The organism is Pseudoalteromonas sp. L23 (assembly GCF_021728455.1).
In the GTDB taxonomy this organism is placed as follows: Bacteria; Pseudomonadota; Gammaproteobacteria; order Enterobacterales; family Alteromonadaceae; genus Pseudoalteromonas.
In genome coordinates this window covers 461,371-502,286 of the sequence record NZ_JAKKCW010000003.1, presented here as the reverse complement: position 1 = coordinate 502,286, position 40,916 = coordinate 461,371, and the positions used below count along the sequence as shown (strand labels likewise).

Annotated in this window: 36 protein-coding genes, 1 pseudogene and 1 riboswitch (1 of these 38 running past the window's edge); of the genes and pseudogenes, 20 read left to right on the top strand and 17 right to left on the bottom strand. The window is 43.0% G+C overall.

The genetic code is table 11. The annotated features are described in order from the left end of the window. Nucleotides 1-261, bottom strand: a 261-nt coding sequence (locus L3V43_RS08720; protein ID WP_237116204.1) for a PAS domain-containing protein, incomplete at its 3' end; no start/stop codon positions are given. Between the two features lie 260 nt (nucleotides 262-521). Here L3V43_RS08720 and L3V43_RS08715 point away from each other — a divergent pair. The 3 genes from L3V43_RS08715 to L3V43_RS08705 all read left to right on the top strand — a co-directional run bounded on the left by L3V43_RS08715 (nucleotide 522) and on the right by L3V43_RS08705 (nucleotide 3,497). Then, nucleotides 522-1,445 carry a diguanylate cyclase gene (locus L3V43_RS08715; protein WP_102058204.1) on the top strand — a complete coding sequence of 308 codons (924 nt, stop codon included), beginning with the start codon at nucleotides 522-524 and terminating at the stop codon, nucleotides 1,443-1,445. A gap of 189 nt (nucleotides 1,446-1,634) precedes the next feature. After that, a riboswitch (yybP-ykoY riboswitch) is annotated at nucleotides 1,635-1,793 on the top strand. 19 nt (nucleotides 1,794-1,812) lie between these two features. Beyond that, nucleotides 1,813-2,376, top strand: a complete 564-nt coding sequence (locus L3V43_RS08710) for a manganese efflux pump MntP family protein (protein WP_010605615.1) — start codon at nucleotides 1,813-1,815, stop codon at nucleotides 2,374-2,376. Nucleotides 2,377-2,819: 443 nt separating this feature from the next. Further along, nucleotides 2,820-3,497: a LiaF domain-containing protein gene (locus tag L3V43_RS08705; protein ID WP_237116205.1), complete on the top strand. Its 678-nt coding sequence runs from the start codon at nucleotides 2,820-2,822 to the stop codon at nucleotides 3,495-3,497. Between the two features lie 62 nt (nucleotides 3,498-3,559). Here the strand turns inward: L3V43_RS08705 and L3V43_RS08700 are convergent, their stop codons facing one another. Continuing rightward, on the bottom strand, nucleotides 3,560-5,725 hold the full coding sequence (locus L3V43_RS08700; RefSeq protein ID WP_235367044.1) for a M3 family metallopeptidase: 2,166 nt from the start codon (nucleotides 5,723-5,725) through the stop codon (nucleotides 3,560-3,562). 238 nt (nucleotides 5,726-5,963) lie between these two features. Between L3V43_RS08700 and L3V43_RS08695 the strand changes: the two genes are divergently transcribed. Further along, nucleotides 5,964-6,539, top strand: coding sequence for a DJ-1/PfpI family protein (locus L3V43_RS08695; RefSeq protein ID WP_010605612.1), 576 nt, complete (start codon nucleotides 5,964-5,966; stop codon nucleotides 6,537-6,539). Between the two features lie 46 nt (nucleotides 6,540-6,585). Here the strand turns inward: L3V43_RS08695 and L3V43_RS08690 are convergent, their stop codons facing one another. The 3 genes and pseudogenes from L3V43_RS08690 to L3V43_RS08680 form a co-directional block, all read right to left on the bottom strand. Continuing rightward, nucleotides 6,586-9,984, bottom strand: coding sequence for an ATP-binding protein (locus L3V43_RS08690; RefSeq protein ID WP_235367050.1), 3,399 nt, complete (start codon nucleotides 9,982-9,984; stop codon nucleotides 6,586-6,588). Between the two features lie 165 nt (nucleotides 9,985-10,149). Beyond that, entirely contained in the window at nucleotides 10,150-11,133 is a 984-nt protein-coding gene (locus tag L3V43_RS08685) for a glutathione S-transferase family protein (RefSeq protein WP_237116206.1), read from the bottom strand. A 9-nt stretch (nucleotides 11,134-11,142) separates the two neighbouring features. Next, nucleotides 11,143-11,352, bottom strand: a pseudogene (locus L3V43_RS08680) (pirin-like C-terminal cupin domain-containing protein); the annotation flags it as partial. Between the two features lie 348 nt (nucleotides 11,353-11,700). Here L3V43_RS08680 and L3V43_RS08675 point away from each other — a divergent pair. The 3 genes from L3V43_RS08675 (at nucleotide 11,701) to L3V43_RS08665 (ending at nucleotide 13,973) form a co-directional block, all read left to right on the top strand. Further along, nucleotides 11,701-12,210: a DUF2141 domain-containing protein gene (locus tag L3V43_RS08675; RefSeq protein ID WP_237116208.1), complete on the top strand. Its 510-nt coding sequence runs from the start codon at nucleotides 11,701-11,703 to the stop codon at nucleotides 12,208-12,210. Between the two features lie 147 nt (nucleotides 12,211-12,357). After that, complete coding sequence (locus L3V43_RS08670) at nucleotides 12,358-13,245, top strand: ABC transporter ATP-binding protein (RefSeq protein WP_237116209.1); 888 nt, start codon at nucleotides 12,358-12,360, stop codon at nucleotides 13,243-13,245. Between the two features lie 2 nt (nucleotides 13,246-13,247). Continuing rightward, on the top strand, nucleotides 13,248-13,973 hold the full coding sequence (locus L3V43_RS08665; RefSeq protein WP_237116210.1) for an ABC transporter permease: 726 nt from the start codon (nucleotides 13,248-13,250) through the stop codon (nucleotides 13,971-13,973). 51 nt (nucleotides 13,974-14,024) lie between these two features. On the opposite strand, the gene L3V43_RS08660 is transcribed toward L3V43_RS08665, so the two are convergent. Together L3V43_RS08660 and L3V43_RS08655 are read right to left on the bottom strand one after the other, a co-directional pair. After that, the gene (locus tag L3V43_RS08660) at nucleotides 14,025-14,408 is read right to left on the bottom strand and encodes a DoxX family protein (protein WP_237116211.1); all 384 of its coding nucleotides are present in this window, start codon (nucleotides 14,406-14,408) and stop codon (nucleotides 14,025-14,027) included. Nucleotides 14,409-14,779: 371 nt separating this feature from the next. After that, nucleotides 14,780-15,676 carry a LysR family transcriptional regulator gene (locus L3V43_RS08655; RefSeq protein ID WP_237116212.1) on the bottom strand — a complete coding sequence of 299 codons (897 nt, stop codon included), beginning with the start codon at nucleotides 15,674-15,676 and terminating at the stop codon, nucleotides 14,780-14,782. A gap of 103 nt (nucleotides 15,677-15,779) precedes the next feature. On the opposite strand from L3V43_RS08655, the gene L3V43_RS08650 reads away from it, so the two are divergent. Next, on the top strand, nucleotides 15,780-16,625 hold the full coding sequence (locus L3V43_RS08650) for an SDR family oxidoreductase (protein ID WP_237116213.1): 846 nt from the start codon (nucleotides 15,780-15,782) through the stop codon (nucleotides 16,623-16,625). Nucleotides 16,626-16,676: 51 nt separating this feature from the next. Here L3V43_RS08650 and L3V43_RS08645 read toward each other — a convergent pair whose 3' ends face one another. Together L3V43_RS08645 and L3V43_RS08640 are read right to left on the bottom strand one after the other, a co-directional pair. Then, nucleotides 16,677-17,033, bottom strand: coding sequence for a hypothetical protein (locus tag L3V43_RS08645; RefSeq protein WP_010605604.1), 357 nt, complete (start codon nucleotides 17,031-17,033; stop codon nucleotides 16,677-16,679). Between the two features lie 199 nt (nucleotides 17,034-17,232). Next, complete coding sequence (locus tag L3V43_RS08640) at nucleotides 17,233-17,799, bottom strand: uracil-DNA glycosylase family protein (RefSeq protein ID WP_010605603.1); 567 nt, start codon at nucleotides 17,797-17,799, stop codon at nucleotides 17,233-17,235. Nucleotides 17,800-18,000: 201 nt separating this feature from the next. Here L3V43_RS08640 and L3V43_RS08635 point away from each other — a divergent pair, with 201 nt between their 5' ends. From L3V43_RS08635 to L3V43_RS08625, 3 genes are read left to right on the top strand one after another with little or no spacing between them, the layout of a single operon-like run. Beyond that, complete coding sequence (locus L3V43_RS08635; RefSeq protein WP_010605602.1) at nucleotides 18,001-18,306, top strand: hypothetical protein; 306 nt, start codon at nucleotides 18,001-18,003, stop codon at nucleotides 18,304-18,306. Continuing rightward, nucleotides 18,303-19,886, top strand: a complete 1,584-nt coding sequence (locus L3V43_RS08630) for a PepSY-associated TM helix domain-containing protein (protein ID WP_237116214.1) — start codon at nucleotides 18,303-18,305, stop codon at nucleotides 19,884-19,886. Before L3V43_RS08635 ends, L3V43_RS08630 begins: the two co-directional genes overlap by 4 nt. Continuing rightward, nucleotides 19,886-20,218: a DUF3325 domain-containing protein gene (locus L3V43_RS08625; protein ID WP_010605600.1), complete on the top strand. Its 333-nt coding sequence runs from the start codon at nucleotides 19,886-19,888 to the stop codon at nucleotides 20,216-20,218. Before L3V43_RS08630 ends, L3V43_RS08625 begins: the two co-directional genes overlap by 1 nt. Nucleotides 20,219-20,703: 485 nt before the next feature. Here the strand turns inward: L3V43_RS08625 and L3V43_RS08620 are convergent, their stop codons facing one another. The 3 genes from L3V43_RS08620 to L3V43_RS08610 all read right to left on the bottom strand — a co-directional run bounded on the left by L3V43_RS08620 (nucleotide 20,704) and on the right by L3V43_RS08610 (nucleotide 25,087). Continuing rightward, a complete protein-coding gene (locus tag L3V43_RS08620) occupies nucleotides 20,704-22,359 on the bottom strand; it encodes a hypothetical protein (protein ID WP_237116215.1) in 1,656 nt (551 codons plus the stop codon). A 66-nt stretch (nucleotides 22,360-22,425) separates the two neighbouring features. Next, on the bottom strand, nucleotides 22,426-24,354 hold the full coding sequence (locus L3V43_RS08615) for an alkaline phosphatase PhoX (RefSeq protein ID WP_010376054.1): 1,929 nt from the start codon (nucleotides 24,352-24,354) through the stop codon (nucleotides 22,426-22,428). Between the two features lie 196 nt (nucleotides 24,355-24,550). Next, nucleotides 24,551-25,087: a lipocalin family protein gene (locus tag L3V43_RS08610; RefSeq protein ID WP_237116216.1), complete on the bottom strand. Its 537-nt coding sequence runs from the start codon at nucleotides 25,085-25,087 to the stop codon at nucleotides 24,551-24,553. A gap of 439 nt (nucleotides 25,088-25,526) precedes the next feature. Between L3V43_RS08610 and L3V43_RS08605 the strand changes: the two genes are divergently transcribed. Next, complete coding sequence (locus tag L3V43_RS08605; RefSeq protein WP_010605597.1) at nucleotides 25,527-26,069, top strand: hypothetical protein; 543 nt, start codon at nucleotides 25,527-25,529, stop codon at nucleotides 26,067-26,069. Nucleotides 26,070-26,370: 301 nt separating this feature from the next. Here L3V43_RS08605 and L3V43_RS08600 read toward each other — a convergent pair whose 3' ends face one another. The 4 genes from L3V43_RS08600 to L3V43_RS08585 form a co-directional block, all read right to left on the bottom strand. Further along, a complete protein-coding gene (locus L3V43_RS08600) occupies nucleotides 26,371-27,036 on the bottom strand; it encodes a class I SAM-dependent methyltransferase (protein ID WP_237116217.1) in 666 nt (221 codons plus the stop codon). Nucleotides 27,037-27,046: 10 nt separating this feature from the next. Next, complete coding sequence (locus L3V43_RS08595; protein WP_237116218.1) at nucleotides 27,047-30,706, bottom strand: SbcC/MukB-like Walker B domain-containing protein; 3,660 nt, start codon at nucleotides 30,704-30,706, stop codon at nucleotides 27,047-27,049. Between the two features lie 4 nt (nucleotides 30,707-30,710). After that, nucleotides 30,711-31,910: an exonuclease subunit SbcD gene (gene sbcD, locus L3V43_RS08590; protein ID WP_010605594.1), complete on the bottom strand. Its 1,200-nt coding sequence runs from the start codon at nucleotides 31,908-31,910 to the stop codon at nucleotides 30,711-30,713. Nucleotides 31,911-31,991: 81 nt separating this feature from the next. Then, nucleotides 31,992-32,231: a hypothetical protein gene (locus L3V43_RS08585; protein WP_010376069.1), complete on the bottom strand. Its 240-nt coding sequence runs from the start codon at nucleotides 32,229-32,231 to the stop codon at nucleotides 31,992-31,994. 459 nt (nucleotides 32,232-32,690) lie between these two features. Between L3V43_RS08585 and L3V43_RS08580 the strand changes: the two genes are divergently transcribed. The 6 genes from L3V43_RS08580 to L3V43_RS08555 all read left to right on the top strand — a co-directional run bounded on the left by L3V43_RS08580 (nucleotide 32,691) and on the right by L3V43_RS08555 (nucleotide 39,267). Further along, nucleotides 32,691-35,114, top strand: coding sequence for a M1 family metallopeptidase (locus L3V43_RS08580; RefSeq protein ID WP_174169116.1), 2,424 nt, complete (start codon nucleotides 32,691-32,693; stop codon nucleotides 35,112-35,114). Further along, complete coding sequence (locus L3V43_RS08575) at nucleotides 35,114-35,602, top strand: DUF6702 family protein (protein WP_010605592.1); 489 nt, start codon at nucleotides 35,114-35,116, stop codon at nucleotides 35,600-35,602. Before L3V43_RS08580 ends, L3V43_RS08575 begins: the two co-directional genes overlap by 1 nt. Before the next feature lie 111 nt (nucleotides 35,603-35,713). Beyond that, nucleotides 35,714-36,601 carry a hypothetical protein gene (locus L3V43_RS08570; RefSeq protein ID WP_010605591.1) on the top strand — a complete coding sequence of 296 codons (888 nt, stop codon included), beginning with the start codon at nucleotides 35,714-35,716 and terminating at the stop codon, nucleotides 36,599-36,601. Between the two features lie 279 nt (nucleotides 36,602-36,880). Then, nucleotides 36,881-37,474, top strand: a complete 594-nt coding sequence (locus tag L3V43_RS08565; RefSeq protein WP_206471867.1) for a 1-acyl-sn-glycerol-3-phosphate acyltransferase — start codon at nucleotides 36,881-36,883, stop codon at nucleotides 37,472-37,474. Nucleotides 37,475-37,808: 334 nt separating this feature from the next. Then, complete coding sequence (locus L3V43_RS08560) at nucleotides 37,809-38,510, top strand: hypothetical protein (RefSeq protein WP_102058179.1); 702 nt, start codon at nucleotides 37,809-37,811, stop codon at nucleotides 38,508-38,510. 16 nt (nucleotides 38,511-38,526) lie between these two features. Continuing rightward, nucleotides 38,527-39,267 (top strand): reprolysin-like metallopeptidase, encoded by a 741-nt coding sequence (locus tag L3V43_RS08555; RefSeq protein WP_010605588.1) that lies wholly within the window; start codon nucleotides 38,527-38,529, stop codon nucleotides 39,265-39,267. A 101-nt stretch (nucleotides 39,268-39,368) separates the two neighbouring features. On the opposite strand, the gene L3V43_RS08550 is transcribed toward L3V43_RS08555, so the two are convergent. Beyond that, nucleotides 39,369-39,989 carry an arylesterase gene (locus L3V43_RS08550; RefSeq protein WP_010605587.1) on the bottom strand — a complete coding sequence of 207 codons (621 nt, stop codon included), beginning with the start codon at nucleotides 39,987-39,989 and terminating at the stop codon, nucleotides 39,369-39,371. Here L3V43_RS08550 and L3V43_RS08545 point away from each other — a divergent pair. After that, nucleotides 39,988-40,701 (top strand): ABC transporter ATP-binding protein, encoded by a 714-nt coding sequence (locus L3V43_RS08545; RefSeq protein WP_010376092.1) that lies wholly within the window; start codon nucleotides 39,988-39,990, stop codon nucleotides 40,699-40,701. The genes L3V43_RS08550 and L3V43_RS08545 overlap by 2 nt on opposite strands. Next, on the top strand, nucleotides 40,691-40,916 hold the beginning of the coding sequence (locus tag L3V43_RS08540) for an FtsX-like permease family protein (RefSeq protein WP_237116219.1). The gene runs 2,276 nt beyond the window's last position; the window shows 226 of its 2,502 coding nt (coding positions 1-226); its start codon is at nucleotides 40,691-40,693; its stop codon lies beyond the right edge, outside the window. Before L3V43_RS08545 ends, L3V43_RS08540 begins: the two co-directional genes overlap by 11 nt.

Below are 40,916 nucleotides of genomic sequence, written 5' to 3'. Positions count from 1 at the left end.
CCCTGTTTCCAAGGCTTTTTTATCATCTTTAATGAACTCTTCTACTTCTTCTGGTTGATAAGAGTCAAGTGTGGTGTAGCCAATAATTTTCTCTCTGGCTTCTTCTGGATACATGGAGCGAAAAGCACTGTTCGCTTTTACGATCCTAAGCTGATCATCTTTGATAAAGGCGTAGTCCGGAATATTGTCAAAAATTAAATCGGAAAGAGAATCATCACCAACAAATCTGTCTGCTTTCTCAAGTGGGGTTGAGTCTGTCATAGGAATTTACATTGGGAACAGGTAATAAGATCTATAGTAGGAAAGCGATATTATTCAAGATAAAAGTAATGGAAATGTTAAATAACAAGTGTGCTTCATCACAAAAATGTCTACACTATTATTCGTGCCAGATGCTTTATTTACAGTGCGATACTTACCTAATATTAATCCTGTTAATAGCAACATAAGTGCACTTTGACTTTTTAAACATAAAGACATAGCACACAATCTAAGCCTGAAACAGGAATAAAGGCAATAGCATGTTTGAAGATGTAGTAGAACTAAATAACTGTACCATAGTAGTCGTAGAAGATTCGCCACTCACTCAAAAGGTGCTATGCGCATGTTTAGAAGACATATGCAAAGTCGTCGCTTTTGAAAGTGCTGAGAAGGCCTTGGAATATGTAAAACTTGCATTGCCAGATTTAATCCTAATGGACTGGATGCTAGAAGGGATAACGGGTATAGAGGCTTGTACAGAGCTTCAAAAAGATCCAATAACCGCCCGAATTCCTGTCATATTTGTGACATCCAACATTAAAGAAAATCAGCAAGAAATGTGCTGGGATGCAGGTGCGGTCGATTTCATCAGTAAACCAATAGTAGCACGCACGCTGTTTAATCGCGTACTTACCCACCTAAAGTATAAAAAGCAAGCCGATCAACTTAGAGAGTATTCATACGTTGACGGGCTTACTGAAGCGTTTAATCGCAGATTATTTGATACTGACTTGGAGCGCCACTATCGCGGTGCAAAGCGCTCCATTAGCCCGCTTAGTGTCGTAATGTTGGATGTTGATTATTTTAAGCTCTATAACGACGAATATGGTCATTTGATGGGTGATGATGTCTTGAAGGTTTTTGTAAGCACCGCCAAAAATCATATTCGTCGACCTATGGATGCGCTGTACAGGTACGGCGGTGAAGAGTTTGCCATCTTACTGCCAAACACACCCTATTCTTTCGCCTTAGAGATCGCGCAAAGAGTGGTACAAACCTTCTTCGAAACCGCTATTGAACATAAACTTTCACCACTAAAAGCTGTATCGGTTAGTGCTGGTGTCGCTTCACTTAGTGAGGATAATATCAATCAAACTGTTGAAGAGTTAGTAGAAAGAGCAGATAACGCGCTATATGAAGCTAAAAAGAATGGTAAAAATCGAGTGTTTGGAGAGGCAAGCTAGCAGCTGTTATCACCATAGTAAGTGGTGACCGTTTCCATACGGATCAGCGCAACCTCTGAATTAGGAAAAGGGAGCTGCTTTAGTGTATTGCTATAAGATAAATAACTAAAAATGGAGCCAACTCATTCACCATATCGTGTAGAGCTAGCTATAAACTTAGATTTCTATTTAGAACAATTCTTGATATTATCGCAACTCGTTGGGGAGTAGCCTGCTTCCAATGCTCGGAAGAGTTCGTATCAACATAATTGGCCAAAATGCCATGGTGCGGACACCTCTCGGTTGGCGAGACCATCGATATATCCATGCCTGTGGTCGGGCGTGTGGATATGTCGTGGACTCAAATCGCCCGACCGGAGCAATGTAAATGAATTTCGTCACCCTGCTACTGTTAGCATACGCCATGTCTACCGATGCGTTTGCCGCGGCAATCGGTAAAGGCGCCAGCCTAAAATCACCTCGGCTTACCGAAGCCATAAAAATCGGCCTCATTTTTGGTGTTATTGAAGCCTGTACGCCGCTGATTGGCTGGTTAATAGGACAATCTGCAGCTGGCTATGTCGAGGCTTGGGATCACTGGATTGCCTTTATCTTACTGTTAGGACTTGGCGCTCATATGATTTATGAGAGCCTTAAGGGTAATGACGATGCGCCAGCACAGCACGCAAAGCAACCTTGGTTAAAAACCATTATCACAGCGTTTGGTACCAGTATTGATGCAATGGCTGTCGGTGTCAGTCTCGCATTTGTTGATGTGAATATATGGCTCGCCGCTTCGCTCATTGGCCTTGCCACCACCATGATGGTAACAATTGGTGTGATGATTGGGCATTCGGCTGGAAAGTTCCTTGGTAGTCGAGCTGAAACCTTTGGTGGGGTGATCTTAATCTGTGTGGGAACTTGGTTGCTATATAGCCATCTTTCGATTTAATCGCAAAAAGAGCGGTATATTTACCGCTCACTTACTTATCCCTTTACGTTAGGGCTACTTGGCTTTTAAGCCTTTTTAATCGCTTTTTTCAGCTTTTTGATTTTTGCTTCATGCTTTTCAATCTTTGCTTTACGCGCTTTCAGCTCTTTTTTAAGCGCTTTGACATCGCTTTTCTTCGCCATAACTAATCTCCTTTGGTTGTTTTGCGAACACCTACTACCATAGCAAAGTGACTGACAATATCAAACTACACCTGCGCTACTGCGTTGCCTGCCATCTAATAGTGGTAATTTTGACCAAATACTATTTTGTACAACTAAATATTAGTAAATAAATAGAGTAAGTTGATATTAAAAAACACTAACCACTTGTTTTATAAATGATTTAATGTTGGCTTGGTTGTTGCTTCTATAAGCATAAATCAAGAGAACGGAACCAACCATATGTCTGTACCATTAAAAGATAGGCCTCTCGAATCCGTTAGGGAAGAGGTGATTGACCAGTTAATTCTAAATTACAGCCACGGTGAGCTTTCGGCTGATGCATTCGAGAGACGATTGGATAAAGCATACGACCTGAACGAACAAGAACAAATTGCAGCACTTAGTGCTGATTTACCGCTCAAGTCGGATGCAAGATATCACAGCGAAAAAGCCGCTCGTTTGGGTCCAAAATTTACCTCAAGCGTAGATGGTGCTGAGGCGATAAGCATTACCTCTATACTTAGTTCCAACCATCGCAGTGGCGAGTGGATCGTACCTAAAGAGATCCAACTAAAAAATTACCTTGGCAGCTTGGAACTAGATTTTACCAACGCAATTTTTAGTCACCCTGAAGTACATATTTATATAAATTGCATTTTAGGCAGTGATGAAATCTTCGTACCAGACACAGTCGATGTCATCACCGATATTCGTAATGTTATGGGTTCAGTAGAAAACACTAGAAATACGCTTGCATCTGCAGGGCAGGTGAAACAGCGTCCACGAATTTATGTTCACGGTAGAATGATTTTGGGTAGCATTGAAATTAGCGTAAAGCGCTCAATGAAAGCACAAATAAAGCAATTTGCCGACGGCCTTAAATCCCTATTTGGTGACGGCACGAAATCCAAAAGCTAAAGCTTTATAAAAAACCCCTTGGTTCAGGGGTTTTTTATTATCCGAATAGCAGAGTAAACTTTTTACTGCTCTACAGGAAAGCCTCTATCACGCATAAGCGCTTCAACTTCAGCGTCACGACCTCTAAACTTGCGATACGCTTCTGCTGGATCCATTGAGTTGCGAACTGAGAATAGGTAATCCACTAAACGCTGTGCAACGTCTTTGTCGTAGAAGCCACCTGGCGCTTCTGCAAACGCTTCTGCTGCATCAGAAGTTAATACCTCAGCCCACAGGTAACCGTAGTAACCCGCTGAATAACCTTCACCTGAGAATACGTGACCAAAGTGAGTTGTACGATGACGCATCACGACCTCGTCCGGCATGCCTAGCGCACCTAACTGAGACTTTTCGAATGCAACAGGGTCGCCAATCTTGTCAGGATCTGTGGTATGGAAAAGCATATCCATAATAGCCGATCCAAGGTATTCAGTCGTCGCGAAACCTTGGTTAAAGGTTGCTGACTTCTTGATTTTCTCGATTAACGCTTTAGGCATAGGTTTGCCTGTTTTATAGTGAACTAAGTAACGATTGATCACTTCGTCCGTTGCCAACCAACGCTCCAATAACTGAGATTGGAACTCGGTGTAGTCACGAACACCAGAGTTTGAACTTGGATACTTCACGTTTGATGAAAGCGCATGCAGCGCATGACCAAACTCGTGGAAATAGGTTTCTGCATCTGACCAAGAAATTAAGGTCGCTTCACCTTCTGGTGCTTTCACAAAGTTGGAGTTGTTTGAGCTAAGCACATTTGTTTTACCATCAAATGTTGTATGACTACGATATGACAACGCCCATGCACCTGATCGTTTACCTTTACGTGCGAACGGGTCTAAATACCAAAGGCCGATATTATCACCAGTGGTTTTGTCTGTTACTTCCCAAACACGAACGTCAGGGTGGAATACAGGCACCGAGCCCTTTGGCACTTCAGTGAATTCAAAGTTAAACAGACGGCCTGCTACATAGAACATCGCTTCACGCAAATTATCTAGCTGTAAATAGGCTTTAACTTCGTTTGAATCCAATTGATACTTAGCTTGGCGAACCTTCTCAGCGTAGAAACGGTAATCCCATGGCATGATTTTTATATCATTGCCTTCAAGCTTAGCAATAGATGTCATGTCTGTTACTTCTTCTTTCACGCGCGCAATTGCAGCAGGCCATACTTTTTTCATCAGCGCCATCGCATTTTCAGGCTTTTTCGCCATGCGGTCTTCAAGACGCCACTGCGCGTAATTATCGTAGCCGAGTAAGTTAACGCGTTCATGTCTAAGCTTTAGGATGTCAGAGATAATCGCTTTATTGTCGTACTCGCCACCGTTGTTGCCACGGTTATAGTAGTTGTTCCATACTTTCTCGCGTAACTCACGCTCTGTTGAGTAGGTTAAAAATGGATCCATTGATGAACGAGAGTTGGTAATCGCGTACATGTCCGCCTTACCGCGCGCTTTTGCAGCAGCCGCTGCCGACGCAACAAACGACTCAGGCAAACCTGACAACTGGTCTTTAGTGAGATAGACTACATAGTTTTCTTCATCTGCAAGGACGTTGTTTGCAAATTTAGTATGTAGCTTTGATAGCTCAAGATTAATGTCCGCGTAACGCTTAGCGTCTTCACCTTTTAGCGTCGCTCCATTGCGGGCAAAGCCGTTATAACGCATCCAAGTAATACGCTGCTCTTCTGCCGTTAGCTTTTTATATTCAGCGCCTTCGTATACCGCTTTTACCCGTTCAAAAAGCGCTTGGTTTTGGGTGATTTTAGAGCTGAACTCTGAAAACTTAGGCACAACTCGCGATTGGATTTCTCTAAACTCTGGGCTTGAAATATTTGCACTCCAAAGGCCGTAGTAGGTAAAAACGCGATCTAAAGGAGCACCCGCTCTTTCTAGTGCAACAATGGTGTTCTCAAAAGTTGGCTTAGCTGGATTATTGGCTATTGCTTCAATTTCTTTCAAATTATCAGCCATACCAATTTCAAGCGCAGCTTCTAAATCTTCAAGCTTCATTTTGTCAAAATGAGGAACGCCTTGATAAGGACCTGAAAACTCCTGTAAAAGCACGTTATCATATTGCTTACTTTGCAGTGATTTTACTGGTTCTTGGCTTTGCTCTGCTGTGCCCGCACAACCCGCAAGGGCTAAACATACAGCTGCACTTAATAATGTGATGGAAGGTTTGAACATATTGTTTCATCGCTTGTTGTTATCGTGGGATAGATATTACGGATCGTCTCTAAAAGTGCAATCGCTTTGCGGGAGAAACAAGGTTCTCTGCGATAGAGCAAAAATGCTAGTACTCATAGTAGCTTAAAGACACTAAAACTATAGTGAGTGGAGTTTTTTCATGGGTTGTTACAATTTACCTTGAAAATTTAACTAAAATCAGCCAAGTTAGTAAAAAACTGATCTGTAGGGAAAAATAATGGAAGTTGGTATTTTCATCTATGACGGTGCGGAGTGTTTAGATTTTTGTGGCCCATTTGAGGTATTCAATACCGCAAAGCGATTTATCGAAACCCCAATTAACGTCAGCCTTGTCGCACCAAGTCATGTTCCTGTTACCTCGCGTGGCGGCATGAGTGTAAACCCCCATTACAGTATCTACTCGCACCCAAAGTTTGATTTGCTCATCGTAGTCGGCGGACTGCATCACCAAATTTGCAGTGATCACAACGTACTTAATTGGCTTGCAGAAACAGCGAACCATACCTCTCAGTGTGCATCTGTTTGTACAGGTGTGTTTTTATATGCCGAAGCAGGCCTTATTGATGGCAAGCGAGTCACCACCCACTGGCAGGATATCGACGATTTGAGAGAACAATATCCCTCTTTAGAAGTCGTTGAGGACGTAAGGTTTGTAATGGATCAGAATTTTACTAGCTCAGCGGGTATTTCGGCAGGTATCGATATGAGTCTAGAACTAGTGAAAAAGCGCTTTGGGCAATCGGTAGCAAGAAAGACCGCAACCCAAATGGATTATGACTGGCCTAGAAGTTAATAATGATGAGTAAACCCACCATTATTAAACGAAGGCCTCGCTCACTCTAGCCATTGTTGATATCTGCGAACTCTAACTCACTCACGCGCTTTTTCGCAAATACGACGACTTTATCGTATTCACTTTGCGCCTGTTCCAAGTGTGATTTACACTGCCCTGCTTGGTGCTCACGCGCATAAGTCTCTATTTTATCGAGCAGATCAAAAAGTGTTTCTGCAGCTAAATCACCAGCTTGACCTTTAAGTGCATGGCTGTACCTTGCCGAAGCGTCGCAATTACTATTTTTGATACTCAATCTAAGCTGTTGCATTTGATTTTCAGAGTCATTCAAGAATAAGGTGTACACCTTTTTAAGTAATTCTTCATCTCCAGAGAGGCGCTCGAGCACGTCAGCTTCGTTTATCGGCATGCCCGTTTGCTCTTCTGCCACGCTTTCAAACGGGTGAATAAGCACAGAGTCATCATCCTTAGCATGCACACCTAGCACATCTAGCACGTCAAATAACTGTTCGACGACCACAGGCTTAGTCACAAACTCATCCATTCCTGCATTGAGACAACGTTCTTTTTCACCCGCAAGGGCGCTGGCAGTCATCGCAATAATGATCGCATCTTTATACTTATCGCCACCTTGACCTTGACGGATCGCTCTTGTGGCCTGATAACCATCCATTCCTGGCATATTACAGTCCATAAAGATAGCATCAAAATCAACCTCTTGATGCTCAAATAACAGTAGCTTGTTCACAGCATCTTGACCATCAACGGCAAAACTCACCTTAGCTCCTTGTCCTTCCAAAATACCTTTTGCCACAATCCGGTTGATTTGATTATCGTCTACCACCAAAAAGTGACAGCCCGCGACCAAGTTACCACTTAATGCGACTGTCTCACCTGACTTCTTCAAGCTAGGCTGTAATCGAATTGCTTTATTTAAGTCAAATAGCGCGACAAATTCTCCAACCCGAAGAGGTGAAGAGATATGCACTATGTTATCAGCATCGTTAATATTCTGAAGCTCATCCCCCACTAAAATAAGTTTCTCAAAATAATTTTGAGCTGATTTCATTTGCATATAATCTTGCTCATTCGTAATGATGCATATATCACTCTGCGTCTCTTTCTCAACGCACTCACCACCGCATTTAGCGATAAGCTTAGCGATAGAGTCTGACTCCAATTTGGTTTTACTGAGCACAGAGACTGTTTTGCCGGCCAATACTTCAGGCACGTTGATGGGCTTAGTTTGCGCACTAGAAAACGGTAATTCAAACCAAAACTTGCTGCCTTTAAACTTTTCACTCTCAAAGTGAATATGACCGAGCATTTTTTCAACTAACTGCTTACAAATAGAGAGTCCAAGGCCTGTTCCACCAAACTCGTTCGAGGTATTAGCAGATTCTTGACTAAACGATTGAAATAGCTTGTTTTGATTAGCTTTTTCAATTCCAACCCCAGTGTCTTCAACTGTGACTTTCAGCCATACCGTGTCGTCTAACTGTTCGGTGGTAACGGTCAATTTCACATGACCTTTTTTAGTAAATTTAATTGCGTTACTAAGGAGGTTATAAATTATTTGTTTAACGCGCGCCGCATCCCCGCACAGTTCAATATGCGCTAAACCAGTTTGGTCCAAAATATAAGTGATACCCTGTTCTTTGGCTTTCGCCGACATAGACAGCGCGACATGTTCAATGACAGAGAGCGGGTTGAATGGTTCATTATCGATATCCAGCTTACCCGCTTCTATCTTCGACAAGTCCAGTACATCATTAATTAACGACAAAAGCGTAGTCGAGCTGGTTTCCATCATTTCTAGGTACTTATGTTGGTGCTTAGTAACGGGCTCTTTTCTCACCAAGTTTAGTGATCCTAAAATCCCATTGAGAGGCGTCCTCATTTCATGGCTGATAGTGGAAATAAATGCACTTTTCACTTCTGACGCTTTCGCTGCTTTATCCCGAGCGTCCACCAGCTCTTTGGTACGCTCCTTCACCTCTTGCTCCAGTCGTTCATTTGCTCCAACTAACTGTGCTTCCGCTTCTTTTTTCGCTGTGATGTCTTCAACGAATAGTGCGACCCCCTGAATGCGTCCATTTCCTGCGTAGATTGGAGACAAACTAAGTGAAAGCCAGATGTTTTCATGGGCATTTAAGTCTAGTTGTAATGACTTAGACTCCACCACTTCGCCCTGTAAAACCATATTGGCATAGTGAAATAAAAACTGATGCACAGCCTCTGGCAAAAACTGTGGGTTGTTACCTAAACGACTGTTATTCAGCTGTTTAAAGAAGCGCTGTGCCGACTCATTAAAGCTGGTGAGCTTTAAGTTGCTATCAAAGCCAAGCACACCATCTGATGCACCATCTAAAATCGCCTTAAACTCTGCTCGCGTTGAATCGAGCGCACGTAAACTGCTCGTATATTGCCAAAATGCAAAAAAGACTAGAGCGAATACACCGCAGGCAATAGCGAGTAAAACATAGGTCGTTAATCGTTTTTCATTGAGGCTTTGCTGATAAACAGCAAAAGGGATAAGATTAACGAGCTTAACTTCTAAGTTGTTAAAGTTAGCCCCTTCAACCTTGCTAATGAGCGCAAGAAACTGCTCTCCCGTTGATTTTTCTTCCACCAGTTGGATTTTATTGGACCATGGCGTCACGCGATATAATGTTTGAAAGTTGATTTCGGGGTTTATATCTTTGCTGTATCGTAGCGAAAATTCAGGATGATAAATAAACGAATCATCTGCACCTAAGAGCATCACTTGTTGCATACTTGGCGCTTGAGAGACAATTCTGTCTATCATCTTTTCAGCATTGGTATTAATTACCAATATACCAAATAAGTCGTTATCTATATCGTAAGTCGGTAAAGTAAAACGTTTGGTTGGTTGAAAAGGCGTGACGACTTGTCCGTGCTCGCGATTTAAGTTGATTGTTGTGGAATAGATAGTGCGTTCTGGCAGTTGCAGTGCTTGGATAAAGTAATCACTTTCGCTCTTATCTTGTAGTTTGCTATCGGATACAGCAATTACCTGCCCTAGCTGTCGCTCAACCCTAACCATTTCCATCCCAGAATGGGCGTCAAGTAGGCGGATTTGGTTAAGGCCATCATACGAATATAACATTGACCTAAAAATCGTACTTAGTCGTGCCCGCCAAACATCAAGCGGCGTGTTTTCTTGAGGGTCGATACCATCGTTTTTTTCCGCTCTGGCAATCCCCTGAATTGGCGGGGTGTCTAGCAGAAAATAAAGAAACCGGCGGTTATCGTCGATCTCTCCCAAATAAATATTGTTTTGCGCCGAATGTACCTGCTCTAAGCGCTGATAAAAGCTTTCGTTAAGGTCGCGATGGATACTATTTTCAAAATATAAGATGGCACTCACCATCACGGCGAGCAGCAGTACAATAGCGCCCTTAGCAATATTGGAAGAAGACACATTTTCTCCTTGGACAGTGGCCTGACTGTTAGGCATAAAGACCTAAAATGCGTTTGCACTTAAGCACAAGGAGCAGCTATAAGCAAACGCATTATTAAATCTAGTCCAAATAGGCATAAAGACAAAGGTTCCTTACCATGGACTCAGAATAATAAGTCAGGTCATTTACAACGTAATGCCTTTGCGATTATGAAAACGGTGATAATCAATGCTTGGCCCTTCTGGTACTACTTGGGTTGGATTGATCATCGTATGGCTAAAGTAGTAGTGCCTTTTAATGTGGTAAAAATCAACCGTATCTACAATACCTTGATGTTGATATAAGTCACGTACATACGCAGAAATATTGGGGTAATCTTCGATTTGCTTAATGTTGCACTTGAAGTGACCATGGTACACGCTGTCGAAACGGATGAGAGTCGTAAATAGTCTCCAGTCGGCTTCCGTTAATTGTCCTTTCACAAGATAACGTTGCGCAGCGAGTCTTGCTTCGAGCTTATCTAGCGCGTTAAATAACGCGCTTACCGCACTGTGATAAGCATCTTGGGTTGTCGCAAATCCGGCTTTATATACGCCATTGTTGATGTTGTGATAAACAAAGTCGTTTATTTCATCGATTTCATGCTGTAGCGCCTCTGGGTAATAATCAGTGTCGTTTCCCGTTATCTGGTTAAAGGCACGATTAAACATGCGAATGATTTCACTCGATTCGTTGCTCACGATTTGCTCCGTTTGTTTATCCCAAAGGACTGGCACCGTGACTCGACCCGAATAATTTGGGTCTTTTTTCGTATACAGCTGATGCATAAAACTGAGCTGATACAGGCTATCACCGACTTCTGGACGCTGACTGGTAAAACACCAACCTTGATCTAACATATCAGGGTCTACAATCGATACATCAATATGCGCCTCTAAATGTTTAAGCTGTCGGAAAATGAGCGTTCTATGAGCCCAAGGACACGCAAGGGAAACATACAAATGGTAGCGTCCGGACTCTGCTTTAAAGCCCGCTTTACCCGTTGGCCCTGCGCTGCCGTCTGCTGTTACCCAATTTCTTAGTTTTGCAGACTCACGTTCAAACTTGCCTTGGCTACTTTTTGTGTCATACCACTTATCGTGCCATTGACCGTCAATTAATAATCCCATGTAAACCCCCTATACAATATCGCCGAAGCGTCCTTGTTGATAATCTCTTACCGCTTGATGAAGCTCCTCTTGGGTATTCATCACAAATGGTCCCATATGCGCTATTTTTTCATTAATCGGCTGCCCTGCAAGGATCAAAAAGCCAACATCATCCGTCGCGAGGAGAGCGAGGTTTTGACTTGGGTCAAGCTCAAGCAACGTTTGCTCCCCATAGTTTTCAAATCCAGCGATGCGGTTAATATTTACGCCAGCACCATCTTGTGTTGCCTGTGCTTTGTTCGTTCGGATAATGTTCATAATAGCTCTCGGGTTAACCTGAACTTGGAATAATCAGTTCAGCGCAATTATTTAATAGTTAGCCTACCAAACCTGCGCGAGAATAAAATTAGTCAAATTTGGCTATTTCGTTCTATTGCGTCGAATGATTGTTCCAATCTATTACAACGCGTAGTCACACTGGTCAGAACAGTCTTTAACATTGCTCTCACCTAACAATTTTTAACAGTATTTACACAATTATCTGACAAGCTTGTGGAGCTACAATTTAACCCTTAATAGGAGCAAAGGATGAGGTCCCTAAGTTTATTGTTTGCGCTGGCACTACTTGCGGCGTGTAGTTCAACAAGTCCGGTAAGCGTAAATACGGTTGCAGGTCCCCCAACGAGTCTTACGGTTGAGATCACTGATGTGACCAATACCGATGGTCAAATGCTAGTACTGTTATTTGACAATAGCGCTGACTACCACAGCGATAAAAATGTGAATGATCCAGACGCTCACTTTTTTCGCAAGCTGATTGTCACACCACAAACTCCTACCACGACGGTCACTTTTGAAGGCGTGCCTGCAGGCCAGTATGCGATCCACGTGATCCATGACGAAGATGGTGATGGCGGCATGGATCGGATGATCTTCCCATTTACCGGCATGCCAAGTGAGCCTTATGCACTGTCGAATAACATTCACGATAGCTTTTCAAAAGGCGATTTTGAAGAGGCTTTGTTTACTGTAAAGGCCCCTGACACTAAGATCCAACTTGCCCTCTCTACGCATTTATCAAAAATGACGGGGCTGTAATGCTTAAATACTCACAGGTGCTGCAATGCCTGTGAGCTACCTTTTAAGTTCTGACATTTGTCATTTTATTTTCTGACAACCCTCACTCACGCTTCATCTTATAGCAACGCATACTGCAAATCGTACAGTTCAGTAGGAGCGAAGACGGTGAGCAACGCCATTGAGTTATCAAATATCAGTTTTGCATACAACAATACTAAGCCAATATTAGCAGACCTAAACCTTACGCTTGAACAGGGTAAGGTTTATTCCATTCTTGGTCCAAATGGCGCAGGAAAAACCACCCTGATCAATATAATGCTTGGCAGACTAAGACCCACATCAGGACGAGTCTCTGTTCTTGGTCATCAGCCAGAGTCTGACTTTTGTCGCCAGCGCGTAGGTGCCATGATGCAGTTAGGCGGGCTACCTCTGCAAACCAAGGTGAGGGAGTTTCTGGCGTTATTTGCAAGTTACCATCAAACCCCAATTCCATTGGAGCGGTTAATTTCACTCTGCCAATTAGCACCATTTTTAGAACAAACTTTCGATACGTTATCTGGAGGTCAAAAGCAACGACTGTTTATGGCAATTGCACTAGCAGGCAATCCCGACATTGTTTTTTTGGATGAACCTAGTGTTGGTATGGATGTAGAGTCAAGACAGCAACTGTGGCAGGCCATACGCACATTAAAACAGCAAAATAAAACGGTACTTCTTACCACACACTATCTTCACGAGGCAGAAGCATTAGCGGATGAATTATTAGTGTTAAAAGAAGGAAAATGTACCAAGCTTAACGACATACCTGAGCTTGCCAACACCTATCGTCGCTCACAAATCAAGTTCACCAGCGACCTGCCTGCTGCTGCACTGGTTAACGCATTTCCTATGATAGATCTGCATGTTAAAGGCGATCAGTTCACTATATTGACGGATGAGCCAAACCATATTGTGCAGCAGGTATTAGAAAAATTTTCTATCCGCAATTTGTATGTAGCCCCAATGAGCCTCGAAGAAGCTTATTTATCCCTAATGAATGCTAGGAGCGCTTAACCATGATAAACACAGCATCCTTTATACTTGAAAGCAAAACTGAACTTTTGAGCACATTTAGAAGTAAGGGTTTTGTGATCCCAGCCACACTATTTCCTTGCTTATTTTATCTTTTCTTCGGCGTGGTGTTCAGTCATCATGACTCCCATAACTATATGTATATCAATTATCTGATATTTGGCATGATAGGACCTGCGCTATTTTCCTTTGGCGTTAACGTCGCCCTTGAAAAGCAAAATGGTTGGCTGATACTCAAGCAGCTCTCTCCCGTTTCTCCCTATCAGTATCTGCTCGCAAAATGTGTGAGTGCGACGGCTTTTTCATTGCTCGTAGCCTGCCTAATGAGCTTGCTGGCATTATTTTCTGGCGTGTCTTTAAGTTTAGCTCAATGGTTACTCGTGATCGCCATTACCCTACTCGGCACCTTGCCTTTGTGTATGTTAGGGCTGTTAGTTGGGCTGTCAGTGTCAGCAAAAGCGGCACCTGCGGTGGTTAACTTAATTTACCTACCACTCTCGTTGCTTTCTGGCCTGTGGCTGCCTATCATGTTATTCCCTGAAACGATGCAATGGTTTGCTTGGCTGTTGCCAACTTTCCATATTTCCCAATTGGCGCTTTCGACCATTGATGCCACCTTGGGTTTTCCAGTTTATCTCCATGTGGCCGTCCTAATTACACAAACGCTTGCATTATTCTTTGTCGCGCAAATTAAATTTAAGCAGGCTTAACAGGACAACCAAAAGCGCACGGTCCCAACCTTGTGCGCTTTTATTTCGTAATTACTTACTCTCTACTAGCTTACTATCAATGCTGAATTTACCAGCACCTGACGCGGCGAGTGCGAGAAAGCCACCAGCCACTGCAATATTTTTAAAAAACATTAAGAATTGTATTTGGTCGGCCAGATCAAAGTGAAACAGCAACGCACTAACAATACTAAACCCTGCAAATGCAATTGCTGTCAGCTGAGTAAATGCCCCCGCAAGAATGAAAAGCCCTCCTATCAATTCAAAGGCTATAACCAATGGCAGCAGCTCGCTTGGTAATCCGCTTGAAGCCATGTATGCAGCATCACCTTCGAAGTATTGGATTTTATTAATCACAGCCAGTATAAAAATGGCTGATAGCCCTACTCGGCCAAATAAAGATAATACTGATGCCATTGTACTGTTCGGTTTAATGATGTTAATTAGCCTGAGGTTTGGATAAGGGATGTTCTAACTGGCTATTTTTAAACTCAAATTAAATTATTTCCTTATCTAGCCAGAGAGCTTTGGGGATAACTAGGCGAATTTACGCACCAATAGCTGGCTATTGGAAGTGAATTCAACACAGTTAGCACAAAAACTGGCTGCTAGAAAGGCATAAATTATCCGAAGCTCAGGTTAATTAGGTTCATGATACTTTCCTCGATAAATATAGACGGTATTGGATTGGCTCTCGGTGATGAGCCGTTGGAAGAAAGTATATGTTCGCTTTAAAACAATTAAATTAGTAAAAATATCATACATCATTCTATTGAAAAGAATTAAAGCTATCCAAACAGATTCGCTTCCAATAGGTAGTCAATCACCGCCCGTGTTCTAGGCGGAATTTGTTTACGTGATGGATAAACGAGAGAAAACACCAGTTGCTCGCTACTTAGCTCTGGACAGATCATTTGTAACTCCCCGCGCTCAACTTCTTGCTTCACAGTAGAAGGCAATAACTGCGCAACTCCTAATCCTGCCACTGTCATTTGTTGTAACAGCATAGGGGAATTGCACCAATGCACTTGAGTTGGTGTAAAGTTTACGGCTTCACCACTGCGATAAAACTGCGTCATCCCCGTTGATTTAGCCTGCTCTAACAGTAACCAAGGTAGCTGGTTTAGCTGTGTGTCTTTGCTTGGTAACCCATGCAATGCTATCAGTTTAGGACTTGCATAGAGCTTAAAACATTCTTGATGTAATTGCCTTGCAATCAGTGCGCTGTCTTTAGGAAAGCCAACCCTGATGGCGAGATCTATTTGGTCGTTAATAATATCGCGCTTGTCATCATCAACGATGATATTTAATTGGATCTTCGGATATCGCGCCGTGAGCTCAGAAAGTTTTGGTAACAGAAACTTATGTGCGGTGTCGTGTGTCATGGTTATTGAGACCATACCATGAGGCTCTTTGTTATCGAGCAATACCTCAACATCATCCAAAATAGCGTGCAATGAATGCGCTTGAGCCAAAATGTCACGCCCCTCTCGCGTTAGCGTGAGTTGCCTCGTGCTACGCTGCAGTAGTCGAACACCCAGCATGGTCTCTAACTGGGACACTTGTTCACTCACTCTAGAACGGCTAGTCGCGAGCTTTCGCGCAGCTTGAGCAAAGCTTCCCGCATCCACAACCGTTGCAAATATTGCTAAGAGTTTTAGTGCATTTAAGTCTATTGTACTCAATTTCAGAACTCACCATATCGAATTAACCCACTTATGATAACAAAAATTACCACGCATAATAGCCACATCCAATACATTCTCGTTTTAAAAAGAGGTATACATCATGATCGCAATCACAGGCGCAACAGGCAAATTAGGTCAATTAGTTATCGAGTTTTTGGCACAGAAGATACCAGCCAAACACATTGTGGCTCTAGTTAGAGATCTCGATAAAGGAAAGGCACTCACCAATTTAGGGGTCACCGTAAGGCAAGCTGATTACGACAAACCGCACACACTTGACGCAGCACTTACAGGTGTTGAAAAACTGCTACTGATCTCAGGCAATCAGATCGGAAGCCGAACAGCTCAACACAAAGCAGTTATTGACGCCGCAGTGAAAAACCAAGTGCGCTTAATTGCCTATACCAGCATTTTGAATGTGGACAATTCACCACTAGAGCTGGCTAAAGAGCACAAAGAAACAGAGGCGTATTTGAGAGCAAGCGGCGTGGCTTATAGCATGCTGAGAAATGGATGGTATAACGAGAACTACACTGATTTAGTACCTGTATTTACAGCAAATCATGCGATTACCTCAATCGCGCCGCAAGCTCAGATCAACAGCGCTGCTCGTGCAGACTACGCATTGGCTGCTGCCACCATATTAAGTAGCGCTGGCCACGACAATTCAGTCTATGAGCTGGCTGGCGATAACGCATTTACAATTGCAGGTTTGGCACAAGCGGTGTCAAAGCATACTCAAGTTGAAGTAAAAGCAAAGTTTGTATCTGACGAAGAATATTTGGCCCACTTGGTTGCTCTCGGCGTGCCAGCGGCGTTTGCTGCGTTATTGGTTGACGCTGAGGCACAAGCGCAACAAGGATATTTGGCAACCCAGAGTAATGCGCTCAGCCAGTTGATTGGTCGCCCGACCACAACGGTGGCCCAGTCGCTCGCAAAAAATTAAGCATATTTTACCGCTGATCTTGTGCACGGGCTTTGCTTGTGCACTTATTTTTTACTCAACCTTACCTTCTAAGGTTGATATCAATAAGTCTCGACTCACTAAAAAGCCACAAATGCTCACCACGACTAAAAAGATACCGTACATAGAGCCGATATAAACCCAGTCGCTTTGGCCAAACCAAAGGCTTGCACGAGTACCATCATTCACTAATAAGATATTAACAAGAGACAGTGTGATCACGCTGCGAAAATAAATCGGTTTATCCATATGGCTCGCAAATGCTGCGATAATGAGGGAGAACAGGCATAAGTAGAAGCCTATAACGGAAAACGCACCAGGTTGCATACTTGGATAAAATGCGACGAGAGAAAGGAGTACAGCAGCCCAACCGGTAGTTTTGTATATCATTATCAAGTCCTTTGAAAATGTTAAAAAGTGTTTGTTATGTAAACAGGCTGGAGTATGAGGTAATACTCGTAATTACGCAACTAAATGGTGATAAATATTAGCTGATATGACCTTTATTCCTTAGTTTTAAACCTATCAGATTGCCTTTGATTTTAAACCTAACCCTAAAGCATTAAGTGAAAATTTAATTAACGCATTATCAAGATGATAGCGCAGCTGAAACTCTTGTCTTTAACTGCGGTACACTGTCTTTTTCAAACCAGTCGTGCTTTTTTAACCAGATCTGATTACGAGGGCTGGGATGAGGTAATGGCAAATGACTTTGACTGGAAAAGTCAGCATTTTTTACCATCTCAGTTACTGATGAATATTGCGTTAAGTAGCATTTTTGCGCATATTGCCCAATAAGTAGTGTCAGCGATACGTGGCTGAGTGTAGCTAGCACCTGAGAATGCCACGTGGGCGCGCAGATTTTAGGTGGTGGTAAATCTCCAGATTTCCCTTTACCAGGGTAACAAAATGCCATTGGCATAATGGCAAAGAGTTCAGGGTTATAAAACTGTATTCGACTTACACCCAGCCAGTCTCGCAATCTATCTCCACTTGGGTCATTAAACGGCTGGCAGGTTTGATGCGCTTTTAAACCCGGCGCTTGGCCTATAATTAAGACTTTGGCCTTATAACTGCCTTGGATGATAGGTTTTGCCCCCATGGGAAGCGCTTTATCACAAAGCTTGCACTGCCTAACACGTTCAAAAATATCCATCTTTCCTTACTTATTTTACCCAATGACACCAAGGGTCATTATGGCATAGCCATATTCAAAACCCCATTTAACCAACAAAACTTAAAGTGCTTAGTCGTTAAAACGACTCCACTCAACTTAAAACAAGTGCGAATCACTATCATTTAGATGCAAATTATTGGATAATATTCTATTACGTTTGCTGTCTTTTACAGGGGTGCTATGCCTAGTCGGGATAACACAAATAATAAGGCTATTTTGTACAGAGCTGAAGTGCTTGCACGCTTTTTCATCGCTATTTTCGGCGGCTATTACGTGACTGTTTTAGCTTCATCTTTATTGGCTTTAACTTTACCTACTCCGCGCCTAGATGCGCTGTTATATGCATTAACAACTGGCATCGTCTTTTACGCCATTGTCTTTATTTGGGTGTTTGGATGCCGCTCTTTTAAAAAGGTATTTCTTGGCATGATCGGACTACTTTGTATTCTTTACGGTACTTTGACGCATTTTGGAGGCTCCCTGTGAGAGAGTCATTTTTCCGCAGTATGACTTGGCTACACACTTGGGTTGGTTTACTCGTTTGTTGGTTGCTGTTTTTAATCTTTTTTGCTGGTACTGCGAGTTTTTTCAGACATGAGATCAGTCTGTGGGCGCAACCTGCAACGCACCATTTACCTCATTATGATAGTGCCCAACAAAATGAAACGGTCAAAAAGAGTATCGAACGATTTCAAGATATAGCGCCAAACGCCGAGTCTTGGCGTATTGAAATGCCGACGGAGCGTCGCCCAAGCCTGCTATTAATGTACTCCGAAAAGCCAGCCGAAGGAGAAAGGCGCGGAAAACGTCACTCTGAGTATCTTGACCCAGTAACGCTGGAGGCACTTCCTGAGTTTAGGGAGACTAGAGGCGGTAACTTTTTTTACCGTCTGCATTTTGACTTGCATTACATGAACGCGATCACCGCGCGTTGGATAGTCTGTTTTGCAACTCTGTTTATGTTGATTGCGCTTATTTCTGGCGTGGTGATCCATAAACGCATTTTCAAAGACCTATTCCAATTTAGAAATGGGAAAGGGCTAAGAAGTTGGCTTGACGCTCATAATGTTTCTTCCGTGGTGGCATTACCGTTTCATATTATGATCACTTACACCGGCCTAGTGACGCTCATTTTTATGTTACTGCCACAGCCCGCCGAACAGCGCTTTGAAGATACAAAAACGCTTAGAGCCGAACGCTATCCATTTCTGGCCCCTACCCAAGAGGCGGGACAACCACTGAAGGGGCTCGCATTAAATACAGCGTTAGATCATTATTTTACTAACTCTGGTGATGCACCGCTTCGCCGCATTGTGATCTCATCGCCAGGGGATGCAAGTGCAACGATTAAGCTTTATGCCAATGCTCAACGCGCAGTGCAGGATGATCCACCCAGTTGGATGTATAGCGCGGCATCTGGTGAGTTGTTAAAAACACACAATGTGACGCTGTCTGGCGCTGAAAATCTCTACGGCGGAATGATAGCACTGCACACCGGGCGTTTAGCGGAGCCACTGTTACGTTGGCTATACTTTGTTGCCGGATTAGCAGGTTGTGCCATGATTGCAACGGGTGCTGTTATGTGGGCAAAAAGACTACGCCAAAAGCTCAAGGGTGATGACAAGCCGGGCGTAGGCCTTAGGCTTGTGGAGTCGCTCAATTTAGGCACCATCATGGGGCTGCCAGTCGCAACAGCGATGTTCTTTTATGCAAACCGTTTGCTTCCAATAGAATTAACTGGACGTGCAGACAAAGAAGTTCTGGCGTTCTTTGTTACGTGGGGAATATTCACTCTGGCCGCTCTATTTAAGTCGGATAGGCTCGCGTGGATGCTATCTGCGAAAGTAAATGCAATCATATGGGGCTTACTGCCTGTCGTAAACATGCTAACGACTGATGGCAGCCTCGTGAGCTATTTCATTAATGGTCAGTGGGTATTATTTGGTTTTGATGTGATGGCTCTTGGTATCGCATTCGGTTTCTTGGTTCAAGCCAAAAAGCTCGGCAGTACCAAAGCAGCACCAGCGACCCCGCGTCGCCAAGCAAAACGCGAGGTAAATGCCTAATGGAATGGCTAACGTTTTTACTTTGCCTGCTAGCATTTATGGGTTTTGCAGTAGCAAAGCCCAATCACTATAAAGAAGTATTTGGTACACGTCCTAAAGGTAACGTAACAAGTCAATTAACCATTGCCGGCTGGCTCTGCCTCGGCGGCAGCTTAGCACTTGCTCTTAAAACTCAGGGGACCTACGGTAGCTTAGAGTTTATTGGTTATATGACCTTAGCAGTATTACTACTTATCGCTATCTTTGCGACCAAACCTAGTTACTTCAGATCACTATTTTACCTAGTCATTATCACTATGCTGCTCAGTACGCTGTATTGGATCATATTTTAACTAAGGCGCCACTAATGGCGCCTTTTTTAGATCACAATTTTACTAACATTCCTTTGTTAACTCTTTGAAACCACATCATTTAGCATAAAATATCAGCAATAATGACGCTATACACCGCAAATTTACTAACTCAAACTAAGTTAGGTTAGTAAAATCATGATCTAATGAGCTCAATTAGCTTAATCAGTTGGTAAAAACATGATCTGGTAGTCTTGTTCTCGGACTAACTTAGTAAAATTCTGATTTAAGCGCCAAATGAAATCTGTTGGTTGGTTAAATTCTGATCCAGAAAGTGAGAAGAGTAATTCTGCTCTGATCCGAGCTTAAGCTTTATCTTACCTTCAAGGTCTATGTGATAAGAAGATTAGCGTGCAATTTCAATTTGAAACTACCTCTTAGGATGATGGCAGTTTATCAGTGCCAGTCCCTTTATCTTTGAGCCTTTATCAACTCAGGGTAGGAAGCGCCCCTACCCTGAACACGATTTACTCGGCTTTATTCCAATCCAGCTGCATATCCCACACATATCGGTGCTCTGGCTCTAGAGGCTGTTGAGAATTATCGACTTGTTCAAGCACATTACGCGCTTTTACTATGGTGGCGTCACGACCGAACAGGTAGCTTTGCTCTTTGACAATGGTTAAGTAGGCTTTATTCAGCGCCAGCGCACGTGGTTTTGATGGTGTGATCAATTCATAAAGGTTCTTCGCAGACTGCACTTTTTTGCTGTTTACCGTGCCATCTTCGTTAAACCAGCGCATTAGCATCTCTTGGTTTTGCCTAAACTCATCACCGCCGCCAACACGCATCATATAGGTCAAGAATTCGCCCTGCTCTTCGCCTTTGTTAGGTACGTCTTGCATCTCTTTTAAATTGATATAACCCCAACCCAGTTTGCCTTCAACTTTACGCGCAAACGAGAAGGTTTGGTCATAGGTTGAGCCAATGGTTTTGTGACAGCCATTACAAAATGCAAGCTCTTGCTCATGTTGCGGACGAAGTGCGCCATTTTTATCCTCTATATAACCGTTAATCGTCCAACCAAAGTTGTTATTGATCCCTTGGTCGCCCAAATAAAGCGTTTGTGGGTAATTTTCGAATGACTTTTCTTTCGCTTCTCTGTAGTAAGCAGCACCGAGTGACTGCTTGGATTTAAAGTTGTGCTTCTTCATGTAGCGCACTTCTTTCATTCTTGGCGCATTAAATACTTGGCCATTATCATCCACCCCAATATACCGAACGGTATGTAAAAACTCGGTGTCTTGTGGGTATAACTGATGAGCAAGCTCGATAGTATTGGCATCACCAAGGTAACGTTCACTGCGCAGCATGCTAGTGATCTTCGTGAGTTTGCCATCACCATTTAAATCTACGCCAACTCGCGATTCAGAAATCACTGGCGTTGATATTTCGTCAAGTCCCTTTACAGCCATTTCAACTAGGCTTAAGTTGGCAAGGTAAACGTCCTGATTATACGTTTCGCCTTTTTCTCTGAAGGCGTCAGCAAGGCGGATCATGACATCCCCCGTCGAGCCGTTGGTTGGCCAAAAAGTACTAGGAAAAGGTTTATAATTGAATGCCACCCAGCCACTGCCGTCCTTTGCTATACCAAGCTCATCGAACGCTTTTTCTGGATATGCCAAGTTGTTAAGTGGAGTGATCTCACCTTTCCAGTCAGGGTTATTTTTTAGTTTTTCGATAAAAGGGGTGTAATTATCTTGGTTGACCCAGTTAGTAATATCTTGATCTGAGATACCTTTGATAAGCTCAGAACGATCTTTAAACAAATTTTTCCAGTGGTTTTTAAATCCAAGATCGGAAAACTCATAGGCGCCTTGTAAATTGGCATCACGCATCATGTTTGGTCGGTTTTTTTCATCATATGATTGATGGCAGGCATAGCAAGGGTTATTCACGCCATCCGTTTTGGTGTAACACTGAGGTGGGATCACTGATTCAGGGTTATAGACTTCATTGTGCTGCATAAATGCGGCCGCAGGAATATCATCACCCTGTTTATAAGGTGCTGTAATTTGCGCCGACATAAGTGCGGTATTGGTTAGCCCTTGAGTCTGTTCATCATTACAACCAAACAAGGCTACGCTCGTCAATGCCACTAGAGTTAGGCTAACGTATTTCATTTTTATGACTCCAAAATTTTGCTAAAAAAAAGCAGCGCACCATTCAGTGCACTGCTACTTGTTTAATTATTTTGCTTTAGGGTCATAAAGCCAAAGCGTGTTGTTTTCTTGGAAGCCATCTTCACCAATAATGATGCGACCATCTTCCATAACGATTACGTTATCAGGCTGCGAAAGCTGATTGACATCACAACGCTCAGCGCCAGTTAGTGACGAGCGGTAAGTTGCACCCATAACAACCGGCTCAATACGAGTTAGGTTATAGTTGTTATCGATATGTGCACGGTATACACCGCCACAATCTTTAACACGCGCAGAAAGCTGCATGTCACCTTCGCCATCAATCATGGTGTTGTCGATATCAGAGATACCGATATACATATAGGCTTTATCTACCACCTCACCGGCAACAACATCTTGACCAGTTACCGCCTCAAGTACGCGGTTATGGTTGATGCTTAAGCCTTCAAGTTTACGCCATTCAGCCGTAGCGCCTTTTTGGCGTGCAGCCTGACGAGACTCTAGGAAGATAGCGCGGTTGTCCATCGCTTTACCTGCCGTTACTTTACCGCCACCGTTTGCAACTGTTGGATAAGTAGCAGCGCCTTCCGCCCACGCTTTTACATCAGCAACAGACAAATAGCTTGTTTGACCTTCAACATAGTCAGTCTCATTGATGCCGTCGTACTCAGCCACCCAAGTTTCAATCTGTGCATTACTGCCGCTACCCAGCTCAACCCAGCTAATGTCAAAGCCAGTTACAGCCGGATCGGTAAGGCCCGCATCTTGAGTTAGCTTTGCTGCGTATAGGGTACCTGCACTTAAGTCTTCTGGTTGATCTGCAACAAATTTAAATAGTACGCCACCGGTATCATCTTGTGATGAATAAACAGTACGACGGTCAGGCATTACAACTGAGTTTTCATGCTCATAACGACCGATTGTGAAGTGTTTTACAACATCAGGCGTTTCGGTTGTAGGATTTTTGATTTCCGCAATGTAACCGTAGCGATAAGGGTTAGGGAAATCAGGTGCCATTAACGCTTCCATTGTGTCATTGCCTGTTTCAGCAGGATTATTCCACTGTGGATCTTGTGTTGAATCAACTTCAGACCAGACAATCCATTCTTCCGAAGTCAGCGGTGTGCCCCAAGGTGATACTGAACCAAAGCAGTTGGCTGCTGTGCCTTTAACACCGTCGAAGTCTACCATCATGGCTTCTTCGATTGACCATTTACCCGTTGTCGCTTTACTCATTTTCAAACGACTGACACCACCTGGGTACGCTTCCCAGTTTGTGAATAGATAACCTGTGTTTGCATCGACTGGAATATAACCATTGAAATCAGGGTTATCATTTTTAATGATTTCTTCACCAGTTGAGATGCTGTAATGTACACCCAAACCACCCGCTAACCCTTTAGTGCCAAGGTTTGCGAATGTGTCACCTGTTTGGCCTAGAATTTGATATTGACCAATTGCAGAAATCACGGTTTGTTGTTCCATGGTCGAAGCTGGAACTGGCGCGCTTGGGATATTTGCAGGTAGATTATTAAAGTTCACACCGGTTAGTACACCGACAGTACCTGTATTGAATGGCTTGCTATTGAACTTATCAGTAGCTGTGTTGGTGTCATTTGGGTGCTGAACGTTGAAGAACAAGTCCCCCCCTTCAGAAAGAAATAGACCAGTTACTTCAGCACCAGCTGGGACGGTTGCGATGCGAACAAGGCCTGGTACGCTGTAACTACCATCACGACCATTTTGGCCGTCTTGTCCATTTTGACCATCCTGTCCGTCAGTACCATTTTGTCCATTTGTGCCGTTTGAGCCATTAGTACCATTCGATCCATTAGTGCCGTTTGCACCGTCTTGGCCAGCAGTGCCCTGCTCACCTTGAGGACCCGCAGGACCTTGTGCTCCATCGTCACCATCACAGGCTGTAAGTGCCATTGCAACTGCTGCTGCAATAAGAGAATATGCTACACGCTTCATGAGTTACTCCAGTTCCTAAGTATTATTTTTTGTAAAGCGTGCAACAGTGTGAAGTGTTCCTGTTACAGTTGACTGAATGATTTATTAACCATTTCCTACAGGAATAAGACACTTATACTCAACTCACATACAGCCTCCCTTCTGTTAGCAAGTTAAAATACCCATAAAAGGAACTTTAGTGTAAAGGGGGTTTACACTATTCTTTTCGAACGGTTTCGTGTCTCATATAGATAAGTTCATTGGTGTTAAAACCATATTGTTCTGACATGGTTTTAAACTTGTTCATTACGGTATCCGACACTTTAAGTGCTCTAGAAAGCAACCAAAGGTAATCACGATTGTAGCTGGTAACAAATGCATACTGGTAGTCTTCATCTAACTCGAATACCACATAACTGCCATAAAACGGACCAAAAAATGACACTTTCAGATGCGCTATTTCATCATTTGCAACAAACTTAGCTTTGCCAACCGCTTCTTTCCACTCTCCTTCCTCTGTTACATATCCCTTATTTACGACTTTAATTGAACCGTCGGGATTTTGGCTATAAGTTGCCGTGACGTTCTGCATTCCTCTTTCAAATGAATGGTCTAATCGCGCGATTTCATACCAAGTGCCTGTATATCGCTCAACATTAAAGTCTTTAACTGGTTTGATGCCCTCAGGCAGCCCTGTGCATGCTGAAACTGCAAGCACTAAAATCGCTGTGAAAAATAACTGTCGTACTTTCATATAAGTTCTCCATATTCCATCTTGATGTCATACGTAGTAACCAAGCACTAAGATTAACGATAGGTTCGATTTTTTACCTAGGGCCTGTTGATCTTTCAAGTTTGTTTTTGCAGCAGTTTGATTGCCATTTATACAAGGAAGAGCCTGTGTAGCATAGTTATTCTATGTGAGTCAGGCGATAACGCATTAGAAATGCCAATCAGGCGCTGCCCTTTGGGTTCCCCTGAGTGCGCTTTGTTCATTGTTGCTCAACTTTTGCTTAGATTACTAGGCGGCAAGTCGAGCGCCGCGACCAAAACCCACTCAGGGAAACAAAAATCAAACAGCAAAGGCCAACAGGCCCTAGTAAAAGCAAAATTTAATTCAAACCCTTACCATGCCAATTTCACTTTATTTATTTTAAACTTACGTGTAAATGAATAGATCGCAGCAAAGTATGATGAATACAGCACAGAGCAAAAAAATACTAACTCATGGTTTGGGTGTAGCAACGGGTAAGGTTGCGTTTTATATTGAACATCCGCCACGCATAGAACCTTATAATAATTTGATGCAAGTCAGTGCGTTAGCCAATAGGGAGATCGAACATATTAATGCGCATTGCGGCAATGGTTGGAGGAAAATCTTCAATGTTTTTGCCAAGTTTTTATTTGCTGCAAAGCTGCCAGATCACGATATTACTAACTATTCAACTTGGCAGTCATATCGAGATAGCGCGTTACTTCAAGCTTCAAGTCAAGAAGCCCTGCTCTTCTCAACGCCTGATTTTTCAGCAAAAACATACGATTGGCATATAATTGCAGGACGCACCTACGCGAAATCATTGCTTAGAGATCAGATTTTTACTAACAATCTAATTTGGCTAGATGATGAGTTCGCCGTTGACTATAACTTGCGCCTTATCATTTCGCCATTTTTGGATTACCGCCAACTTAGTAATATAAAAATCAATAAGTTAGTGGATATAATAAGACAAAGTTAGATATTAGGCGGCAACTAAACAGCATGCCAATTCGTGCATAGATCAAACTTTTACTAAGTAAAATACTGATCTCCCTTCCGCATCATGGTCATTGAGATCAGAGTTTTACTAACTTTTTAGAAGTAAATGACCTGAGGTTTAGATAAAGCGCGGTGACGCCAGTGGCAGAGCAGCAATTGGCTTGGTATAGATCACTATTTTACTAACTTAATGTAAGCTACTTTGAAAGAGTAAGAATGGAAAGCCAAACCCGAATATGGTCTGGCTTATTTATCCGAAGCTCAGGTTATTTAGATAAAAACTACTGCTTATCTACCACAAAGCCCACAAAGCCAAGGGCTTTAAAGAAAGGTTTGGCAATGCCAAAACCTGCGGTGTCTAGCAACTCTGCAAGGCGCATTTTATCCACGGGGTAAAACTCATGTTCTAAATTCACCCTCATACGCTGCTCGCCAACATCAGTCAGCCCAAGTTGTTTGCAAACAATTAATTGCGCTTCACGTTCAAAGCTTGTCGCAGGTTTTTCTAAGTCGGCAATAAAAAGACGCCCATTCGACTTTAGCTGCTCACTCATTTGTTTAAACAAGCTTGCTTTATCGCCGTTATCTTTTACAAAGTGCATCACCAGCAAGCACAGTACTGCATCCGCTTGGTAGGCCTGTGGTGAAATCGCGCCATGATGGATCTGCACACGCTCCTGTAGGCCCAACTTAGTAAAATGCTGATCTGCAATTGCCAACATATCAGCAGATACATCTTGCGCTATAAACCGCCAACTCGGGTTTAGCTGAGCAAGCTCTACAATTTCTTTGCCTGTCCCTGCACCCACAACCAAAATGGTTGCGCTATCTGGGTAAAGTGCTAAAAGTTGCGCCCCGGTAAGTTGGTGAATTAACGCATAACCTGGCACCAGTTTTGTGATCCTAGAGTCGTAGTTTTGGGCTTCTTCGCCCGTAAAAGTCGGCATCCAAATTTCCTTATGTTTGTGGTACTAAATTTAAAGATGAGTAGCCTCCCGGCTGTTTATTCACATGGATACGGGTGGCGATCCGCTCGCTCATCTGAGCAACATGCGAGATCACTCCAACCTTGCGGCCTTGTGATTGCAACGCGTCTAGTGCATCAATTGCGACACCTAGCGTCTCGGGGTCTAACGTACCAAACCCTTCATCAATGAATAATGAATGTATTTGCACTTTATTTGATGAAAGTGCAGCAAGTCCAAGTGCTAAAGATAAAGATACCAAGAAGGACTCTCCTCCAGATAAGGTGTTGACGCTACGTTGCTCGTCAGCCATATCTTTATCTATGACCGCAATTTCTAAAGATTGCTCAATGTTGGTAAGCAGATAACGTCTAGAAAGCGTATGCAATTGCTGGTTAGCATACTGCAATAAGATTTTTAGCGTTTGCGTTTGCGCCCAATTACGCAACTTTTTGCCTGTTGCGTCGCCTAATAACTTATCTAGCAAATGCCACTGCTCGTAGTCTTGTTGCAACTGAGCGAGATTTGCCGCTTGCAAAGAGAATTGTTGTTTATTCTGAGCATCAACCTCTAATGCACTTTGCACTTGTAGTAACTGATTTTGAGTTTGTTCAAGTGCTTGCGTCGTCTCGGCATGACTTTGCTTAACTTGTTCACTATCAACCCCATCAGGGTACTTACTTTCAAGTTGGCTGAGTTCTTCACGCTGATGACTAAGCTGCAGCTTAGTGTTTTGAAAGGCTTGTTGAACTTGCGCACACTTTTCTAAATTCGCTCGAGCTTCATCCAAAGAAACCTCAAGTAACGCTAATACTTTTACTTTGTCTAGCTGCCCTTGCTGGTCGAGCAACCATTGTTCAAAACGCGCATCAAGCTGCTGCAACCGGGATGTTTGCTCGGCAATTTGCTTTTCTAGTTGCGTCAGACTGTGTTGGGTCTTTTCACGCTGTGCTTCGGTTTGGCTCAGCGCTAGCTGGGTTTGTGTGATCTGCTCTCGGCTTTGCTGTTCTTGCAGCTTAAGCTCTGCAATCCAATCATCCAATCTGGTGTGCTGCTGTGGTAAGTATTCAGCACGTTCGCGATTGAGGCGTTCAATATTCTGCTGATGTTGTAAAAGCGTATGTTCTAATTCTTCAAGTCGCTGCGCTTCATCTTGTTTTTGTTGACTGACAAGATGTAATTGATGCTCAAGCTGAACTTTTTCCGCCGTTAACGCATCGGTGCGCTTGGTGGTTTTTAACCAAGTTTGCACCCCCGTTTTAAGTTGCCTAATGGCAGCTTGAGGAGATGAATCAAAGTCTTGCCACCACGACTTATCGGAAATTAACGCTTCAAGCCGATTGCGTAAGGCAGCCACTGTTTGTGATAGCTGATCATATTCGGTTCGCAAAAAGGCAATATGATTACCTAAATCATGGTGCTGCTGCTGAAGTGCCTGCCCTTTATGTTTAGCCTGCTCGAGGTGTTGTTGTGCCTGCTGAACCAATTGCCACTGGCGGTCGATATTATTGCGTAACTTGGATAGTTCATTTAGCCGTGACTGAATACTCACGAGTTGCAATTCAGCTTGCTCAGCGCTGCCAACTTTATACTCATCACTCAACGCATCTAGTCGAGCGCGATTCTCATTTATTTGCTTAGTGCAGTGAGCAATTTCCTGAGTGACTGACTGCCATAGCGCATTTTCACGCTCTTTTTCACCGACTTGTTGATTATAACGCTGCAACACTTGCTCACGAGCTTGCTCAGCAGCTTGATACTGAGACCGAAAATCCGATAGTAACTGCTCCCAATGGGCATCGATGTGCTCTACACCATAAGGATGTTCTTTTGAGCCACATACCATGCATTCTTGCCCTGCTCGCAATTGAGCGCGTAAATCGCTGATCCGCTCACTTGCGCGTAACTGCACTTGCTCCAAGTTATCACGAGTTAGGGCTAGGCGCTGCTTAGACAACTCATCTTGCTGCTTGGTATCTCGGATCAGTATCTCAAGCCTTTCCAAGCCAATATGATGTTGAGTTTGTTGCGATCGTAGCTGATGCAGCAAGGCATCTCCTTCTTCGATACTACGATAAGCCTGCACGCATAGAGACCAATTCTGCAATGCCAGATTTAGGTCTTGTTGAGTCAAAGGTGCGAGTGCTTCTTTTAATGCGGAGAGCGCGCTGGCTTCGGTGTCGTAAACCTTTTGTAGGTGCTGTACCTCAGCCTCATGTTTGCTCAATTGTGTACCTAGCGCTTGCTGTTCGTTCGGTAATTTTTGCAACTGGACTTCATAATCATTACGTTGTTGTTGGTACTTTTGCAGATCATCGAATTGAGGTTGAACCACGTTCCATTGCCCGGCAATATTGCTAACTGAGTGCAAATTCGCTTGCTCATGCTCTAACTGCTGTAATTCAGTATCGATTTCGCCTTGTTGCACTTGATACTTCTGCATTGCAGCCTCATGTTGCGCAATAAGATTGGCGTGTTTATCTAGATAGGGCTTAGTTTCTAGTTCTTGCGCTTTATGTAGGCTCAGCTTTTCATCCAATATACGAATGCTGTTAAAGCTTGGTTCTAACTTTACAAAATTGGCTTGCTGCGTAATAAGCTGCTGTTCCAGTTGCTGCTGTTTTGCTTTGAGCGTTGTAATGGCGGATGCAAAATCTTGTTGCTGCAGTGCTAGCCGCTCTTGAGATAGCTGCGCAACGCGTTTATCCGCCAGCTCATGCTGCTCACGGTTATCACGCATCTCATTGGCTTTTAAGACTTGCTGCGCATATTCCTGCTGTGGCTTTCCCTCTTCTATTTGCTGCTCAAGCGTTTGTAGCGAGTGTTCCACCTCAGCTATTTTTTGCTTTCTTAGCTCGACATCCGCGAGCCATTGCAGCTGAGCTTGCAGCTTTGTACTTGTTTCTTGTTGTCGATTTCTTGTATCAAGCAATCCCAACTTCTGTGCTTCAAGTTCGGCATGCTGCTCTGGTGACAAGAGCACAATTTGACCTAGCCTATCTTGCTGAGATTGCAGCTCAGTTTTCTTTTGCTTGTGCGCTTCAAAAACCGCTTTACCGATATTGCTGAACTTTTCGGTACCCGTAAGACATTCTAGTAACTGAGCCCGTTCATCTCCCCCTGCCTTCAAAAACGCGGAGAATTCATGCTGAGCAAGCAACACAGCTCGAGTAAACTGTTCAAAGTTAAGCCCGACTAGCTGTTCGATTTTTTGTTCTGTTTCTTTTTTCTTCTCACAGACTAGGGTCATATCTGGTAGGCTAAACAACTCAATAGTGGCAGTTTTTAAATTACCTTTAGGGCTTTTTCTAGCGCGCTCTACCGACCAACTAGCTTGATAACGTTTGCTATCTTGAGCAATAAAAACCACGCTAGCAGATGCCGCAACACAGCCCCGACGCAATAGGTTTCGCGGGTCGTTTAACTTAATGTTATCGCCATTAAAGGCAACTTTCTCTTTGTCGTCCGATTTTAACCGTGCGGTTTTGCCATAAAATGCAAGGCAAACCGCATCCAGTAAAGTGCTTTTTCCCGCCCCTGTATCACCGGTAATGGCATAAAGACCGGTGTCTTTGAGTGGTGCCGCAGTAAAGTCGACTTCAGCACTTTCTATAGAGGCAAGGTTGGTGATTAATATTTTTTCAAGTTTCATTGCACTACTCCTCCATGCTCGCGATCACTTCTGCTAATTTTTCATGTAATGTCGCGGGTGCTTTTTCCTGCTCAGGTTCAATTTCGCGATAGGCAATATCCAACAAGGTATTGGGTGATAACGATTCAACTTTGCCCAAATCTTCAAACAACCACTCACTGGCAGCTGCGCCTTTAGACACCCGCTCAATACCACAGAACTTAATATCCTTTCCTTTTAGCGCTTCATCAATCTCGGCCCGAAAGCGGCTATTGGTTTCAGCTGCAGATAATTTTAAGCGAACATAGGGAGCGCTATCGAACTTGCTAAAATCCTGCGCCGCGATAGCTTCGCATAATTCAGCCAAGCGCTTTGCACCATCTTCAGGGATATATAACACATCTTTAAAACGGGGAACGTAAAGGGGGTTTACATCGACCAGACCTTGCTCATTAAATTCAGCGAGCAATACTTGATGCTTATAATTGCGTTCGGAAAATGACATTGGCAAAGGTGTGCCGCAGTATCTGATAGCACTTTGCTTAGCGACGGTTTGCGCTTTATGTAAATGGCCTAGCGCAACATAGTCAAACTGCTCGCCAAACACGCCGGCAGACACCGCATCAAAGCCGCCAATGTTGAGGTTACGCTCAGAATCTTCAGAAATCGTTCCACCCTTGGCGTGCAGATGCCCCATTAGCACAATAGGACCTTTCACTTCTTCTATCGTGCTTAGCGCATGCTGATAAGCTAATTGTACCCCGGTTTGATAGTCAAACTCGTCATCTAGCGGTTTTGGTAAATCAGCACTGCGCAAAAATGGCATTGCCACAACATGCATATGCTGCGCGGCGATGGGTAAATCGATAACAACTTGTTCAGGCGCTTGCTTGTTAAAGCGTCCAATAACATGGGTGTTGAATAAGGTTAAGAGTGGTTTTGCGGTTTCAATGCGATTAGCGGAATCGTGGTTGCCTGCAATCAGAATAATGTGCAGCTGAGGACACAGTTGAGATGCTTTTTGGATAAAGGTATACAGTTGCTTTTCAGCACTCGCGGGCGGTGTTGCGGTATGAAAAATATCACCGCTGATCAACAGTACATCAATTTGCTGTTCAACCAGCGCATCGCATAGCCAGTCTAAAAACAGCTGATGCTCTTCACTGCGATCATGCTCGTAAAACGATTGCCCTAAGTGCCAGTCAGACGTGTGTAAAACCTTCATTTAGCGTTCCTTTTCCTATAGAAACGCTAATATAGCATCGTCGAGCAATATTCGTCTTGTGAATATTGACGCTTTAACAGCTTAGTGAGTCAACTGCCACCAAGCAAAAATGATTATAGGTAATGCCAGTAAAAAGAATTTAGCAGGTAACTTGAAAACACGACTATGCTTATCTTGCACGCGTTTAATCGCCGATTTCTCGTTACAGGCAGCTACTTTATCAACATAAAAATAGCCGTCATCTAAATAATCTTTACAGTTTTGTTCGTCTGCAGGAATTGCAACAAACTTCTCTTGTTTTTTTAGTATGTAGAAATCCATACTGCCCACCACATTCGATTCGCTAAACGGGTATTTAGTACAGAGCAAAACTAACGCCAGTTTTACCCATAGATTGTAAAGTGCGCGATTTTAAAGACAAACTTGGGTCAATATCAACAACTAATTTTGTTTTCTTTATTTATTTATAAAATGTAGACAATAACCCAGCAAAATACCTTTTTGGCATACAAATTAATTTTTTTGAGCATTGTATTTTTTCTATCAAAAACAACAGATTAAAAAACACTCAAAACAGCGTAATTTCAGTCGTGCCTAAATCTTGTTACTTTATCTCAAAACTTTGATTTATGTGTTTTTATTTGTCAGTTTATTGACACGTAGAAGGTTTTATTTGTCTTCCTTTGTCACCATGCAAATCCCCTCTACTCACTCCGAGCAAAAACTGAAATAAAAATGTTTATTGGTCAATGCTTTGGCACGATAAAATGGGAAATAACAATGAAAAAATCAACACCAGCCATGCCTTTATTGGTTGCACTAGCGCTATCCGGTGTCGCACACGCCAGCGCCATTTCGCAAACCAAAGGGCATTTTGAAGATAAGTTTCGCCAATTAGATGAGACTTTACCGACCCCAAATATCTACCGCAGCGCAGCCGGTGAGCCCGGAGAGCGTTATTGGCAACAAAAGGTGGATTATGATATTGATGTAAACTTGGACGAGAAAGCCAAAAGGTTAACCGCTACGCAGACCATACATTACAAAAATAACTCTCCTCACACCCTCAAATATTTATGGCTACAATTAGACCAAAATATCTTCAAAAATGATTCAATTGCTGAACGCACTGCAACTTTTGGGAACGAATTACAGAGTAATCCGGTTACAAAACATGCAAAAATTTCACTAAATCAACTCAGACGCCAGCAGTTTATGGATGACACTGAGCTTGGTTTTATCATCAATAATGTCAAGGACGGTCGCGGTAAACCGCTCAAGGTCACGATTGTTGATACCATGATGCGTGTTGACCTAAACGAACCACTCAAATCAGGTAAAGATCTACAATTTAGTATGGACTTCGCCTTTAATATTGTTGAAGAAGATGCCGTTGGCGCACGTTCGGGTTATGAGCACTTTGAAAAAGACGGTAATGACATCTTTTTGCTCGCGCAATGGTTCCCTCGCCTAACGGCGTATACAGATTATGAAGCTTGGACCAACAAGGCGTTTCTTGGCAGTGGTGAATTCACGCTCGAGTTTGGTGACTACGACGTTGAAATCACGGTGCCGGCCGATCATATCGTTTCTGCAACCGGTGAGTTAGATAACCCAAAGCAAGTTCTGAGCAAAACCCAGCGTGACAGACTAGCGCAAGCAAAAACAGCAAAACGCCCGGTATTCGTCGTTACTGAAGAAGAAGCACTAGAGAACGAAAAAGCGGGTACAGACGACACCAAAACGTGGCGCTTTAAGGCCAAGAATGTGCGAGATTTTGCTTGGGCTTCATCACGTAAATTTATGTGGGATGCTAAAGGCTATCAGCAAGGTGGTGACGAGCAGCCTCTCGTGATGGCCATGTCATTTTTCCCCAAAGAGGGGGGAGACTTGTGGAAAAAGTACTCCACCGAAGCCGTTATTCATACCATGGAAGTCTATTCACGCTTCTCGTTTGATTACCCCTATCCAACCGCGCAATCAGTAAATGGTCCTGTCGGTGGGATGGAATATCCGATGATCACTTTCAATGGTCCTCGTACGAAATTGCAAGATGATGGCTCTCGCACCTATTCACTGGCCGAGAAACGTTTTTTAATCGGCGTTGTCATTCACGAAGTAGGGCACATCTACTTCCCTATGATAGTCAACTCAGACGAGCGCCAGTGGACATGGATGGATGAGGGCCTCAATAGCTTTTTAGATGGCGTTGCTGGCCGCGAATGGGATCCCACCATTCCTTGGGGCGTTGAGCCAAGAGATGTTGCTGCCTACATGAAATCTGAAGATCAGTCTCCAATCATGACGCAATCAGACAGCGTATTGCACTTAGGCCCAAATGCCTACACGAAACCTGCTGCAGCGCTTAATATTCTGCGCGAGGTGATTTTAGGCCGTGAGCTATTCGATTTTGCATTTAAAGAATATGCCCTACGCTGGAAATATAAACGCCCAACGCCAGCAGATTTCTTTAGAACGATGGAGGAAGCTTCTGGGGTCGATTTAGATTGGTTCTGGCGTGGCTGGTTTTACAGCACAGATCATGTCGATATCTCATTAGATAAAATCTATCAATTGCGGTTGGACACCAAAAACCCAGACATCGATTTTGGCCGCCTACGAGAGTTTGAAAAGAACAAACCAATGTCGTTATTCGTCAAACGCAATCAAGAACAAGGGCGCGCACTTTGGATTGATAAAAACCAAGACATAACAGACTTTTACGATAATAATGACCAGTTTACGGTAACCAATGAAGAACGAAATGAGTATCGTGAGTTTTTATCTGAGCTTAAACCTTGGGAAAAACGTACTCTTGAGCGCGCGGTAAAAGAAGACAAAAACTATTACGTACTTAAGTTTAGTAATGTCGGTGGACTCGTGATGCCAATCTTACTTGAGCTCACGTACCAAGATGGTAGCAAAGAAGAGCGGACTATCCCTGCCGAGATTTGGCGTCGCAATGCCCGTAACGTCAGCAAGCTAATTATTACAGATAAAGATAAACCGCTTGCGTCCGTGACCGTTGACCCGCGGTGGGAAACTGCTGACGTTGATATTGAGAATAACCATTACCCAAGACGCATTATAGAATCTCGCCTAGAGCTCTATAAAAAGAAAGAACGTGAAGGTAAAGTGTATCGCGATATCATGCAAGACGTTAAAGCCGAGCTAAAACCACTTGAAGAGAAAAAGGATAACTAATGAAAACCTGGCGCTTAGCCTGTTTATTTGTGCTGATTTCACCGCTTTGTCAAGCGCACCAATTAAAAGCAGCGGTCACCACGGTGTTATTTAACGAACGCAGTGGTAATATCGAAATCATGCACAGATTCTATCTCCATGATACTGAGCATGCGGTAGAGAGCCTATTTAGTCACAATGCCGATATATTTAACAATGTTGCTGATAGAGTAAGCTTTGCGAATTATGTCAGTAAGCGCGTTGAATTAAAAACAGGCGCAGGTAAAGTGCTGCCCTTAAATTTGGTTGGTGCGGAAATTGATGGCCAATTTTTTTGGGTATATCAAGAAACACCGCTGTTCTCACCAATAAATGAACTTAAAATGCGCCATAATGCACTCAGAGATGTGTGGTCAGAACAAGTCAATTTAGTAAACTTTGAAGGCAAAGGAAAAGTCAGGTCGTTGCACTTTGATGGTAATGATGATTGGCTAAGCGTCACGTTTTAGGTTATCTAACTCGCTAAAGTTAAAAGGCACTCCGGTGCCTTTTTTACTTTATCAACTCAAGTTCTGCGCTAAAGTTAAAGAATACTTTTTAATGCACGATGAGGAAAAGGAATGATAGCCTCAATAAAGCTGGTGTTGACCTGCATATTACTGACGTCATTTAGCGTCTGTGCAAACGATTTAGTGCGCTATAACATCTCTAAAGAATTTGCAGATCCAAAACAAGACTACTACATCGCGTTATTAAGGCTGGCTCTAAATAAGAGCCGCGATAAATATGGCGCTTACCAACTCAGTGAAAACTCTTTCGATCATACCCCTCAAGGACGCACCTTAGAAATTTTGGAGCAAGGGAAGCTTTTAGATGTTCACTGGAGTATGACATCCATCAAAAGAGAAAAGAGTTTAGCGACGGTATATGTGCCGCTACTAAAAGGAATGATGGGCGCGCGTTTATTTCTCATCCACAAAGATACCGAAGAAAGACTCTCTTTGCTTCACTCTCCCGCCCAATTAATGAGTTTCACGCTTGGTAGTGGTATCGACTGGCCCGATACTTCAATCTACGAAAAAAATGGCTTTGTTGTAGTCACTAGCATGGCTTCTTTGCTACCAAAGATGTTAGAAGAAAAACGCTTTGAGCTCTTCCCTCGCGCACTTCACGAACCATGGACAGAGTTACAAAGCATGGATAGCACAGTAGTAGAGTCTAGGTTCGCGTTTTGTTATCCCACTGCTATGTACTTTTTCGTCAATAAAAATAATAGTCGACTCAAAGAACGCCTTAGCTATGGCCTCAACAAAGCAATAGAAGACGGCTCGTTTGATAGACTATTTTTCAATCATCCAATTACTCGTGAAGCCATTGCAAAAGCCAAATTTGAGGATAGGAAAGCTTTAAAACTTCAAAACCCAAACTTGAGTGGTCACACAAGGGATACCCTGTTTAACGCCAAATATACTTGGCAACCTATCCACCAGTGCATATCGCCCAACTAGGCCCAGTCCAGCGTGATAAACTACTGACACTTGAATTATCGGCTTTGGTTAATTAATTTGGGATTGGTATGTGTAAGTAAGGGATCTACTAGTTTTTTGTAGATTTATCAGCCTAATCAGTAATTCGTTTTATACGATAACATCGCACACCAGCGCTTAGTGCCTAAGCCCTGTCTATCTTTCAAGTTTGTTTTTGCAGCAACGGTCAACAGGCCCTAGAACTTTCAGCTAGAATGAATTCACCACCAACAAATAACACAAATAAAGAAGGCCATTACCTTGATCAATATTCCACCCAATATCCCACGCTCAAACAGCCCGATTGGTCGAAAGCTTGGTAGCTTGATGCTTAAGATGATGGGATGGAAGATAGCTGGCACCTTCCCAAGTGAAGAAAAGTTTGTAGCAGCCGTCGCGCCGCATACGTCAAACTGGGACTTTTTTATTGGCATTGCTGTCAAGCTTGCACTTGATGTTGAAATTCGCTTTTTAGGCAAGCACACCATTTTTACCCCACCATTTGGCTGGTTATTACGCAAATGGGGTGGAATTCCGGTTAGGCGAGATACACCGCATGGTATGGTCACGCAGGTTCGCGATATTTTTAATGCCAGCGACAAATTGATTTTGGGCTTAGCTCCAGAAGGAACTCGTAAATACACTCCAGAATGGAAAAAAGGCTTCATCTACATTGCGCAATCCGCCGAAGTCCCCATTGTGCCTATGGCAATAGACTACCGCAGTAAAACTTTTGTTATTATGCCTGCGATCGACAATACAACAGAGCTCACGCCAGATCAGTTACTTAATCAAGTCAAACTACAATTTTCAAAACAAATGGCAAAATACCCTGCACACGCATCAGGACTATGAATAAAAATATCGATGAAGATCAAAAAGATTAAATTGAAATACCATTATTTCAGACAAAAAATAATAAAACTATCAGCTATTTCAAAAAATAAAGCTAATCCAATCAAACACTTTGAAACAGCACACTTTGATTACATTAGCTTGACAATTACAAGCCATAACACACTTAACACGCTCACATTGTAAAGATTTGTTAATGACATTTATACATATATATCATGAAGATATTTAATTTTAACCATCAACAATGAAAACATTCAGTAAATTAAAAGTTGATAAGAAGGCCGCATCATGAATAGTATTTCACTACTTATTAACGTCATCGTGGTGAATTATGCGAGTGCTCATTGTTGCATTACTTATTGGTTTTATTGGAATTGCCTTTTGGAAAATGATGCCAGAAGCTCAACCTTCACAGGTAAATTTAATTCAAGCTTCACACAACTTAGAAACTGATAACCAGGCAACTCCAAAGCATGAGACGCTTGAATCGAGCCCTGAGCAGGTCACCCCTACAGCGACGCCAATACAAAAGGGCAACGACTTTTACGCTGTGAATAAGGTATCAAATAAAGCAAAAGCAGTGCTTTCAGCCGCAAAGGTTTTACCACAAGATTTAAGCAACGAAGCGTATATTGAGTTTGACTTACCTACACTAAGAGAATTAGAAGGCGGTGATAACTTTGAATTGTTAATTCCGCAAACACAAGAGTCATTTGTAGCAGAAGTGACAGGCATATCTTTAGCGGAAAACGGCGATAAAAGTGTTTTTGGTAAGGTAACCGGTGCTGATGGTCGTTTCCATACCACCGTTTTAACCGTAGGCAAAGACGCCGTATATGGTCAACTTACCGCCCCAAGTGGCAACTATGTATTTGAATCAAAAGATCAATTTGGCTGGATTGCTGCCAAGCGAGACTTATACCGCTCCCACAAAGAAGAAGAACTACATCCGCATGATAGCCATGACGAAACAGACCATAACTCAGTTTCTGTGAAGAAAGATATTTTTCAACCCAAAAGTAACGTTAACTAAAAAGAAAGGAAAAACAATGAAAACAACAGTAAAGGCAGCATCGCTGGCAACGGCACTCGCTCTATCTGCAAGCGCATCAGCAGTAACCGTCGATATCGGCATTCTTTATACCGATCAATCTGCGGCTGCTACGTCAAACATTAATACTAAAATCAATCAGCTGATTGCGTTTACAAACCAAGTTTACAGCCAAAATGGCATCGATCTGCAACTACGTCTTGCAGGTACACAAAACTTAGGTAACTACAACATCACACCAACGAGTGCTTGGTTAGATTCTGTGACTAACAGTAGCTATGTAGCTAACCTTCGTAATACTTGGCGTGCAGATATGGTTGCGGTACTTGGTACAGGTGAGCGCAATGGTAACTACATCACATGTGGTCTAGCTTGGGTAGGTCAAGGTAGCAATGGCAACCTATATTCAAGCATGAGCAACCGTATGTTCAGCATTACAGGTATCGATTGTGGTGCAACAACCTTTGTACATGAGCTTGGTCACAACCAAGGTCTAGCGCATTCACGCAAACAAGGTGACACCAGCGGTGGTGTATACGTTGATGGCATGGGCCACGGTGTACAAGACAACTTTGCTAGTATCATGGCTTATCCACATGTATTTGGTAATGCAACACAATACGACTACTTTGCTAACCCGAACTGGTCTCTTGGCGGCGTGCCTTATGGTGTAGTTGGTCAATCATATGCTTGGAAAACGGTAGATGCGACTAAAACGAGTATCGCAAACTTCAAGTAATCGCAATGTAGTTAATTAAGCACTACTGCAATAAGTTAAAGTTTCAAACTAAAACACACCCAAACCCGCGCTCTTAGCGGGTTTTTTTGTGCTTTGTATGCTTATTTTTCCAGCCATTGATTGATTTCTTGATACATAAAGTCGCGGATTAGAGGTTGCGCTTCTTTGTTGGGGTGTAAGTTATCGCTTTGCATTAATTCCGGTTTGGCCGCCACTTCTAGCATAAAGTAGGGCATTAGGTAGCTACCGGTTTGCTCTGTCACTTGTTGGTAGCTCTCGGTAAACATACTGGTATAGCGAGGACCTAAATTAGGGGGGATTTGGATTTCCATTACGGCAACGTTGGCGCCTGCTTGTTGGCTAGATTGCACCAGCAGTGTGAGATTTGCCTTTAACCTTTTTACAGGAAATCCGCGTAGGCCATCATTACCACCCAATTCGATTAATACATGAGTAGGCGAAATCGTTTTCAATTGCTGATTTATTTTTGCCACAGCATTACCTGTTGTTTGACCGCTAACGCTAACATTGATAATTTCGATCGGATTTTGTTCTGTTTCGTATTTATTTTGTAACAATTTAACCCAACCATCATCTTGTTTCAGGCCATAAGCGGCGCTTAAGCTATCACCAACTATCATGAGTTTTTGCTTGGCATTTGCGCTTAACGGCGTCATTACAATAACAAGTATGAACAACAACTTTAGGAAATAGTACTTCATGTCAGTGCTTTCTCAGTTAAATATGATCCAAGTAAAAGGCCTTACTAAACAGGTCTCTACCGTTGAAGGTAATCTCACTATCCTTAGTGATATCGATTTCACTGTCAAGTCAGGTGAGTCCGTGGCTATCGTTGGCGCTTCAGGCTCAGGTAAGTCAACCTTACTTAGTTTGCTTGCCGGATTAGATATCGCATCCAAAGGAGAAGTTCATTTAGATGGCGAATCATTACAAAAAATGGATGAAGAAGCTCGAGCTCAACTGCGAGCAGAAAAAGTCGGCTTCGTATTTCAGTCATTTATGTTAGTGCAAAGCTTAACAGCACTTGAAAATGTGATGCTTCCTGCTGAATTAGCTGGGGACAAAGGTGCAAAAAATCAAGCGACAGAGTTATTAGAAAAAGTTGGCTTGTCTCATCGTCTAACGCACTATCCTTCACAACTTTCGGGTGGCGAACAGCAACGAGTGGCTATAGCCAGAGCCTTTGTTGGCAAACCCAAAATCCTATTCGCCGACGAACCATCGGCTAATTTAGACAGCAAGAACGGCCATCTTATCGAGCGTTTGCTGTTTGACCTAAACAAAGAGAATGGCACCACTTTGGTGCTTGTTACCCATGATGAGCAACTCGCTCAACAGTGTGATCGCATCATTCATATTGAAGCTGGAAAACTAGAAGTAATAAAACAAGGAGCGGCTGTCAATGTGGTTTAAGTTAGCACTTACTTTATTCTCTAGGGAATTTAGACGAGGCGAGCTCACCATCATCCTAGCTGCAATTGCGCTTGCAGTATTGACTGTGTTTAGCTTGTCTTCCATTACCGAGCGGATCCGTTTGAATCTAGAACAAAAATCCGCAGACTTTATCGCTGCTGACAGGCGGCTTTCGAGCAACCATGATTTCGACGACCGAGTACTGACCACAGCAC

Bases quoted from the DNA above. Each gene is read 5' to 3' on its own strand.
- L3V43_RS08715 (WP_102058204.1), top strand. From the start codon at position 522: ATGTTTGAAGATGTAGTAGAACTAAATAACTGTACCATAGTAGTCGTA.
- L3V43_RS08710 (WP_010605615.1), top strand. From the start codon at position 1,813: ATGAATTTCGTCACCCTGCTACTGTTAGCATACGCCATGTCTACCGAT.
- L3V43_RS08705 (WP_237116205.1), top strand. From the start codon at position 2,820: ATGTCTGTACCATTAAAAGATAGGCCTCTCGAATCCGTTAGGGAAGAG.
- L3V43_RS08700 (WP_235367044.1), bottom strand. From the start codon at position 5,725: ATGTTCAAACCTTCCATCACATTATTAAGTGCAGCTGTATGTTTAGCC.
- L3V43_RS08695 (WP_010605612.1), top strand. From the start codon at position 5,964: ATGGAAGTTGGTATTTTCATCTATGACGGTGCGGAGTGTTTAGATTTT.
- L3V43_RS08685 (WP_237116206.1), bottom strand. From the start codon at position 11,133: ATGGGATTATTAATTGACGGTCAATGGCACGATAAGTGGTATGACACA.
- L3V43_RS08675 (WP_237116208.1), top strand. From the start codon at position 11,701: ATGAGGTCCCTAAGTTTATTGTTTGCGCTGGCACTACTTGCGGCGTGT.
- L3V43_RS08665 (WP_237116210.1), top strand. From the start codon at position 13,248: ATGATAAACACAGCATCCTTTATACTTGAAAGCAAAACTGAACTTTTG.
- L3V43_RS08660 (WP_237116211.1), bottom strand. From the start codon at position 14,408: ATGGCATCAGTATTATCTTTATTTGGCCGAGTAGGGCTATCAGCCATT.
- L3V43_RS08650 (WP_237116213.1), top strand. From the start codon at position 15,780: ATGATCGCAATCACAGGCGCAACAGGCAAATTAGGTCAATTAGTTATC.
- L3V43_RS08645 (WP_010605604.1), bottom strand. From the start codon at position 17,033: ATGATATACAAAACTACCGGTTGGGCTGCTGTACTCCTTTCTCTCGTC.
- L3V43_RS08640 (WP_010605603.1), bottom strand. From the start codon at position 17,799: ATGGATATTTTTGAACGTGTTAGGCAGTGCAAGCTTTGTGATAAAGCG.
- L3V43_RS08635 (WP_010605602.1), top strand. From the start codon at position 18,001: ATGCCTAGTCGGGATAACACAAATAATAAGGCTATTTTGTACAGAGCT.
- L3V43_RS08625 (WP_010605600.1), top strand. From the start codon at position 19,886: ATGGAATGGCTAACGTTTTTACTTTGCCTGCTAGCATTTATGGGTTTT.
- L3V43_RS08620 (WP_237116215.1), bottom strand. From the start codon at position 22,359: ATGAAATACGTTAGCCTAACTCTAGTGGCATTGACGAGCGTAGCCTTG.
- L3V43_RS08615 (WP_010376054.1), bottom strand. From the start codon at position 24,354: ATGAAGCGTGTAGCATATTCTCTTATTGCAGCAGCAGTTGCAATGGCA.
- L3V43_RS08610 (WP_237116216.1), bottom strand. From the start codon at position 25,087: ATGAAAGTACGACAGTTATTTTTCACAGCGATTTTAGTGCTTGCAGTT.
- L3V43_RS08605 (WP_010605597.1), top strand. From the start codon at position 25,527: ATGAATACAGCACAGAGCAAAAAAATACTAACTCATGGTTTGGGTGTA.
- L3V43_RS08600 (WP_237116217.1), bottom strand. From the start codon at position 27,036: ATGCCGACTTTTACGGGCGAAGAAGCCCAAAACTACGACTCTAGGATC.
- L3V43_RS08595 (WP_237116218.1), bottom strand. From the start codon at position 30,706: ATGAAACTTGAAAAAATATTAATCACCAACCTTGCCTCTATAGAAAGT.
- sbcD (WP_010605594.1), bottom strand. From the start codon at position 31,910: ATGAAGGTTTTACACACGTCTGACTGGCACTTAGGGCAATCGTTTTAC.
- L3V43_RS08585 (WP_010376069.1), bottom strand. From the start codon at position 32,231: ATGGATTTCTACATACTAAAAAAACAAGAGAAGTTTGTTGCAATTCCT.
- L3V43_RS08580 (WP_174169116.1), top strand. From the start codon at position 32,691: ATGAAAAAATCAACACCAGCCATGCCTTTATTGGTTGCACTAGCGCTA.
- L3V43_RS08575 (WP_010605592.1), top strand. From the start codon at position 35,114: ATGAAAACCTGGCGCTTAGCCTGTTTATTTGTGCTGATTTCACCGCTT.
- L3V43_RS08570 (WP_010605591.1), top strand. From the start codon at position 35,714: ATGATAGCCTCAATAAAGCTGGTGTTGACCTGCATATTACTGACGTCA.
- L3V43_RS08560 (WP_102058179.1), top strand. From the start codon at position 37,809: ATGCGAGTGCTCATTGTTGCATTACTTATTGGTTTTATTGGAATTGCC.
- L3V43_RS08555 (WP_010605588.1), top strand. From the start codon at position 38,527: ATGAAAACAACAGTAAAGGCAGCATCGCTGGCAACGGCACTCGCTCTA.
- L3V43_RS08545 (WP_010376092.1), top strand. From the start codon at position 39,988: ATGTCAGTGCTTTCTCAGTTAAATATGATCCAAGTAAAAGGCCTTACT.
- L3V43_RS08550 (WP_010605587.1), bottom strand. From the start codon at position 39,989: ATGAAGTACTATTTCCTAAAGTTGTTGTTCATACTTGTTATTGTAATG.